General features: G+C 73.0%; 53 protein-coding genes and 1 riboswitch (1 of these 54 running past the window's edge). Of the genes, 28 read left to right on the top strand and 25 right to left on the bottom strand.

Annotated features, from left to right (window positions below):
• A protein-coding gene (locus ACOTKD_RS24210; protein ID WP_424891122.1) for an HAD-IC family P-type ATPase crosses the window boundary here: on the bottom strand, nt 1-516 show its start. Its footprint begins 2,250 nt before the window's first position; 516 of the gene's 2,766 nt are visible here — the first part of the coding sequence; the start codon lies at nt 514-516; the stop codon falls past the left edge of the window.
• On the bottom strand, nt 500-913 hold the full coding sequence (locus tag ACOTKD_RS24205; RefSeq protein ID WP_424891121.1) for an ArsR/SmtB family transcription factor: 414 nt from the start codon (nt 911-913) through the stop codon (nt 500-502). The genes ACOTKD_RS24210 and ACOTKD_RS24205 overlap by 17 nt, the downstream gene beginning before the upstream one ends.
• A 161-nt stretch (nt 914-1,074) precedes the next feature.
• Between ACOTKD_RS24205 and ACOTKD_RS24200 the strand changes: the two genes are divergently transcribed.
• A complete protein-coding gene (locus ACOTKD_RS24200) occupies nt 1,075-1,338 on the top strand; it encodes a hypothetical protein (RefSeq protein ID WP_030366288.1) in 264 nt (87 codons plus the stop codon).
• Nucleotides 1,339-1,402: 64 nt separating this feature from the next.
• Here ACOTKD_RS24200 and ACOTKD_RS24195 read toward each other — a convergent pair whose 3' ends face one another.
• Entirely contained in the window at nt 1,403-2,086 is a 684-nt protein-coding gene (locus ACOTKD_RS24195) for an HAD family acid phosphatase (protein ID WP_424891120.1), read from the bottom strand.
• Between the two features lie 312 nt (nt 2,087-2,398).
• On the opposite strand from ACOTKD_RS24195, the gene ACOTKD_RS24190 reads away from it, so the two are divergent.
• The gene (locus ACOTKD_RS24190; protein WP_424891338.1) at nt 2,399-3,301 is read left to right on the top strand and encodes an RNA polymerase sigma factor SigF; all 903 of its coding nucleotides are present in this window, start codon (nt 2,399-2,401) and stop codon (nt 3,299-3,301) included.
• A gap of 80 nt (nt 3,302-3,381) precedes the next feature.
• On the opposite strand, the gene ACOTKD_RS24185 is transcribed toward ACOTKD_RS24190, so the two are convergent.
• Together ACOTKD_RS24185 and ACOTKD_RS24180 are read right to left on the bottom strand one after the other, a co-directional pair.
• The gene (locus ACOTKD_RS24185) at nt 3,382-3,759 is read right to left on the bottom strand and encodes an ATP-binding protein (protein ID WP_030366285.1); all 378 of its coding nucleotides are present in this window, start codon (nt 3,757-3,759) and stop codon (nt 3,382-3,384) included.
• A gap of 153 nt (nt 3,760-3,912) precedes the next feature.
• Nucleotides 3,913-5,115: an MFS transporter gene (locus ACOTKD_RS24180; RefSeq protein WP_424891119.1), complete on the bottom strand. Its 1,203-nt coding sequence runs from the start codon at nt 5,113-5,115 to the stop codon at nt 3,913-3,915.
• 88 nt (nt 5,116-5,203) lie between these two features.
• Here ACOTKD_RS24180 and ACOTKD_RS24175 point away from each other — a divergent pair, with 88 nt between their 5' ends.
• Nucleotides 5,204-6,124 carry a LysR substrate-binding domain-containing protein gene (locus ACOTKD_RS24175; RefSeq protein ID WP_424891118.1) on the top strand — a complete coding sequence of 307 codons (921 nt, stop codon included), beginning with the start codon at nt 5,204-5,206 and terminating at the stop codon, nt 6,122-6,124.
• Here the strand turns inward: ACOTKD_RS24175 and ACOTKD_RS24170 are convergent.
• The 5 genes from ACOTKD_RS24170 to ACOTKD_RS24150 form a co-directional block, all read right to left on the bottom strand.
• Nucleotides 6,114-6,776, bottom strand: a complete 663-nt coding sequence (locus ACOTKD_RS24170; protein WP_424891117.1) for a DUF3592 domain-containing protein — start codon at nt 6,774-6,776, stop codon at nt 6,114-6,116. The genes ACOTKD_RS24175 and ACOTKD_RS24170 overlap by 11 nt on opposite strands.
• An 89-nt stretch (nt 6,777-6,865) precedes the next feature.
• Entirely contained in the window at nt 6,866-8,269 is a 1,404-nt protein-coding gene (locus ACOTKD_RS24165; RefSeq protein ID WP_424891116.1) for a sensor histidine kinase, read from the bottom strand.
• A complete protein-coding gene (locus ACOTKD_RS24160) occupies nt 8,266-8,949 on the bottom strand; it encodes a response regulator transcription factor (protein ID WP_424891115.1) in 684 nt (227 codons plus the stop codon). The genes ACOTKD_RS24165 and ACOTKD_RS24160 overlap by 4 nt, the downstream gene beginning before the upstream one ends.
• A 219-nt stretch (nt 8,950-9,168) precedes the next feature.
• Nucleotides 9,169-10,527: a hypothetical protein gene (locus ACOTKD_RS24155; protein WP_424891114.1), complete on the bottom strand. Its 1,359-nt coding sequence runs from the start codon at nt 10,525-10,527 to the stop codon at nt 9,169-9,171.
• 96 nt (nt 10,528-10,623) lie between these two features.
• The gene (locus ACOTKD_RS24150; protein ID WP_424891113.1) at nt 10,624-12,135 is read right to left on the bottom strand and encodes an LCP family protein; all 1,512 of its coding nucleotides are present in this window, start codon (nt 12,133-12,135) and stop codon (nt 10,624-10,626) included.
• Between the two features lie 177 nt (nt 12,136-12,312).
• Here ACOTKD_RS24150 and tatA point away from each other — a divergent pair, with 177 nt between their 5' ends.
• From tatA to ACOTKD_RS24135, 3 genes are all read left to right on the top strand, one after another.
• Nucleotides 12,313-12,546, top strand: a complete 234-nt coding sequence (gene tatA, locus ACOTKD_RS24145; protein ID WP_424891112.1) for a Sec-independent protein translocase subunit TatA — start codon at nt 12,313-12,315, stop codon at nt 12,544-12,546.
• A gap of 94 nt (nt 12,547-12,640) precedes the next feature.
• Nucleotides 12,641-14,014, top strand: a complete 1,374-nt coding sequence (locus ACOTKD_RS24140) for an alkaline phosphatase (RefSeq protein WP_424891111.1) — start codon at nt 12,641-12,643, stop codon at nt 14,012-14,014.
• A 248-nt stretch (nt 14,015-14,262) separates the two neighbouring features.
• Nucleotides 14,263-15,201, top strand: coding sequence for a beta-ketoacyl-ACP synthase III (locus ACOTKD_RS24135; RefSeq protein WP_424891110.1), 939 nt, complete (start codon nt 14,263-14,265; stop codon nt 15,199-15,201).
• Between the two features lie 134 nt (nt 15,202-15,335).
• Here the strand turns inward: ACOTKD_RS24135 and ACOTKD_RS24130 are convergent, their stop codons facing one another.
• The gene (locus tag ACOTKD_RS24130; protein WP_424891109.1) at nt 15,336-16,247 is read right to left on the bottom strand and encodes a glutaminase; all 912 of its coding nucleotides are present in this window, start codon (nt 16,245-16,247) and stop codon (nt 15,336-15,338) included.
• A 235-nt stretch (nt 16,248-16,482) separates the two neighbouring features.
• Here ACOTKD_RS24130 and ACOTKD_RS24125 point away from each other — a divergent pair, with 235 nt between their 5' ends.
• Complete coding sequence (locus ACOTKD_RS24125; protein ID WP_424891108.1) at nt 16,483-17,073, top strand: N-acetylmuramoyl-L-alanine amidase; 591 nt, start codon at nt 16,483-16,485, stop codon at nt 17,071-17,073.
• Nucleotides 17,074-17,116: 43 nt separating this feature from the next.
• On the top strand, nt 17,117-18,037 hold the full coding sequence (locus ACOTKD_RS24120; RefSeq protein WP_424891107.1) for a 1-aminocyclopropane-1-carboxylate deaminase/D-cysteine desulfhydrase: 921 nt from the start codon (nt 17,117-17,119) through the stop codon (nt 18,035-18,037).
• Nucleotides 18,038-18,103: 66 nt separating this feature from the next.
• Here ACOTKD_RS24120 and ACOTKD_RS24115 read toward each other — a convergent pair whose 3' ends face one another.
• Nucleotides 18,104-19,708: a Na+/H+ antiporter gene (locus ACOTKD_RS24115; protein ID WP_424891106.1), complete on the bottom strand. Its 1,605-nt coding sequence runs from the start codon at nt 19,706-19,708 to the stop codon at nt 18,104-18,106.
• 79 nt (nt 19,709-19,787) lie between these two features.
• On the opposite strand from ACOTKD_RS24115, the gene ACOTKD_RS24110 reads away from it, so the two are divergent.
• The 4 genes from ACOTKD_RS24110 to ACOTKD_RS24095 all read left to right on the top strand — a co-directional run bounded on the left by ACOTKD_RS24110 (nt 19,788) and on the right by ACOTKD_RS24095 (nt 22,170).
• On the top strand, nt 19,788-20,048 hold the full coding sequence (locus tag ACOTKD_RS24110; RefSeq protein ID WP_424891105.1) for a UBP-type zinc finger domain-containing protein: 261 nt from the start codon (nt 19,788-19,790) through the stop codon (nt 20,046-20,048).
• 22 nt (nt 20,049-20,070) lie between these two features.
• A complete protein-coding gene (locus ACOTKD_RS24105) occupies nt 20,071-20,595 on the top strand; it encodes an N-acetyltransferase family protein (RefSeq protein ID WP_424891104.1) in 525 nt (174 codons plus the stop codon).
• 230 nt (nt 20,596-20,825) lie between these two features.
• Nucleotides 20,826-21,239 (top strand): anti-sigma regulatory factor, encoded by a 414-nt coding sequence (locus ACOTKD_RS24100; protein WP_030366270.1) that lies wholly within the window; start codon nt 20,826-20,828, stop codon nt 21,237-21,239.
• Nucleotides 21,240-21,279: 40 nt separating this feature from the next.
• Entirely contained in the window at nt 21,280-22,170 is an 891-nt protein-coding gene (locus ACOTKD_RS24095) for an RNA polymerase sigma factor SigF (protein ID WP_424891103.1), read from the top strand.
• Nucleotides 22,171-22,260: 90 nt separating this feature from the next.
• Here ACOTKD_RS24095 and ACOTKD_RS24090 read toward each other — a convergent pair whose 3' ends face one another.
• Nucleotides 22,261-22,740 carry a hypothetical protein gene (locus ACOTKD_RS24090; protein WP_424891102.1) on the bottom strand — a complete coding sequence of 160 codons (480 nt, stop codon included), beginning with the start codon at nt 22,738-22,740 and terminating at the stop codon, nt 22,261-22,263.
• Between the two features lie 92 nt (nt 22,741-22,832).
• Between ACOTKD_RS24090 and ACOTKD_RS24085 the strand changes: the two genes are divergently transcribed.
• Together ACOTKD_RS24085 and ACOTKD_RS24080 are read left to right on the top strand one after the other, a co-directional pair.
• Nucleotides 22,833-23,801: a diacylglycerol/lipid kinase family protein gene (locus ACOTKD_RS24085; RefSeq protein ID WP_424891101.1), complete on the top strand. Its 969-nt coding sequence runs from the start codon at nt 22,833-22,835 to the stop codon at nt 23,799-23,801.
• A 322-nt stretch (nt 23,802-24,123) separates the two neighbouring features.
• Entirely contained in the window at nt 24,124-24,381 is a 258-nt protein-coding gene (locus ACOTKD_RS24080; RefSeq protein ID WP_004937597.1) for a WhiB family transcriptional regulator, read from the top strand.
• Nucleotides 24,382-24,549: 168 nt separating this feature from the next.
• Here ACOTKD_RS24080 and ACOTKD_RS24075 read toward each other — a convergent pair whose 3' ends face one another.
• Both ACOTKD_RS24075 and ACOTKD_RS24070 read right to left on the bottom strand, forming a co-directional pair.
• Nucleotides 24,550-26,019: a sensor histidine kinase gene (locus tag ACOTKD_RS24075; RefSeq protein WP_424891337.1), complete on the bottom strand. Its 1,470-nt coding sequence runs from the start codon at nt 26,017-26,019 to the stop codon at nt 24,550-24,552.
• A 404-nt stretch (nt 26,020-26,423) separates the two neighbouring features.
• Nucleotides 26,424-27,056: a TetR/AcrR family transcriptional regulator gene (locus ACOTKD_RS24070; protein ID WP_424891099.1), complete on the bottom strand. Its 633-nt coding sequence runs from the start codon at nt 27,054-27,056 to the stop codon at nt 26,424-26,426.
• An 82-nt stretch (nt 27,057-27,138) separates the two neighbouring features.
• Between ACOTKD_RS24070 and ACOTKD_RS24065 the strand changes: the two genes are divergently transcribed.
• Nucleotides 27,139-27,897 (top strand): SDR family oxidoreductase, encoded by a 759-nt coding sequence (locus ACOTKD_RS24065; RefSeq protein WP_424891098.1) that lies wholly within the window; start codon nt 27,139-27,141, stop codon nt 27,895-27,897.
• A 28-nt stretch (nt 27,898-27,925) separates the two neighbouring features.
• Here the strand turns inward: ACOTKD_RS24065 and ACOTKD_RS24060 are convergent, their stop codons facing one another.
• Nucleotides 27,926-29,005 (bottom strand): SIS domain-containing protein, encoded by a 1,080-nt coding sequence (locus ACOTKD_RS24060; RefSeq protein WP_424891097.1) that lies wholly within the window; start codon nt 29,003-29,005, stop codon nt 27,926-27,928.
• A gap of 186 nt (nt 29,006-29,191) precedes the next feature.
• Here ACOTKD_RS24060 and nagB point away from each other — a divergent pair, with 186 nt between their 5' ends.
• A complete protein-coding gene (nagB, locus tag ACOTKD_RS24055; protein ID WP_424891096.1) occupies nt 29,192-29,977 on the top strand; it encodes a glucosamine-6-phosphate deaminase in 786 nt (261 codons plus the stop codon).
• A gap of 242 nt (nt 29,978-30,219) precedes the next feature.
• Here nagB and ACOTKD_RS24050 read toward each other — a convergent pair whose 3' ends face one another.
• From ACOTKD_RS24050 to ACOTKD_RS24035, 4 genes are all read right to left on the bottom strand, one after another.
• Nucleotides 30,220-31,707, bottom strand: coding sequence for a glycoside hydrolase family 3 protein (locus ACOTKD_RS24050; RefSeq protein ID WP_424891095.1), 1,488 nt, complete (start codon nt 31,705-31,707; stop codon nt 30,220-30,222).
• Nucleotides 31,708-31,717: 10 nt separating this feature from the next.
• Entirely contained in the window at nt 31,718-32,548 is an 831-nt protein-coding gene (locus tag ACOTKD_RS24045) for a carbohydrate ABC transporter permease (RefSeq protein WP_424891094.1), read from the bottom strand.
• The gene (locus ACOTKD_RS24040; RefSeq protein ID WP_424891093.1) at nt 32,545-33,525 is read right to left on the bottom strand and encodes a carbohydrate ABC transporter permease; all 981 of its coding nucleotides are present in this window, start codon (nt 33,523-33,525) and stop codon (nt 32,545-32,547) included. The genes ACOTKD_RS24045 and ACOTKD_RS24040 overlap by 4 nt, the downstream gene beginning before the upstream one ends.
• A 100-nt stretch (nt 33,526-33,625) precedes the next feature.
• A complete protein-coding gene (locus ACOTKD_RS24035) occupies nt 33,626-34,894 on the bottom strand; it encodes an extracellular solute-binding protein (protein WP_424891092.1) in 1,269 nt (422 codons plus the stop codon).
• 241 nt (nt 34,895-35,135) lie between these two features.
• Between ACOTKD_RS24035 and ACOTKD_RS24030 the strand changes: the two genes are divergently transcribed.
• The 6 genes from ACOTKD_RS24030 to ACOTKD_RS24005 all read left to right on the top strand — a co-directional run bounded on the left by ACOTKD_RS24030 (nt 35,136) and on the right by ACOTKD_RS24005 (nt 41,786).
• On the top strand, nt 35,136-35,903 hold the full coding sequence (locus tag ACOTKD_RS24030; protein WP_424891336.1) for a GntR family transcriptional regulator: 768 nt from the start codon (nt 35,136-35,138) through the stop codon (nt 35,901-35,903).
• A gap of 161 nt (nt 35,904-36,064) precedes the next feature.
• Nucleotides 36,065-37,270, top strand: coding sequence for a radical SAM/SPASM domain-containing protein (locus ACOTKD_RS24025; protein ID WP_424891091.1), 1,206 nt, complete (start codon nt 36,065-36,067; stop codon nt 37,268-37,270).
• A 31-nt stretch (nt 37,271-37,301) separates the two neighbouring features.
• Complete coding sequence (locus tag ACOTKD_RS24020) at nt 37,302-38,972, top strand: DegT/DnrJ/EryC1/StrS family aminotransferase (protein ID WP_424891090.1); 1,671 nt, start codon at nt 37,302-37,304, stop codon at nt 38,970-38,972.
• Complete coding sequence (locus tag ACOTKD_RS24015) at nt 38,969-40,300, top strand: hypothetical protein (protein WP_424891089.1); 1,332 nt, start codon at nt 38,969-38,971, stop codon at nt 40,298-40,300. Before ACOTKD_RS24020 ends, ACOTKD_RS24015 begins: the two co-directional genes overlap by 4 nt.
• Nucleotides 40,297-41,427 (top strand): hypothetical protein, encoded by a 1,131-nt coding sequence (locus ACOTKD_RS24010; protein WP_424891088.1) that lies wholly within the window; start codon nt 40,297-40,299, stop codon nt 41,425-41,427. The genes ACOTKD_RS24015 and ACOTKD_RS24010 overlap by 4 nt, the downstream gene beginning before the upstream one ends.
• Nucleotides 41,427-41,786: a hypothetical protein gene (locus tag ACOTKD_RS24005; RefSeq protein ID WP_424891087.1), complete on the top strand. Its 360-nt coding sequence runs from the start codon at nt 41,427-41,429 to the stop codon at nt 41,784-41,786. The genes ACOTKD_RS24010 and ACOTKD_RS24005 overlap by 1 nt, the downstream gene beginning before the upstream one ends.
• A gap of 42 nt (nt 41,787-41,828) precedes the next feature.
• Here ACOTKD_RS24005 and ACOTKD_RS24000 read toward each other — a convergent pair whose 3' ends face one another.
• From ACOTKD_RS24000 to ACOTKD_RS23980, 5 genes are all read right to left on the bottom strand, one after another.
• Nucleotides 41,829-42,614, bottom strand: a complete 786-nt coding sequence (locus ACOTKD_RS24000; RefSeq protein ID WP_424891086.1) for a DJ-1/PfpI family protein — start codon at nt 42,612-42,614, stop codon at nt 41,829-41,831.
• A gap of 77 nt (nt 42,615-42,691) precedes the next feature.
• The gene (locus ACOTKD_RS23995; RefSeq protein WP_424891085.1) at nt 42,692-44,194 is read right to left on the bottom strand and encodes a SulP family inorganic anion transporter; all 1,503 of its coding nucleotides are present in this window, start codon (nt 44,192-44,194) and stop codon (nt 42,692-42,694) included.
• Between the two features lie 56 nt (nt 44,195-44,250).
• A complete protein-coding gene (locus ACOTKD_RS23990; protein ID WP_424891084.1) occupies nt 44,251-44,859 on the bottom strand; it encodes a carbonic anhydrase in 609 nt (202 codons plus the stop codon).
• Between the two features lie 283 nt (nt 44,860-45,142).
• Nucleotides 45,143-46,045: a Gfo/Idh/MocA family protein gene (locus ACOTKD_RS23985; RefSeq protein ID WP_424891083.1), complete on the bottom strand. Its 903-nt coding sequence runs from the start codon at nt 46,043-46,045 to the stop codon at nt 45,143-45,145.
• Nucleotides 46,042-46,914: an alcohol dehydrogenase catalytic domain-containing protein gene (locus ACOTKD_RS23980; RefSeq protein WP_424891082.1), complete on the bottom strand. Its 873-nt coding sequence runs from the start codon at nt 46,912-46,914 to the stop codon at nt 46,042-46,044. The genes ACOTKD_RS23985 and ACOTKD_RS23980 overlap by 4 nt, the downstream gene beginning before the upstream one ends.
• A gap of 165 nt (nt 46,915-47,079) precedes the next feature.
• Between ACOTKD_RS23980 and ACOTKD_RS23975 the strand changes: the two genes are divergently transcribed.
• The 6 genes from ACOTKD_RS23975 to ACOTKD_RS23950 all read left to right on the top strand — a co-directional run bounded on the left by ACOTKD_RS23975 (nt 47,080) and on the right by ACOTKD_RS23950 (nt 55,049).
• Nucleotides 47,080-48,624 (top strand): glycoside hydrolase family 3 protein, encoded by a 1,545-nt coding sequence (locus ACOTKD_RS23975; protein ID WP_424891081.1) that lies wholly within the window; start codon nt 47,080-47,082, stop codon nt 48,622-48,624.
• Between the two features lie 124 nt (nt 48,625-48,748).
• Nucleotides 48,749-49,009, top strand: coding sequence for a DUF3311 domain-containing protein (locus tag ACOTKD_RS23970; protein WP_424891080.1), 261 nt, complete (start codon nt 48,749-48,751; stop codon nt 49,007-49,009).
• Nucleotides 49,006-50,631: a monocarboxylate uptake permease MctP gene (mctP, locus tag ACOTKD_RS23965; RefSeq protein ID WP_424891079.1), complete on the top strand. Its 1,626-nt coding sequence runs from the start codon at nt 49,006-49,008 to the stop codon at nt 50,629-50,631. Before ACOTKD_RS23970 ends, mctP begins: the two co-directional genes overlap by 4 nt.
• A gap of 283 nt (nt 50,632-50,914) precedes the next feature.
• Nucleotides 50,915-51,015: riboswitch (adenosylcobalamin-variant (AdoCbl-variant) riboswitch) on the top strand.
• A gap of 172 nt (nt 51,016-51,187) precedes the next feature.
• A complete protein-coding gene (locus tag ACOTKD_RS23960; protein WP_424891078.1) occupies nt 51,188-53,581 on the top strand; it encodes a ribonucleoside-diphosphate reductase subunit alpha in 2,394 nt (797 codons plus the stop codon).
• Complete coding sequence (locus tag ACOTKD_RS23955) at nt 53,581-54,597, top strand: ribonucleotide-diphosphate reductase subunit beta (protein ID WP_424891077.1); 1,017 nt, start codon at nt 53,581-53,583, stop codon at nt 54,595-54,597. Before ACOTKD_RS23960 ends, ACOTKD_RS23955 begins: the two co-directional genes overlap by 1 nt.
• 86 nt (nt 54,598-54,683) lie before the next feature.
• Nucleotides 54,684-55,049, top strand: a complete 366-nt coding sequence (locus ACOTKD_RS23950; protein ID WP_424891076.1) for a YciI family protein — start codon at nt 54,684-54,686, stop codon at nt 55,047-55,049.
• Nucleotides 55,050-55,130 lie beyond the last annotated feature (81 nt).

Here is a 55,130-nt window from a genome sequence, read left to right as displayed (position 1 = left end):
CAGGTCGGCGGGGACGAGGTCGCCGGGCGCGAGGAGGACGACGTCGCCCGGGACGAGCTGTTCGACGGGCAGCTCGCGGGTCACGGGGGCGTCCGGCTCCGCGGGGCGGCGGCGGACGGTCGCGGTGGTGGCCACCAGCTCGCGCAGGGCGGCCGCCGAGCGGTCGGCGCGGTGCTCGCCGGTGGCGCGCAGCACGCAGCTGACCGTGACCAGGACGGCGATCACGCAGGCGGTGCCCCAGGCGGCGAGGGCCGCCGAGACCAGGCCGAGGGAGAGGAGGACGGCGGTGAAGGGGTCGCGCAGGCTGCGCGCGAAGCGGCGCGGCCAGGGGTCGGGGCGGCGGCCGGGGAAGACGTTCTCGCCGTGCCGCGCGAGCCGCGCGTCCGCTTCGGCGTCCGTCAGCCCCCGCGGCCCGCTCTCCAGCGCGCGCAGGACCTCCAGTGCGGTGGTGCCGGCGGTTCCGTTCCGGCCGGTGGCTCGTCCTCGCGCGGCGGGGCGGTCAGGCGCCCAGGCCATGGAGGCGCCCGGTGCGGGCGGCGCCGCGCGCACCGGCGGCGGCTCCGGCCTTGCGGTCGGCGAGCTGGCCCACCATCAGCCGGACGATCGCGACGACGTGCGGGTCGTCCACGAGGTAGACCATCCGCCGGCCCTCGCGGCGCGACCGCACGAGCCCGGCCAGCTTCAGCTTGGCCAGGTGCTGGCTGATCGCGGGCAGCGCGCCGCCGACCCGCTCGGCGAGGGCGGTGACGTCGCTCTCGCCCTGGGCCAGGGCCCACACGAGATGGAGCCGGGCGGGCGAGGCGAGCAGCCCGAACGCGGCGGCCGCCTCAGTGAGCACGTCCGCCGCGGGGTCGCCGAGGCCCTCGCCGAAGTCCTCTTCGACGTCCTCGAAGCTTCCGACACCTGCGGCCACTGTCGCTCTCCCGTTCCTGCCGCGCGTCCCTGTGCCCGGCACGACCAGTCTAGGCAGGGCGCGGTGGGCGGAAGGGCGGACATGCGCCGCCCGGCGGCTGGGCAGAAGTACCGAGAGGAAACGGTCCGGAAGGGCGGCAACAGGCTGCAAGAGGGGGAGCCGTGGAAATCTCCGGAATTTTCAGCGCAATCATCATCGGTCTGATCATCGGCGTACTGGGCCGGCTGGTCGTGCCGGGGCGCCAGCACATCGGCGTGCTGTGGACGATCGTGGTGGGCATCGCGGCCGCGTTCCTGGGCGCGGCCATCGCCCACTGGCTGGGCGTCGACGACACCAAGGGGATCGACTGGATCGAGTGGCTCATCCAGATCGGTCTGGCCGCGCTGGGCGTGGCCGCGCTCGACCGGGCGAAGGCGCGGCACTGACGTCCGTACGGGCCGGGGGCCGCCGGGTGGCCGCCGGATGATGGCCGGGTGATCGCCCGGTGGTTCAGGAGAGCTTGCCGTCGTAGTCGGGCAGCTTGAAGGCGCGCTCCGCGTGGCCGCCCACCAGGTCGGTGGTGTTGTTCCCGATGTTCGCGATGATCGTGTAGCCGTTGTTCTCGATCTCCGCGCGCTTGGCGGTCTTGTACGTGCTCACGTCCTGGAAGAGGTCGGGGAGGTGGCGCACGTACAGGCCGCTGACCGGGTAGCCGGCGTCGCGCAGGTTGTGCTCGGTGAGCCCGTCGAGGATGCCGGGGCGGGCGGTGACGAAGAAGACGGCGGCGCCGCGGGCGTGCGCGTACCGGGTCAGGTCCAGCACCGGCTTGACGGCCGGCGTGGGGTACGTCCAGTGGAAGTCGGTCTCCAGCGAGGTGTTGTCGATGTCGAGGACGACGGCCTGCTTCCGGCCGTGCGCGGTGCCGGTGCGCTCCTCGACGTAGGGCAGGGCCTGGTCGATGACGGCCTGCACGTCGCGCTGCCAGGTGGTGTGGTCGACGCCCTTGAGGCCCGCGGTGCCGGAGGTGCGCGCGGCGAGCGCACTCGTGCCCGCGCTCGTGCCCGCGGTGACGGCGGCGGGGCGGCCGGTGTCGGCGGCGGTCGCGGCCGTGGTGGTGGCGGCGGTCGCGGCCGTGGCCAGGACGGTGGCGGCGAGGGCGAGGGCCGCGCGGCGGGCCGGTATCGGTGCGCTCATGCGTGGCATGTTCACGTCCGCCGGTGACGCGCAAGGAACGTGCGGGTGACCGTCCGGCGTCGCGGGGCTGCCCGGTCCGTGCGCCCGGTTGTCCGGTGCCCGGCATCCGTGCGCCCGGCGTCCGGCACCCGCGCCTCCGGTCGCGCATCCGGTCGTACGTCCGGCCGTACGCCCTGTGGTGCGGCAGGCGCCTGACGTTCCGTCGTATTTCCTTCCGTTTCCGCCCCGCTCACCGAACCGGGAGGCATGGGCCACGGGTCACCGGGTAGGCGGGCGAAGGTCACCTAAGGATCTGGGGAGGACGATGTGACCATCACGGCATCCACGGTTACGACAGAGCATTCGGCGGCTGCCCCGCAGCGGCTCGAAGACGCGGTCGGGGGGCTGCCGTACATCGAGGACGCGACCACAGTGGCGCCGCGGGACGCCCGCGCGCTGTCCGGGCTCTTCTTCGCACGGCTGCGGGAGCTGGAGGAGGGCACCCGCGCCTACCAGTACGCACGCAACACCCTGATCGAGATCAACCTCTCGCTCGTCCGCTTCGCCGCCTCCCGGTTCCGCAGCCGCGGCGACCAGATGGAGGACATCATCCAGGTCGGCACGATCGGGCTGATCAAGGCGATCGACCGGTTCGACCTCTCGCGCGAGGTGGAGTTCACGACCTTCGCCGTGCCGTACATCGTCGGCGAGATCAAGCGGCACTTCCGCGACACCGGCTGGTCGGTGCACGTGCCGCGGCGCCTGCAGGAGCTGCGCGTCGAGCTGGCCAAGGCCACCGGCGAGCTCTCCCAGCGGCTCGACCACGCGCCGACCCCCGCCGAGCTGGCCGAGCACCTCGGCCTCAGCCGCGAGGAGGTCGTCGAGGGCATCGTCGCGGGCAACGGCTACACGGCCGGATCGATCGACGTCCCCGTGGACGACGGCTCCGAGCAGACCGGCACCACCTACGCCGACCGGCTCGGCGGACCCGACCCCGCCCTCGAAGGCGTGGAGAACCTGCACGCGCTCAAACCGCTCGTCGCCGAGCTGGACGAACGCGACCGGCAGATCCTCCGGATGCGGTTCGGCGGGGAGATGACCCAGTCGGAGATCGGCGCGGAGCTGGGCATCTCGCAGATGCACGTCTCGCGGCTGCTGACGAGGATCCTGGGGCGGCTGCGGACGGGGATGCTCGGACAGGGCCAGGCGCACGGGCGGGTGCACACCCGCAGGTAGCACCCCGCGGGCAACGGCCCGGGGCCGGTCCGCCCCGGGCCGGGGGGGCCGGGACCCTCCGCCCTCCGGTCCGCGCAGCGCTACGCCGCCCCCACGCCCGCCGGCTCCACCCACGTCGCCCGGACGGTCTTCCCGTCCGGCCGCCGGTCCACCTCCAGCAGGCCGGCCAGCCGCTCCACCATGTGCCAGCCCAGCCCGCCGCCCCCGCCGAAGTCCGGGGTGCGCGGCTGCGGCGGCCGCGGGCTCGTGTCGACGATCTCCACCACGAGGCGGTCCTGCACGGCCCGCACGCACAGCCTCCACCAGCCACCCGCGTGCCGTATGGCGTTGGTGACCAGCTCCGACACCACCAGGACGACGGCGTCGGGATCCGCCCAGGGGCAGTGGCGGGCCAGGAACTCCGCCGTCGCGTGACGCGCGCGGGCGGCGTCCCCGTACGGGGCTTCGATCACAACCATCCGGCGGCTCCCTCGTCGCTGACCTGCTGACCTGACCTGGCGATCAGCATCCGTCGAGCCGCGTATACCCAGCGATCGCCGGGTCATGGCCGCCCGGGACGAGGGGTTCGTCACCGTACGGTCACGGGGCCGCCGGGCCGCCGGCCGGCCGGCTCAGCGGCCCACCGGCTCCTCCGCCCGCGGCCGGGCGCTCACCAGCACCCCCAGCGCGCCCGCCACCAGCAGCCCGCCCAGCCACAGCGCCGCCGGCAGCGACACCGCGTCCACGGCCCGCCCGCCCAGCAGCGCCCCCAGCGCGATCGCCGCGTTGAACGCCGAGACGAACAGGGCCGACGCCGCCTCCCGCGCCGCCGGGGCCGACGCCGTCAGCAGCCCCTGCGTGGCGACCGACACCCCTCCGTAGGCCAGCCCCCACCCCACGACGAGGGCTCCGGCCGCGACCGCGCCGCCCGCCGGCACGGACATCGCCGGGACCACGACGGCCAGCGCGGCCGAGATCACCAGCAGGGCGCGGCGCGGGCTGCGCGCGGCGGCCGTGCCCGCCAGGAAGTTGCCCGCCACGCCCGCCGCGCCGTACGCCAGCAGCAGCCCGCTGATCAGGCCGGCACCGGCGCCGGACGCCCGCTCCAGGACGGGCCGGACGAAGGTGTAGCCGGCGAAGTGCCCGGTCACCAGCAGCAGGACGACCAGCAGGCCCGTCCGTACGCCCGGGACCCGCAGCAGCCCCGCGACCTCCGCCGGCCGCACGGCACGCTCCGGCGGCAGCGGGGGCAGCAGCAGCGCGAGCGCCGCCGCCACGGCCAGGGACAGCACGCCCACGGCCGCGAACGCCATGCGCCAGCCGCCCAGTCCGCCCGCGAGGGTCCCGGCCGGCACGCCGAGCACCGAGGCCACCGCGATGCCGCTGAAGACCAGGGACGTCGCCGGTCCCACCGACCGCTGCGGCACCAGCCGCACCGCCAGGCCGGCCGCCACGGCCCACACTCCCCCGATGCACACGCCCACCAGGACCCGCAGCCCCACCAGGACCTCGATGCCGGGCGCCGCCGCCGACAGCAGGTTGGCCGCGGCCAGCAGGCCCATGAGCCCCACGAGCACCCACCGCCGGTCGAGCCGCCCCGCGGCCGCCGGCACCGCGGGCGCGGCCACGGCCGCCACGAGGCCCGGCACGGTCATCGTCAGCCCGGCCGTGCCGGCCGGGACGCCGAGCCCGGAGCCGATCGGGGTGAGCAGGCCCACGGGGAGCATCTCGCTGGTCACGACCGAGAACGTCCCGGCGGCGACCGCCGCCACGGCGGGCCAGCCGCCCTTCGCCCGCGCAACCCGAGCACGGGCGCTCTTCGCATACATGTTCATGGTCACGAGCCTCTGCACGGCCGTGCCCGGGAACAACGCCGGACCTCTCATCCTTCCATGAGCGGAGTTAATCGACAGGGGGCGCGGCATGGGCGTGGGAGCGGACCTCAGGGAGCTCGAATGCTTCCTGGTCCTCGCCGAGGAACTGCACTTCGGGCGGGCCGGCGAGCGGCTGTACGTGTCCCAGGGCCGGGTCAGCCAGCTCCTGCGCTCCCTCGAAGGCCGCATCGGCGCCCGGCTGTTCGACCGCACCAGCCGGCGCGTGGCCCTCACGCCGCTCGGCGAGCGGTTCCTGGCGGGGCTGCGGCCCGCGTACGAGGCCCTGGCGGGCGTCGTCGGCGAGGCCCGGGACGCCGCCCGGGGCATGGAGGGCACCTTGCGGATCGGCTTCCAGGGCATGGCCGGCGGCGGGGTGACGCAGGCCGTGGCGGCGTTCCAGGACCGCCACCCCGGGTGCGCGGTCGAGCTCGTGGAGATCCCGCTGAGCGACCCCTTCGGCGCCGTGCGCGGGGGCGAGGTCGACGCGGCGGTGGTGCTGCTGCCCGTGGCCGAGCCGTCCCTGGCCGTGGGCCCCGTGTTCTCGCGGCAGCCGCAGACCCTGGCGGTCTCGCTCCGGCACCCGTTCGCCGGGCGCGCCGAGATCCCGGCGGAGGAGCTCGCGGACTGCCCGCTCGTGGTGCCCGGCGGTCCCGCCCCCGCGTACTGGCGCGAGGCGCAGGCGCCGGCCGTCACGCCCGGCGGCCGCCCCGTCCCCCGCGGCCCGGAGGTGACGACTCTTCAGGAGGGCATCACGCTCACGGCCGCGGGCCGCGCCGGGATGCTGCTGTGCCGGGCCACGGCCGACTACCACGCGCGTGGCGACGTCGCGTTCGTGCCGGTGACCGGTCTGCCCGATTCCGCGCTGGCGCTCGTACGGCAGCGGGCCGGGGGCACGGAACGGCTGCGGGCGTTCGGGGAGGTGCTGGCGGCTGTCGCCGGCGGGGCCGCCACCGCCGCCGCTACCTGCTGACGCCGCCGGGGGCCGGGGCGCCGGGGCGCCCGTCCGGGAAGCTTGTGGGAAGGTCACTCGGGAACCCGCTCGGGATTCCGGTCGGGAACCCCGAAGGGAAGCCGTCCGGCGGTCCGGCCGGCAGGGGCGGCGGGGTGACGGGAGCCGCCGACGGCGGCCGCCACGGCTCCTCTATCCGCTCCCGGGCCTTCTCCCCGGCCGGCTTGAACACGGTCAGGTAGAACACGCCGAAGCCCACGCCCCCGGCCACGAACACCGCCAGGAACGCGAGCAGGACGCCCGTCCCCACCCAGGTCCTGACGTCCCCCGGCGGGAGGGCCGTGGCCCGGTCCGGGCGGCCCTGCGGATAGCGGACGGGGACCACGTCGCCCTCGATGACCGTGGCCGGTCCGCCCGACTCCTCGAAGCGGTGGTGCGTCCCGTCCGCGGCGGTGAACTCGTAGACGTGGTGCAGCGTGGTCGAGGACGAGGTGTGCACGCCCTGCCGGCGGGTGGTCGTCGTCGCGTACAGCCGCAGGCAGCGGCCCGGGACCTCGATGCCGCTGCGCCACGCGGCCCGCAGCCGCCGCATCCGCACCACCGCCCACACCATCCCGGCGATTCCTCCGGCGGCCATCAGGGTGGGCAGCGCCAGGACGAAGAAGTCGAGCATGAACCGCGAACCCCCCGATGTCGTACGTGTGTACGCATATTCAACTCTGCCGGGGGCCCGGGCACCATGGCGTTATTGACCGGCATTGATCAGATCGCGGGGTCCGCGCACGGCAGCGTGGTGGTGAAGCGGGCGCCGCGCGGGCTGTCCGTGACGGCCAGGGTCCCGCGGTGGACGGTGGCGATGTGGTGGGCGATCGCGAGGCCGAGGCCCGTGCCGCCGGTGGCGCGGGTGCGGGCGTCGTCGAGCCGGGTGAAGCGTTCGAAGACGCGGCGGCGGTCGGCGGGCGGGATGCCCGGACCGTCGTCCTCGACGTGGAGGACGGCCAGCCGGCGGCCGGGGTCGTGGCCGAGACGGACCGTGACGGTGTGTTCGGCGTGCCGCTCGGCGTTGTCCAGGAGGTTGCCGAGGAGGCGGGCGATGAGGGTGTGGCGGCCGTGCACGGTGAGGGGCGGTTCGGGGTCGTCGAGGTACAGGGTGAGGGTCCGCGGGCCGAGCGGGCGGCGGGCGAGCTCCTCGCGGACGAGCGCGGTGAGGTCGACGGGCTGGGCGCCCGGCAGCCCCTCGGTGCCGGTCGCGTCCAGGCGGGCGAGCAGCAGCAGGTCCGTGGTGATGCCCTGCAGACGGCGGGTGTCGCCGAGGGCCGCCTCGGCCACCGCCGTCCACCGCGCGTGCTCGGGGTGCGCGAGCGCGATCTCCAGCTCGGCCCGCAGGGCGGCCAGCGGGCTGCGGAGCTCGTGCGAGGCGTCCCCGACGAACCGGCGCTGCTGGTCGACGGCCGCCTGCAGCTGGTCGAGGGTCTCGTTCATCGTCGCGGCCAGCCGGGCCACCTCGTCGCGCGTGTCCGGCACGGGCACGCGGCGGTCGAGGTGCCGCGCGGTCAGCTCGGCGAACTGGGTGCGGATCGCCTCCACCGGGCGCAGCACCCGCCCGGCCACGAACCACGTCGCGCCCGCGAGGGCCGCCGTCACCGCCAGGACGGCGGCGGCCAGCATCCGGACCATGTGGTTGAGGCGGCCCTGCTCCTCCTGGAGCCGGTTGGCGACGTGCAGGTAGCGCCCGCCGGTGCCGGACTGGATGTAGCTGAGGGCGGGCCTCCTGCCGGCGGGGTCGGTCCACGGCCACAGCGACAGCACCTCGCTGCCGTGCGAGGGTTCGTGGTCCGGCATCCGGGGCCCCGGCTCCCAGTTCGGCTGACTGTCCTCGACCCCGACGGACACCTGCAGCCTGGGGTCGTCGCGCAGTTTCCCGGCCGTGTAGAAGAGCTGCGCGTCCGGGTCGTAGTCGACGAGCCGGGGGACGGCGGCGGCCTTGCGGGACGTGTAGTCGACGGCCTCCCGCGCGAGGTAGTCGCGCAGCGAGCCCGCGGCCAGCGCCGCGCCGGCGATCAGCGGGAGGAGGGCCGTGACGGCGACGAGCCAGGTCAGCCGGGCCCGGATCGAGGCGGGGCGCAGCCTCCCGCGCAGGCCTCCGGACCGCTCCGGCCGCCTCACCGGCCCGGGGCGTCGGCCGCCAGCCGGTAGCCGACGCCGCGGACGGTCTGGATGCTGTGCCGCCCGAAGGGCGCGTCGATCTTCCGGCGCAGGGAACTGACGTGCACCTCCACGATGTTCACGTCGCCCTGGAACGCCTCGTCCCACACGTGCGCGAGGATCTCCGCCTTGGCCACGACCTCGCCGTCGCGCCGGGCGAGGTACTCCAGGACCGCGAACTCCCGTGCGGTGAGCTGCAGATCGGTGGAGCCGCGCCGGCAGCAGCGGGTAGCGGGGTCGATCTGGAGGTCGCCGACCCGGATGAGCACGGGCCGCGCGGGCCGGCCGCGGCGCACCAGGGCGCGCAGCCGGGCGACGAGGGCCACGTAGGAGAAGGGTTTGGTGACGTAGTCGTCCGCGCCGGTGTCCAGGCCCTCGGCCTCGTCGTACTCGCCGTCCTTGGCGGTGAGCATGAGCACCGGCGTCCAGACGCCCGCCTCGCGCAGCCGGGCGCAGACGCGGTAGCCGTTGAGGCCGGGCAGCATGACGTCGAGCACGATCACGTCGTAGTCGTCCTCGGCCGCGAGGTGCAGGCCCGTGTGGCCGTCGTACGCGACCTCGACCGCGAACCCCTCGGCGACCAGGCCCCGGCGCAGCAGCTCCGCGAGCCGACGGTCGTCCTCAACCACCAGTATGCGCATGCCTTCAGGATGGCCCGTACGGGTGGCCCGGCGCCTGAAGATCCCTTCAGGAAGGCTCAGCTTTCCTTCAGCTACGGAGTGCCAGGATCCGAGCTGTGCCTCCCCGGCACGCCGGTTCCCGGAGCGCGCACCGGCGGCACACGGGGGTGGGGCCCGTACGCCGCGGCGGCCGGGCCCGGCCCGCCGGTCCGCGCCCCGCACAGCTCGGCTCGGCTCGGCTCACCAGTCCCCTCCCCCGAAGCCGCCGCCGTCACCGCCGCCGAAGCCGCCGCCGTCGCCCCAGCCGCCGCCGTAGTCGTCGGGGTTGTAGTCGCTGCCGGTCCAGTCGCCGCCGTCGGGGCCGGTGTCGGCGGGGGCGGCGTAGGCGGGGCCGGAGAGGAGACCGCCGAGCATGGTGCCGACGAGGAGGCCGGGGAGGAGGCCGCCGCCGAAGTAGCCGCCGGCCCAGGGGGCGTAGGCGGGGCCCGCGTTCCAGTAGGGCTGCCGGCCGTCGGGGGTCTGGACGGTGCGGGAGAGGGGCTCCTCGCCGTCGGCGACCCGGGCCGCGTCGGCCGCGCACGCGGGGACGGTGCGGGGCGCGCCGCCCGGGGGCGCCCACTGGACGTCCTGGACGGAGGGCCCGTGGCGCGGGTCGAAGAAGCAGGGCAGGCGGCGCTCGGGCAGCGGGGCGCCGGTGCGGCGGGCGGCGAGGGTGGCGAGGGCGAAGCGGCCCGCATCGAGGCTCTCGGTGACGGCCGTGACGTCCTGCGGGTGGGCCACGGCGGCCATCTTGGACTTGGCCTCCTCGTACGCGTCGAGGGCCTCCTCGTAGTCCCGTCGCATGGCGTCGTCGGCGCCGGGCTCGGAGGGGTGGAAGTCGAGCCGGTCGAGCTCCTCTCCGAAGGCGGTGATGTCCTCGTCGACGACGACGCGCAGGGCGTCGAGCTCGGCCTGCTCGCGCTCCTCGCGCTTGCGCTTGTTGCGGCGGTAGAGGGCGTACGCGCCCGCGCCGCCGGCGACGACGATCGCGCCGCCGGTGATCAGCCCGGCGGCGCCCACGCCGGACTCGCCGCCGCCCCAGGAGGCGGGGGCCCGGCCGCGGGCCTGCCGGACGGCCTGGTCGACGAAGCCGTTGAGCATGGCCGTGGCGTCGCCGCCGGAGCGCTGGACGCTCCCGACGAGGTTGCGGACGGCGTTGCGCGACATGACCTTGGAGTCGGCGTGGGCGTTGAAGGCGTCGCCGAGGCGGATCGCGTAGACGCCGGCGATGCCGACCTTGGTGCGCAGGTCCTGGAAGACGGTGGCCTTGGGGAACTCGGGGCTGTCGGGCAGGACGGCCACGAAGACGGGCTTGCCGGCGTCCTCGATCTTCTTGGCCAGGGCTTCGGCCTCGGCGGGCGGGAGCTGGGCGCTCGCCCGGGGGTCCACGTAGACCGGGCTCTTGCGCAGCGCTTCGGCCACGGTGTCGATGCCGGTCGCGGCACGGGCCGCGGGGGCGGGGGCGCAGAGCACCGTGCCGGCCAGGGCGATCAGGGCGGCGGCCAGGACGGTGACCAGGGCCTGCAGCGGCCTGGGAAGCGCCCGGGTGGTGGCGGGCATGGCGGTGCTCCTCGGATGGAGGTCGGTGTTCCTGTCGATCGCTTCTAGGTGAAATTTACCGCTTGTACGGATAAACCCGGCATTTCTCTCCCCTGCTCAGCCGTACGAGAGGTTCGCGCAGGGGTCGTCGTCCGCCGACCGGGCCGTTGCGGCCACGTCGGCGGAGAGGGTGCCGGGATTCGCTGCGGCGGGCGGCGGCGCGGACGGTCCGGTCGTCGCGGACGGCCCGCTGCCCGCGGCGGCGAAGTCCCGCCCCACCGTCACGGTGATCCCGTCGGCCGCCACCCCGTGGACGTACGCCCCGGGGAAGAGCCGGGCCACCGTCCGGGCCTCCGCCGCCCGGCCCGGCCCGAACTCGATCACGGTGATGCCCGCGTCGCGGGCCTCCGCGTTGCCGGTGTCACTGACGGTGAACCCGTGCTTCTCCAGCTCCGCCGCGGCCCGCGCCGCGAGCCCGCTCACCCTGGTGCCGTTGGCGACGGAGACGCTCACGCCCTCTCCGGAGACCCGCTCGAGCGCCGCGGGGGACTCGGGAGCCGCCGGCCCGGCCTGCCGCTTGCCGCCCGCGGCCTTCCCGCCCGCGTCCTTGCCGTCGATCGTGCGGTCGGCCTTCAGCGAGGCCCACAGCGCGTCGGCGTCGGGCTGCACGATGTCGACGCGGTCGCCTTCGTAGCGCCAGGGCACGGTGATGAACTTGATGTCGTGCAGGCCGATGCCCTTCAGCGACATGGCGAAGGACAGCAGCTTGTCGGCCGAGCCCAGTCCGGGGTCGACGGTCAGCGATTTGGTGGCCGCGTCGGCCAGGGGCAACAGCGTGGCCGGGTTGAAGCCCTGCTCCCGCACCTTCTTGACCATGCCGGCGACGAAGGCCTGCTGCCGCTGGATGCGGCCGATGTCGGAGCCGTCGCCGATGCCGTGCCGCACGCGCACGTAGTCCAGGGCCTTCTGCCCCGAGACGTTCTGCTGCCCCTTGGGGAAGAGGAGTTGGCCGCGCGAGCCGCGGTGCGGGTTCAGATCGCCCTGGTAGACGTCCTTGGGCACGCACACCGGCACTCCGCCGACGGCCGAGGTCATCGCGGAGAAGCCCTCGAAGTCGACGACGACGGTGTGGTCGACGCGCAGTCCGGTGAGCTTCTCGACCGTGTTCTGCGTGCAGGCCGGATTGCCCTTCGCCGACTCCCCCACCGAGAAGGCCGAGTTGAACATCGCCCGGGTCCGCCCGGACGTCCAACTGCCGTCGGGCAGCCGGCACGGCGGGATGTCGACGAGGGTGTCCCGCGGGATCGAGACGGCCACCGCGTGCTCGCGGTCGCGGTAGACGTGCAGCAGGAACGCGGTGTCGGAGCGGCCCACGTCGCCCTCGCCGCCGCCGAGTTCCTTGTTGCCCCCCGAGCGCGAGTCCGAGCCGATGACCAGGACGTTCTGCCCGGCGACGCCCGCACCCGGGCGGTCCTTCGACAGCCCGTCCGCGTCGAACGTGCTGATGTTGCCGTTGAGCCGGAGCCAGATCCAGCCCGCGCCGGCGGCCAGCAGCACCACGAACGCCACCACGACGAGCGTCGCCGTCCGCACCCGGTGGTGCGCCTGCTTCCCTCGGCCGCCACTCATCTGCTCATCCGCCAGTCCTCGCCCATTCCCCCGCGTCCGCCCCGGCTCCGTGCCACCTCACCCGGATAGACGGCCGGACAGGCACTTTGGTTGTCCAGTTGCGCAATCTGGCAAGTATGGTGAGCGCCACGGTCACGCAAGAGACACGGAAGCGAACGGAAGAGAGGTGCGCCGATCATGCTGCGCAACGCCCTTGAGCCCTGGCACATCCTCGTGGTGGTGCTCGTGATGGTCGTCCTGTTCGGGTCGCGGAAGCTGCCCGACACCGCCCGCGCGCTCGGCAAGTCCATGCGGATCCTCAAGAGCGAGGCCAAGGCCATGAAGACGGACGACCAGCCCGCCGCGGCCGCGGCGGCCGGCGCGCCCGAAGCGGCGGCGCACCACGGCAGCCCGGCCGACAACCCCCGGTGATCCAAAAGACACCTGTACGACCCTTCCGGTACACCCGCCCCTGGTGAGCTTCCCCCGGCCGGGCATCCCGCCCGGCCTACGAGGAGGAAAAACCATGGGTTCTCGTCCGTACCGGCGCCGTCTCGCCTGGGGCGCCGCCGCACTGCTCGCCGCCGGAGTCGCGGTGCCCGCCGCGGCCTACGCGTCGGAGGGCGGCAGCTCGGACGTCCCCGCGCTCAGCGCGGGCCACGGCGCCAAGAAGGCCAAGAACGTCATCCTGCTCATCGGTGACGGCATGGGCGACTCGGAGATCACCCTGGCCCGTGACTACACCGTGGGCGCCGCGGGCCGGCTGAACATGGACAAGTTCCCGCTCACCGGCGCGTACACGACGTACTCGGTCGACAAGAACGGCAAGCCCGACTACGTCACCGACTCGGCCGCCAGCGGCACCGGCTGGGCCACCGGGCACAAGACGGTGAACGGCCGGATATCCAAGACGCCCGGCACGGACAAGGCCATGCCCACCATCCTGGAGCTGGCGCAGAAGAACGGCCTGGCCACCGGCAGCGTCACCACCGCCGAGCTGACCGACGCCACCCCGGCCGTCCTCGCCTCGCACGCCTCCGACCGCAGCTGCCAGGGCCCGGCCGACATGAAGGCCTGCCCGAACGACACGATCGCCAAGGGCGGCCCCGGCTCGATCGCCGAGCAGAGCGTGAACCACAAGGTGGACGTCCTCCTCGGCGGCGGCAAGGCCCGCTTCGACCAGAAGATCACCGAGGGCGCCTTCGCCGGGCGGACCGTGACGCAGCAGGCGCAGAAGCTCGGCTACCAGGTCGTCACCGACGACAAGGGCCTGAAGGCCGCGAAGCCCGGCAAGCCCGTGCTCGGCCTCTTCGCCGACGGCAACGTCCCCGTCGAGTGGACCGGCAAGGCCGCGGCCCAGGGCGGCACCGAGCCGCAGCGCTGCGTGACGAACAACCCCGAGCGCAAGGCCGGCACCCCGGAGCTCGCGGACCAGACCCGCAAGGCCCTGCAGCTCCTGGAGGCCAAGCAGAAGGGCGCGGGCTCCAAGAAGGGCTTCTTCCTGCAGGTCGAGGGCGCCTCGATCGACAAGCGCGACCACGCCGCCGACCCGTGCGGCCAGATCGGCGAGACCGCGGCCCTCGACCGCGCCGTGAAGGTCGCCCGCGCCTACGCCGCGGAGCACCCGGACACCCTGGTCGTCACCACCGCCGACCACGGCCACACCAGCCAGATCGTGCCGCTGGAGGCGACCCCGCCCGGCCTGTCCTCCACGCTGGTCACCAACGAGGGCCGGCAGCTGAAGGTGAACTACTCCACCAACACCCCGGGCAAGGCGCAGGAGCACACCGGCACCGAGGTGCGCATCGCGGCCCAGGGCCCGCAGGCGGAGCGGGTCCTCGGCGTCACGGACCAGACCGAGCTCTTCACCACGATCCGCACGGCGCTTGCACTGCGCTGACGCGGCGTGCCGCGTCCGTGACGTAAAGAACGTCACAGATCACCACAGGGGGGACAGGGCCCGGCTGCGGAAGCGGCCGGGCCCTGCGGGTTGTGCCAGTTATCGCGGCAGAACATTGGGCGGATCACATACCCGGTTACGGGCCCGCAGCGTCAACACTTGTGAATCCCGTACCACCGGTACACCCGTGTTCCCGCACGTACCCGCATGATCGTTCGTACCGACCGCCAGCCTCGGAGGAACCGCCGATGACCGGCTCCCGCGTCCTCGCCCTCGGCCACTACCAGCCCGCCAGGGTGCTGACCAACGACGAGCTGGCGGCCATGGTCGACACCAGCGACGAGTGGATCCGCTCGCGCGTCGGCATCCGTACGCGCCGGGTCGCCGAGCCCGGCGAGACGGTCGCCGACATGGCGACCGAGGCCGGCGGCAAGGCGCTGGCCAACAGCGGGCTCGCGGCGGACGAGATCGACCTCGTCCTCGTCGCCACCTGCACCGCCGACGACCGCAGCCCCAACACGGCCGCCCGGGTCGCGGCCGCGCTCGGCCTCGCCACGCCCGCCGTGATGGACGTCAACGTCGTCTGCTCCGGCTTCACCCACGCGCTCGCCAGCGCCGACCACGCCATCCGCGCCGGTGCCGCCACGAACGCCCTGGTCATCGGCGTGGAGAAGTTCACCTCGGTGACGGACTGGACCGACCGCACGACATGCGTCCTGACCGGCGACGGCGCGGGCGCCGCCGTGGTCACGGCCTCGGCCGAGCCCGGGATCGGCCCCGTGGTGTGGGGCTCGGTGCCCGGCATGGGGCACGCCGTGCGCATCGAGGGCACGCCCTCGCGCTTCTCCCAGGAGGGCCAGTCGGTCTACCGCTGGGCCACCACGCAGCTGCCGCCCATCGCCCGCCGGGTCTGCGAGCGGGCCGGCGTCGCGCCGGAGGAGCTGGCGGCCGTCGTCCTGCACCAGGCCAACCTGCGGATCATCGAGCCCGTCGCCCGGAAGCTGGGGGCGGTCAACGCGATCGTCGCGACGGACGTCACCGAGTCCGGCAACACGTCCGCCGCGAGCATTCCGCTGGCGCTGTCCAAGCTGGTCGAGCGCGGGGAGATCCCGTCGGGCGCGCCGATCCTGCTGTTCGGCTTCGGCGGGAACCTGTCGTACGCGGGGCAGGTCATTCGCTGCCCGTAAGGGGCAGCGTCCATGGTGGGGTGCCCCTTACGCAGCGCGCGCCCGTAAGGGGCGCGGGGCAGTGTCGATCTGCGGCTCCGCCGCGTGGGCGCGACAAGCCCCCTGCGGCCCGCAGCCGACGACGGCGCACCGCCTCAGAACACGGACCACCCGGTCAACGTGGTGAAGTGGTCGAGCGCCGCCACACCCGCAACGGAGTTGCCCCGCGTGTCCAGCCCCGGACTCCACACGCACAGCGTGCACCGGCCCGGTATGACGGCGACGATCCCGCCCCCCACCCCGCTCTTGCCCGGCAGCCCCACCCGGTAGGCGAAGTCCCCGGCCGCGTCGTACGTCCCGCACGTGAGCATGACGGCGTTGACCTGCTTCGCCTCGCGCCGCGGCAGCAGCCGCGAGCCGTCGGCGCGCAGGCCGTGCCGGGCGAGGAAGCTGCCCGCACGGGCGAGGTCGCGGCAGCTCATCTCGATGGAGCACTGCCAGAAGTAGTGCTCCAGGACCGTGGGGACGGGGTTGTCGAGGTTGCCGTAGCTGGCCATGAAGTGGGCGAGGGCGGCGTTGCGGTCGCCGTGCTCGGTCTCGGAGGCGGCGACGGCGGGGTCGAAGGAGACGTCGGGGTTGCCGCTCTCCGCGCGCAGGAACTCCAGCATGGTGGTGCTGGCGTCGCCGGTGAGGGTCTGCAGGCGGTCGGTGACGACGAGCGCGCCCGCGTTGATGAACGGGTTGCGCGGGATGCCGTTCTCGTATTCGAGTTGGACCAGGGAGTTGAAGGGGTTTCCGGACGGTTCCGTCCCGACCCGTTCCCAGATCTTGCCGCCGCCCTCGGCCAGGACGAGCGCCAGGCTGAACGCCTTGGAGATGGACTGCACGGAGAACGGCTTCTCCCAGTCCCCGATGCCGTACACCCCGCCGTCGACGTCCGCGACGGCCATGCCGAACTGATTGATGTCCACTCCGGCGAGGGCGGGGATGTAGTCGGCCACCTGGCCACGGCCGACGAGCGGCTTGGCGAAGGCGGCGACTTCTTCGAGGACGGCCTGGTAGTCCACAGTCCTTGGTCCGTACTTCCGTGTCGACGACGCTGTCGACGATGCGATCGGTGGGATATTCGGCCAACGGCCGGATCGGCTCGCACGATATCCGAACGCCCGGCCCACCTGCGAACTTTTGGGTACAAGGGGGTCATTCGGCCTACGCGACCGGCGTACGCCACCTGCTCTACGGAGCGACCGACCCACCGGCCTACTGACCCACTGACCTATCTGACCTACCGAGGAGGGCGGCATGGCCCCACCCATGTCCGCGAGCGAATTCCTGGCCGCGCTCAGACGCGAGGGCGCCACCGTCGTCGAGGTGGAGGGCTGGCGGAACCACAACCGCCACGGGCACGGCCCCTGGGGGCCCGTCAACGGCGTGATGATCCACCACTCCGCCACCTCGGGCACGGACAGCACCGTCCGGCTCTGCTGGAACGGCTACGAGGAGCTGCCCGGCCCCCTGTGCCACGGGGTCATCGCCAAGGACGGCACGATCCACCTCACCGGCTGCGGGCGCGTCAACCACGCGGGCGGCGGCGACGGGGACGTGCTGAAGGCGGTGATCGCCGAGAAGCGGCTGCCGCCCGTGCGGTGGGCGGACACCGACGGGAACGTCCACTTCTACGGCTTCGAGTGCGTCAACCGCGGCGACGGGGAGGACCCCTGGCCACAGGTCCAGCTGCGGGCCGTGGAACAGGTGGCGGCCGCGATCTGCCGGCACCACGGCTGGACCGAGCGCTCCGTCATCGGCCACCTGGAGTGGCGGCCCGGCAAGGTCGACCCCGTGGGCTTCTCCATGGAGTGGCTCCGCGAGCGGGTCCGTGAGCGGCTCAAGTGAAGCGCGCCGCGGCTCGCCCGCCCGGTCACGCGACAATGGGGGCGTGACCAGCCATCCCCCCGCCACCGGCAGCGCCGGGCTCGCCGGCCTGCGGCCGCGGCTGCCGTCGCCGCTCGTGGAGCTCCCGGACGAGAGGTTCGCGCGGCACGGCGTGCGCCTGCTGCTGAAGCGGGACGACCTGATACACCCCGAGCTGCCCGGCAACAAGTGGCGCAAGCTCGCGCCCAACCTGGAGGCCGCGGCCGCGGCGGGCCGGCGCACCCTGCTGACGTTCGGCGGCGCGTACTCCAACCATCTGCGGGCCACGGCCGCCGCGGGCCGCCTGCTCGGCTTCGCCACCGTCGGCGTCGTCCGCGGCGAGGAGCTCGCCGACCGGCCGCTGAACCCCTCGCTGCGCTACTGCGCCGCGTCCGGCATGCGGCTGCTGTTCACCGACCGCGCCACGTACCGCCGCAAGACGGAGCCGGAGGTGCTGGCCGGGCTGGTCGAGCGGGCGGGCGGCGACTGCTTCGTCGTGCCCGAGGGCGGGTCGAACGGGGCGGCCGTGCTCGGCTGCGCGGAGCTCGGCCGCGAGCTGCGCGGGATGGCGGACGTCATCGGGGTCGCGTGCGGCACGGGCGGCACGCTCGCCGGGCTCGCCGCCGGCCTCGGCGAGGGGCAGCGGGCGATCGGCTTCCCCGTGCTCAAGGGCGGCTTCCTGGGCGCGGAGGTCGAGCGGCTGCAGGGCGAGGCGTTCGGCGGCCGGCGCGGCACGTGGCGGCTCGACGAGCGCTTCCACTGCGGCGGCTACGCCCGCACCTCCCCCGCGTTGGACGCCTTCGCCGACGACTTCACGACCCGGCACGGCCTCCCTCTGGAGCGGCTGTACGTGGCGAAGATGCTGTACGGCCTGACGACCCTGACGGAGGAGGGGGCGTTCCCGAGGGGAACGACGGCGGTAGCGGTGATCACGGGCGCGCCCTGAGGCCGCTTCACGGCCGGTCGCTCCACGCCCTGGTCCGCGCCCTGGTCCGCGCCCGCCCGGCACACCTCAGGCGACCCCGCCCTCCTCGCGATACGCGGCGGCCTCCTCAAGATCGAGCCGCCGCAGCAGCGTCCGCAGCATCTCGTCGTCGATCCGCCGCTCGTCCCGCAGCCGGACGAACACCTCCCGCTCCGCCCCAATCATCTCGCGAGCGAGCCGGCGGTAGATGTCATCGGCGGACTCCCCGGTGACCGCGCTGACCGTCCCCAGCCGCTCCCACACCGCGTTGCGGCGCCGCTCCATGACGACCCGGAGCCGGTCGGCGAGGGGCGCCGGCAGGGCGTTCCGCTCGTCGGCGAGGAGCTCGTCCAGGCGCCGCTCCGCGGCGACGGAGGCCTCGTTCTGGGCCTGGGCCTCCGCGAGGGTCTCCGCCGCGCTGTCGCGCGCGGGCAGCCGCAGCAGGCGGATGAGCGGGGGCAGGGTGAGGCCCTGGACGACGAGCGTGCCGATGACGGTCGTGAAGGTGAGGAAGAGGACGAGGTTGTGGTCGGGGAAGGGCGCCCCGGAGTCCGTGGTGACGGGGATGGAGAAGGCGATGGCGAGGGAGACCACGCCGCGCATGCCGGCCCAGCCGACGACGAGCGGGCTCTTCCAGGTGGTGTCGGTCTCCCGTTCCCGGATCCGCGCGGACAGGGCGCGCGGCAGGAACGTCGCGGGGAAGACCCACACGAAGCGGGCGGCCACGACGGCGAGGAAGACGGCGGCCGCGTACCAGGCGGCGGACCCCGCGCCGTAGCCGCCGAGGCCGCGCAGGACGACGGGCAGCTGCAGGCCGATGAGGGCGAAGACGGCGGACTCCAGGACGAAGGAGACCATCTTCCACACGGCGGCCTCCTGCAGCCGGGTCGCGAAGTCGACCTGCCAGGAGCGGTGTCCGAGCCAGAGGCCGACGACCACGACGGCGAGCACGCCGGAGGCGTGGACCTCCTCGGCGGCGGCGTAGGCGGCGAAGGGGATCAGCAGGGAGAGGGTGTTCTGCAGGAGCGGCTCGCGCAGGTGCTTGCGCAGCCAGTGCAGCGGCACCATGAGGGCCAGGCCGACGCCGATGCCGCCGAGGGAGGCGACGGCGAACTCCCTGATCCCCTCGCCCCAGGTCGCGCCGGCGCCGACGGCGGCGGCGAGGGCCACCTTGTAGGCGGTGATCGCGGTGGCGTCGTTCACCAGGGACTCGCCCTGCAGGATGGTCGTGATCCGGGAGGGCAGGCCGAGGCGGCGGGCGATGGCGGTGGCCGCCACGGCGTCGGGCGGGGCGACGACCGCGCCGAGCACGAGGGCGGCCGTCAGGGGCAGTCCGGGGACGACGAGGAAGGCCGCGTAGCCGACGGCGAGGGTCGCGAAGAGGACGTAGCCGACGGACAGCAGGGCCACGGGGCGGATGTTGGCCCGCAGGTCGAGGTAGGAGCTGTCGAGGGCGGCCGTGTGCAGCAGGGGCGGCAGCAGGAGGGGCAGCACGACGCCGGGGTCGAGCGTGTAGTCGGGGATGCCCGGGACGTACGAGGCGGCGAGCCCGGCCGCGACGAGCAGCAGGGGCGCGGGCACGGGGGTGCGGCGGGCCGCGCCGGCCACGGCGGCGGCGCCCGCGACCAGCATCAGCAGTGGCATGACGTCCATCGGTGCGGTGCCTGTCCCCTCGTGCGTTCCGCCCGGCCCGCGGGCTCGCGTGTCGGCGGTGCGATCTAATCTGGCAATCATGAGCGAGTGCCAGCATCTTCCCGGGCTGCCGCGCCCCGAGCCCGTGGCCGCACACCCGACGTGCCCGGAGTGCGAGGCGGCCGGCAGCCACCCCGTGCAGCTGCGGCTGTGCCTGCTCTGCGGCCACGTCGGATGCTGCGACTCCTCGCCGTACCGGCACGCCACGGCGCACTTCGAGGCGACCGGCCACGCCGTGATGCGCAGCTACGAGCCGGGCCAGAGCTGGCGCTGGTGCTACGTGGACCAGCGGCTCGTCTGACGCCGCCCGCTAGCATGCACGCATGATCCGAGCCGCGACGCCCGCAGACGTTCCCGCCGTCCACGCGATGATCCGCGAACTCGCGGCGTACGAACGGGCGCTGGAGGACGCCCGGGCGACCGAGGAACAGCTGCGCGAAGCCCTCTTCGGCGAGCATCCCGCAGCCTTCGCACTGATAGCGGAGAGTGACGAAAATCCGGGTGGCGGCGCGTCCGCGGCGCCGGAGCCGGTGGGTTTCGCGATCTGGTTCCGTAATTTCTCCACGTGGACGGGCACGCACGGTGTCTACCTGGAGGATCTCTACGTGCGCCCGGAGGCGCGCGGCGGCGGCCACGGCAAGGCGCTCCTCGCGGCCCTCGCCCGGATCTGCACGGAGCGCGGCTACCAGCGTTTCGAATGGTCAGTGCTGGACTGGAACACGCCCTCGATCGGGTTCTACAAGTCCCTCGGCGCCGAACCGATGGACGAATGGACCACGTACCGCTTGTCCGGAGAACCCCTCCGGACCCTTGCGGCGCTCGCGCAGAGTGACGAAAATCCCAACTAGGCGACAGCTCTTTCGATTTGAGGCCCCAAACCCCTAGCCACTGTCCGTGCTCATGGGTTTACCATGAGTGACAGTCTCGGGGCTGCTCCACGGACCCGCAGATCGCGATAGCGTCGCAGCCGAACCATGTGCCGCACCGGCCCGCGCACGGCCTTCGACCGAAGGGCGGCCGAGGGCGGGGGCCGGCGCTCGTAACAGCTCAAGAAGCTTGTGCCACCTTGGAGGTGAGGGTGTCCCCAATCGCAGGCGAGCCCGGGACCCAGGACTTCGTGGAAGTCCGGCTGCCCGCTGCGGGTGCCTACCTGTCGGTGCTGCGAACGGCGACAGCCGGTCTCGCGGCCCGCTTGGACTTCACCCTCGACGAGATCGAGGACTTGCGCATCGCGGTGGACGAGGCGTGCGCGATCCTTCTGCAACAAGCGGTGCCCGGCTCCGTTCTCAGCTGCGTCTTCCGTCTGGTGGGCGACGCACTGCGGGTGACCGTCTCGGCACCCACCACGGACGGCCGCGCGCCCGAGCGCGACACCTTCGCCTGGACGGTGCTCTCCGCCCTGGCCGGTGAGGTCGACTCGACCGTCGCCGACGACCGTACGGTCAGCATCAGCCTGCACAAGAAGCGCGGCGCCGGCCCCGGACAGCCGTGACGGAAGAGGGGGCTCCGTGAGTACTGCATCGTCGCGGGGGGTGCGTACCCCGGCCATCCCGCAGCAGCCTGCCCGACAGCTGCCGGGCGATCCTGCGAATCCCGCGCCGGACGAGGCGAGCGACCCACCAGAGCGGGCGGACCACATGGACCAGCACGAGCACCGGCACTCCACCGCGCAGGACCGCAGTGGCGCCCGGGCCCTGTTCATCGAGCTGCGCGCACTGCCGGACGGCTCGCCCGAGCGGGCCGAGCTGCGCAACCACCTCGTGCGGATGCACCTGCCCCTGGTGGAGCACCTGGCCCGGCGCTTCCGCAATCGCGGCGAGCCGCTGGACGACCTCACCCAGGTCGCGACGATCGGCCTGATCAAGTCGGTGGACCGGTTCGATCCGGACCGCGGCGTGGAGTTCTCCACGTACGCGACGCCCACGGTGGTCGGGGAGATCAAGCGGCACTTCCGCGACAAGGGCTGGGCGGTCCGGGTCCCGCGCCGGCTGCAGGAGCTGCGGCTGGCCCTGACCACGGCCACCGCGGAGCTCTCCCAGCGGCACGGCCGCGCGCCCACGGTCCACGAGCTGGCCGAGCAGCTGGGGATCTCCGAGGAGGAGGTGCTGGAGGGCCTGGAGTCCGCCAACGCCTACAGCACCCTCTCCCTCGACGTGCCCGACACGGACGACGAGTCGCCGGCCGTGGCGGACACCCTCGGCGCGGAGGACGAGGCGCTGGAGGGCGTCGAGTACCGCGAATCGCTGAAGCCGCTGCTGGAGGACCTGCCGCCGCGGGAGAAGAAGATCCTTCTGCTGCGGTTCTTCGGCAACATGACCCAGTCCCAGATCGCCCAGGAGGTCGGGATCTCACAGATGCACGTGTCGCGCCTGCTGGCGAGGACACTGGCCCAGCTGCGGGACAGGCTGCTGATCGAGGAGTAGGGCCCAGGCAAAGATTCAGCCCGTCCGGGGGCACCCCCAGCGGTAGCTGGGGGAGATTGAGGACCGGGGTCCGGGGCGGAGCCCCGGGACTCACTCGCGCGGGCCGATCCCCAGCGCTTCCGTCGCGGTCGGGTTCACGAGCAGCACCAGCGTGCCCAGGGCCACGACGACCAGCGCCACCGCCGCAGCGATCATGGCGCCCCCGGCGTTGTACAGCGTCCACGCCACCGGCAACGCCATGATCTGCGTGATCATGGCAGGCCCCCGGCTCCACCGGCGCCGCAGCCACAGCCCTCGCGCGGCGGCCAGCGGCAGCGCGGCGAGCGCGAGCACGGTCAGACCGCCCGTCTCGGCCTGCTGCGGGCTGTCCGGCTTGCCGAGCAGGCCCATGACCAGCAGGTAGATGCCGGCGGCGGCGAGCGCCAGGCCTTCCAGGCCGGTCAGCACGGCGGCGGCCGTCAGCCGGCCCGGGCGGGGCCCGGCGGGCGCGGGGGCCGCCGCGGCCTGCTGCCGGGGGCCGGCGGGGCCGCTCTTACGGGCGTTTTTCGGCGCGGACTGCTTGCTGCTCACCCCAGCAGGGTAGCCGTACCGCCGTCGATCCGAGGGGGGCCGAAGGCGGGCCGGGGCGGTTCGTGTACCGACAGGTAGGTAGGCTGGCGCGCATGCGTGCGCTCCTCGTGGTCAATCCCTCGGCCACCACCACCAGTGCCCGTACCCGTGATGTCCTGGTGCACGCCCTCGCCAGTGATCTCAAGCTGGAGGTGGCCACCACCGAGTACCGGGGCCACGCCCGCGACCTGGCACGGCGGGCGGCCGAGAGCGGCACCACCGAGCTCGTGGTGGCGCTCGGCGGCGACGGCACGGTCAACGAGGTGGTCAACGGCCTGCTGCACGACGGCCCCGACCCCGAGCGCCTCCCCCGGCTCGCCGTGGTGCCCGGCGGCTCCACCAATGTCTTCGCCCGCGCGCTGGGGCTGCCCAACGACGTCGTGGAGGCGACCGGCGCCCTGCTGGACGCCCTGCGCGACGGCAGCGAGCGCACGGTGGGGCTGGGGCTCGCGGGAGGCACCCCGGGCACGGAGGACGAGGGGGTGCCGGAGCGCTGGTTCACCTTCTGCGCGGGCTTCGGGTTCGACGCGGGCGTCATCGGCCGGGTGGAGCAGCAGCGGGAGCGCGGCAAGCGGTCGACGCCTGCGCTGTATGTGCGACAGGTGATGCGCCAATTCCTCGGAGAGACCCACCGCCGTAACGGCACCATCACTCTCGAACGACCGGGCGAGGAGCCGCTCGAGAATCTCGTCATGTCGATAATCTGCAACACGGCGCCGTGGACGTACCTCAACAACCGCCCGGTCTACGCGTCGCCGCAGGCGTCCTTCGACACCGCTCTTGACGTGCTGGGATTCACCAGGCTGTCGACGACGGCGGCCGGCCGCTACGTCACCCAGCTGCTGACGTCCACGCCGGAGCGGGGCCCCAGAGGCAAACACACCGTCTCCCTGCACGACCAGACGTCCTTCACCTTGCATTCGCAGGTTCCGCTGCCGTTCCAGATGGACGGTGACCACCTCGGAGTGCGGACGAGCGTGACGTTCACAGGCGTACGCCGTGCACTGCGTGTGATTGTGTGAGTGCTAGGGCCGAAAGTCCTTTCACTCGAACGTTTAGGCTGGGTTCCACCCCCTGGAAGTACGGCTGTGACCTAGCCGACACCGAGGAATCAAAAAAAACTTTCCAGAAGGGGTTGTATCCGCCGCCGAGGTTTGCGAATCTCTTCATGGCGATCGGGACGTCCGCTCTTCCGGCCTTCCGATACAGCCCGAACCCCTCCCTTCCCCTGATGGACCGCACCAGTTTCACGACTGGGCGTCGGCCCTTCCCCTGCGGAGGGATTCGTGAAAGCGTTCACATTCACAAGCAACGTAGCCGCAATAACGAGGAGATGGAGCAGCCATGGACTGGCGTCACAACGCCGTTTGCCGCGAGGAAGACCCCGAGCTCTTCTTCCCCATCGGCAACACCGGTCCTGCGCTGCTGCAGATCGAGGAAGCCAAGGCCGTCTGCCGCCGCTGCCCCGTCATGGAGCAGTGCCTGCAGTGGGCGCTCGAGTCCGGCCAGGACTCCGGCGTCTGGGGTGGCCTCAGCGAGGACGAGCGCCGCGCCATGAAGCGTCGCGCCGCTCGCAACCGGGCGCGCAACGCCACCGCCTGACGACGCCCCTCGGCCCCCGAGCCGCAGCGCGCAGTACCCCCTGACGCTCCCCCCGAGCTTCGCCTGGGGGCGCCCCGCATCACGCAGCTTTGAGCCCCGGACCAGATGCTGGTCCGGGGCTCAGTGCTGGGTGCGGCGACCTTCGCCGGGGCCGGGCCCGAGGCCGGGTCAGCCCTTCTCGGCCCGTACCGGAATGTCGAGGACGACCCTCGTACCCTGCCCGGAAGCGGGCAGCATGTCGAACGTCCCGCCCATCTCGCCCTCGACCAGGGTGCGGACGATCTGCAGGCCCAGATTGCCGGCGCGCTGCGGGTCGAAGCCCTCGGGGAGCCCACGGCCGTCGTCCTGCACGGAGATCAGCAGACGGGCGTCGCGCCGGGTGCCGCTGCGCACGGCGGTGACCTCGACCGTGCCCCGCTCCCCCGGCCCGAAGCCGTGCTCCATGGCGTTCTGCAGCAGCTCGGTCAGCACCATCGACAGCGGCGTCGCCACCTCGGCGTCGAGGATGCCGAAGCGGCCGGTGCGGCGCCCGGCGACCCGGCCGGGCGAGATCTCGGCGACCATCGCCAGCACCCGGTCGGCGATCTCGTCGAATTCGACCCGCTCATCCAGGTTCTGCGAGAGCGTCTCGTGGACGATCGCGATCGAGCCGACCCGCCGGACGGCCTCCTCCAGGGCCTCGCGACCCTCGGCCGAACCGATTCTGCGGGCCTGGAGGCGCAGCAGCGCGGCTACGGTCTGCAGATTGTTCTTCACCCGGTGGTGAATCTCCCGGATGGTCGCGTCCTTGGTGATCAACTCTCGCTCGCGGCGACGCAGTTCGGTGACGTCGCGCAGCAGTACGAGCGAACCGATGTGGTTTCCCTTGGGTTTGAGGGGAATCGCCCGGAGCTGGATGACCCCGTCGCTGCCCTCGACCTCGAACTCGCGCGGCGCCCAGCCGCTGGCGAGCTTGGCGAGCGACTCGTCGACCGGGCCGCGGGAGGGCGCCAACTGAGCGGTGGTCTCGCCCAGATGATGCCCGACGAGGTCGGCGGCGAGGCCGAGGCGGTGGTAGGCGGAGAGGGCGTTGGGGCTCGCGTACTGCACGATGCCGTCGGCGTCCAGCCTGATGAGGCCGTCACCGGCGCGCGGCGAGGCATCCATGTCGACTTGTTGACCGGGGAACGGGAAGGCGCCGTTGGCGATCATCTGTGCGAGGTCGGAGGCGCTCTGGAGGTAGGTGAGCTCCAGCCGGCTCGGGGTGCGCACGGTCAGCAGGTTCGTGTTGCGGGCGATGACGCCCAGCACCCGGCCCTCGCGGCGGACCGGGATGGACTCGACGCGGACCGGGACCTCCTCGCGCCACTCGGGGTCGCCCTCGCGGACGATCCGGCCCTCGTCCAGGGCGGCGTCGAGCATGGGGCGGCGGCCGCGCGGCACGAGATGGCCGACCATGTCGTTCTGGTAGGAGGTGGGGCCGGTGTTCGGCCGCATCTGCGCGACCGAGACGTAGCGCGTGCCGTCGAGGGTGGGCACCCACAGCACGAGGTCGGCGAAGGACAGGTCGGAGAGCAGCTGCCACTCCGAGACCAGCAGGTGCAGCCACTCCAGGTCGGAGTCGCAGAGGGCCGTGTGCTGACGTACGAGGTCGTTCATGGAGGGCACATGGGTGAGCCTACCCGGGGCCGGGGCGCTCACCTCGTGCCGCCTTCGGGCGGCGGCGGGCCGCCCGGGCCGCGGGTGATACCCGGGGAAACCCGCGCGGCGCGAAGCATGGACACAGGAGAATGGTCTAGTCCACAATGAGTGGGCAAAGCTTCCGCCTTCCCCGCACAGGAGGGCGGAGCGAGGCCCGGCGCTCTCTGCCCTGATCGCGCCACGGCCTCCAGTCGGCCCACTCCGGCCGCGGGGTCCGCACACCCCGCACTCCCGGCGGGCCGATACGGCTCCGGGCTGCGGTGCCGGCCGGGTTGAGGGTCCCGGCCAGGCGCCGCGGCCCGAAGTGATATCCGGGTCGGCGCCTCACTCTTCTTCGTCGCGCACCCCCCGCCTCCGGCCGGTCACCCCGTGTCGGACGATGCCTCCCCCGCGCGCTCCCGGGGCCATGCCCGCATCGCGAAATCGGCGACCGCCTCCAGGGTGGCGCGGTCCGCGCCGTCACGCGCCTGTTGCGACATGCCCTGCAGGACGGCGCCCGTGTAGACGGCGAGGCCACGGGCGTCGGTCTCCGGCGGCAGCACGCCCGCGGCGACGTCGGCGGTGATGCGGCGCTCGATCAGCGCGATGCCTTCGTTGCGCCGCTCCTTGAGCGCCTCGGCCACGTCGGAGGACTGCTCGGTGCAGTTGGTGGCGGCGCTGATCAGCAGGCAGCCGCGCGGCAGGCCGGGGAGCGTGTGGGAGACCGCCGCCTCGTGCAGGAGGCGGTCCACGGCGGCCCGGGCGGTCGGCGCCTCGGCCAGGGACTTGACCGTGAAGACGGCGTAGCCGCGCACGTAGGCCTCGACGGCCTCCTCGAAGAGGGTGCGCTTGTCGCCGAAGGCCGCGTAGAGGCTGGGCGCCTTGATGTCCATGGCCCGGGTGAGGTCCGCGATGGAGACGGCGTCGTAGCCGTGCTCCCAGAAGGCCCGCATCGCCTGCTCCAGGGCCGTCTCGCGGTCGAAGGACCGGGGCCTGCCCCGCTGCTTGGTCGCCATGAAGCCATTCTATAGCGCTCGCTAAAAAACCTGTGCTACGTTCTTTCTGTAGCAAACGCTAAAGAAAGAGGGGGGCGCGGCCATGGGCACACTCACGGGCAGGACGGCACTGGTCACGGGCGGCAGCCGGGGCATCGGGCGGGCGATCTCGGAGCGCCTGGGCAGGGAGGGCGCCCGCGTCGCCGTGCACTACGGCCGGGACGCTTCCGCGGCCGAGCAGACGGTGAAGGAGATCAGAGCGGCGGGCGGGGACGCCTTCGCGATCCGGGCCGAGCTGGGGGTGCCGGGCGATGCCGAGGCGCTCTGGGCCGCCTTCGACGAGCAGGCCGGGGACGGCCTGGACATCCTGGTCAACAATGCGGGCATCGACGGCCCGCGGGTGCCGCTCGGCGAGGTGACCCCGGAGAACTTCGACCGGGTCTTCTCGGTCAACGCCAAGGCGCCGTTCTTCGTCACCCAGCACGGCCTGGCCCGCCTGCGCGACGGCGGGCGCGTCATCAACGTCTCCACGGGGCTGACCCGTGGCGCGGCGATGCCCGAGCTGATCGCCTACACCATGACGAAGGGCGCGGTGGACGCCTTCACCTCGGTGCTGGCCAAGCAGCTGGGCGAGCGCGGCATCACGGTCAACGCGGTGGCGCCGGGCGTGATCGACACGGACATGAACGCCTCGTGGCTGCGCGGCAGTGCGGAGATCCAAGAGGGCGTCGCGGCGATGTCCCCGCTCCGGCGGGTGGGCGAGCCGCGCGATGTCGCCGACATCGTCGCCTTCCTCGCGTCGGACGACAGCCGGTGGGTGACGGGGCAGTGGATAGACGCGACGGGCGGTGCGCTGCTCTGAGGCGTGCCCACCGGGAGCGCGGGGTGCGTCAGCGGGTCTCGGTGACCTTTGCGAGGGCGCGGGGCGCGTCGGGGTCCTGCCCCCGGGCGACGGTGATCTCGTAGGCCAGCATCTGCAGGGGGAGGATCTCCAGGACCGGCTGCAGCTCCTCGGGCACCCCGGCCGTGGGCAAGGCGAACCCGGCCGTCCCCTTGACCGCCTCGGCCTCGCTGCCGACGATCATCAGGTCCGCGCCGCGGCCGCGCAGCCGTTCCAGTACGGGCTGCAGGGCCTCACCGCCGCGCCCGTCGGTGACGATGGCGATGACGGGCGAGATGTTGTCGACCATGGCGAGCGGGCCGTGCAGCAGATCGGCGCCCGAGTAGGAGAGGGCGGGGATGTAGCTGGTCTCCATCAGCTTGAGGGCGGCCTCCTTGGCGGTCGGGTAGCCGTAGCCGCGGGAGGTGAGGACCATCCGTTCGGCGAAGCGGTAGCGGGCGGCGAGCTGTCTGACCTCGGGGGCGCGGTCGAGGACGCTCTGCGCGAGGCCGGGCAGGACCTCGGCCGCGGCCGTGCCGTCGCCGCCGCCGGGGCGCAGGCCCTGGACGAAGAGGTAGAGGGTGAGCAGCGAGGCCGTGTAGGTCTTGGTGGCGGGCAGGGCCCGTTCGGGGCCGGCCAGGATGTCGATGTGGTGCTCGGAGACGGCGGCGAGCGGGGAGTCGGCGTTGTTGGTGACCGCGACGGTGATCGCCCCGGCCTCGCGGGCGGCCTTGGTGGAGGCGACGAGATCGGGCGAGCCGCCGGACTGGCTGATGGTGACGGCGAGGACGTCCGTCAGATCGGGCCGGGCCCCGTAGGCCGTGACGGTCGACATGGAGGTCAGGCCGCAGGGCTTCCCGAGCTGCACTTCGAGGAGGTACTTGGCGTAGAGGGCGGCGTTGTCGGAGGTGCCGCGGGCCGTGAGGAGCACGAAGCGGGGCTCGCGGGCGGCGACGGTCCGGGCGGTCGCGGCGATCGCGGGGGCGCCGCGGTCGAGGATGCGGCGCAGGACGGCCGGCTGTTCGGCCATCTCGGCGGACATGATCCCGCCCGGCTGCTCGCGGTGGTGGGCGGCGGTCGTGGCGCTCATGCCGGATACCTCCCGGACGGGGATGCAGTCCCAGTCGACCACGGGGTGGTGCGCGCCCGCCAGCGGGAAGCGGGCTCCCGGGCGGGTTCCGGGGGGCTTCCGGCGGGGTTACCGGGGTGCACCCCTCTGCTAGATTGGTCTATACCACACGATCCGCTCCACTCTTTAAGATCGGCAGGCCCCAGCGTGGAAGTTGTCATCGTCCCGGACGCCAAGGCAGGCGGCGAACTCATCGCGGAGGCCATGGCCGCCCTCCTGCGCCGCAAGCCCGACGCCCTGCTCGGCGTGGCCACGGGCTCGACGCCGCTGCCCGTCTACGAAGCCCTGACCGCCAAGGTCCGCTCCGGCGCGGTGGACGCCTCGCGGGCCCGCATCTGCCAGCTCGACGAGTACGTCGGCCTGCCCGCCGACCACCCCGAGTCGTACCGCTCGGTGGTGCTGCGCGAGGTCGTCGAGCCGCTCGGTCTGACCGAGGCGTCCTTCATGGGCCCCGACGGCACCGCCGAGGACGTCCAGGCCGCGTGCGAGGACTACGACCGCGCGCTGCCGGCGGCCGGCGGGGTGGACCTCCAGCTGCTCGGCATCGGCACCGACGGCCACATCGGCTTCAACGAGCCGTGCTCCTCGCTCGCCTCCCGCACGCGCATCAAGACGCTCACGGAGCAGACCCGCGTCGACAACGCGCGCTTCTTCGACGGCGACATCGAGCAGGTGCCGCACCACGTCATCACCCAGGGCATCGGCACCATCCTGGAGGCCCGCCACCTGGTGCTGCTCGCCACGGGCGAGGGCAAGGCCGATGCCGTGGCGGCGTCCGTCGAGGGCCCGGTCTCGGCCCTGGTGCCCGCCTCGGCGCTGCAGCTGCACCCGCACGCCACGGTCGTCGTCGACGAGGCCGCCGCGTCCGAGCTGAAGCTCGCGGACTACTTCCGCGCCACGTACGCGGCGAAGCCGGCCTGGCAGGGGCTGTAAGCACACACGCCGCTGCGGCGAGGTCCGGCACCGCCGGACTCCGCCGCGGCGGCTGAGCGCCGTCGCGGCGGAAGAAGGGGCCCCGGTCCCACCCTTTCGCCGTTTCCTCCTCCGGAGGGGCCGGGGGCCCGGGGGCTTGCCCCCGGTTTCGGGAAGGGGCGGGACCGGGGCATCTCCCCCCGCCGCGGCGGCGCTCAACCCCCACCCCGGGCAGCCCGGCGGTGCCGGACCCGCCCGTGGGCCTACGCCGCCCCCGCGATGACCTCCGCGGCGGCAACTCCGCACACCCGCGCCGCACCATGCGTGGCGATGTGCAAACCACCCCGCGGCGGGGCCGCGTTCAGGCCCATCTCCACCACGACCGTGTCCGGCCGTGCGGCGAGCAGCGCGTCGAGCGCCTCCGCCATCCACCCGTGCCGGTGCGCGTCCCGTACGACGGCGACGATCCGCCGGCCGCCCGCGGCCGCGAGCACGTCCGGGGCGCGGGCCGCGTCACGGCCGTAGGTGCCGGTCGACGTGCCGGGCAGCAGCCGGGCGAGTTCGGCGCCGACGCCCCAGGGGGTCTCGTCGCCGACGGCGATGTTCGCCAGCGGGGTGAACGCGGCCACGTAGGCGGGGCCGGTGAGCGGCTCGTGCCCGGGCGAGGCGGTGACCCGCAGGGCGCGCCGGGCGGCGGTGAGTCCCACCTCGGGGGCGGGCGCGGTCCCCTCCTCGGCCGCGCCCTCCCCCGAGGTCCAGCGCGCCAGGGCGCGCACCCGTGCCGCGGCGTCGGCGAGCCGTTCCTCCGGCAGCTCGCCGGCGCGTACGGCGGCGACCAGCGCGTCGCGCAGCCGCAGCACGGTGTCCTCGTCGGCCAGACCGCCGCCGACGCAGATGGCGTCGGCGCCCGCGGCGAGGGCCAGTACGCTGCCCCGCTCGATCCCGTACGTGCCGGAGACGGCCTGCATCTCCATGCCGTCGGTGACGATCAGGCCGTCGAAGCCGAGGCCGCCGTCGGCGACGGGCGCGCGCAGCAGCCCGTGCAGGGCGGCGGGGCTCAGGGTCGCCGGCAGGTCGGCGTCGAGCGCGGGCAGCAGGATGTGCGCGCTCATGACGGCCTTGGTGCCGGCGGCGACCGCGGCGCGGAAGGGCACCAGTTCGCGCGCCCGCAGCGTCGCGAGGTCCGCGTCGATGCGCGGCATGTCGTGGTGGGAGTCGACGGCCGTGTCGCCGTGCCCGGGGAAGTGCTTGGTGCAGGCGGCGACGCCCGCGGACTGCAGGCCCTCGACGTAGGCGGCGGTGTGCCGGGCGACGAGCTGCGGGTCGGCGCCGAAGGACCGGACGCCGATGACGGGGTTGTCCGGGTCGGAGTTGACGTCGGCGGAGGGCGCCCAGTTGAGGTTGACGCCGCACGCGGCGAGCCGCCGGCCGAGCTCGCGGGCGACGGCCCGGGTGAGTGCGGTGTCGTCGACGGCGCCGAGGGCGAGGTTGCCGGGGAAGGAGGAGCCGGTGCGCACCTCCAGCCGGGTGACGTCGCCGCCCTCCTCGTCGATGGCGACGAGGACGTCGCCGCGTTCGGCGCGCAGGTGGGCGGTGAGCGCCGCGAGCTGCTCGGGGGAGGCGATGTTGCGGCCGAAGAGGCCGACGGAGGCGAGGCCTTCGCCGAGCCGGCGCAGCAGCCAGGCGGGGGCGGTGGTGCCGGTGAAGCCGGGCTGCAGGACGGCGAGGGCGTCGCGCGTGAGCGTGTCCATGGGAGTAGCGCTAACCCTTCACTGCGCCGGAGGTGAGGCCGCCGACTGCCTTGCGCTGGAGGATGACGAAGAGGATCAGGATGGGCACCGCGAAGAGCGAGGAGGCGGCCATGGTGGCGCCCCAGTCGTCGCCGAAGGCCGTGCGGAATCCGGTGAGCCAGACGGGGAGGGTCTGGGCCGAGGCGTCCTTGTTGAGGATCAGGACGTAGGGGAACTCGTTCCAGACGGTGATGAAGCCGAAGAGCGAGGTGGCCATCAGGCCCGGCGCCAGCAGCGGGAAGATCACCCTGACGAACGCCTGGGTGCGGGTACAGCCGTCGACCATCGCGGACTCCTCCAGCTCCTTGGGCACGGCGGCGACGTAGCCGCGCAGCGTCAGGACGGTGAAGGGGAGCACCATGACGGTGTAGATGGCGATCAGCGGCACGAGGCTGTTCAGCATCTCCGCGTCGCGCACGATGATGTAGTACGCGAGGGCCATGACCTCCCAGGGGGCCATCTGCGCCATCATCATCACCAGGATGAAGCCCTTGCGCCCCTTGAACCGCATCCGCGCGACGGCGAACGAGGCGAACAGGGCGATCATCAGCGACAGCGCGACGGCGACGAGGGTGACGGTGAGGGAGTTGCGCACCAGCGTCCAGAAGCCGTCCGCCCGCACCGCCCGCTCGAAGTGCTCGAAGGTGGGGCTGGTGGGGAACCAGACGGGGTCCTCGCTGACGATGTCCTTGTTGGCCTTGAAGGCCGTGCTGAACATCCAGTAGACGGGGAACACGAACGCGACGAAGAGAACGACCGCGGTCGCTCCCGGCCAGATCCGGCCCAGGGTCGATCGCCTCACAGCTCGTCCTCCTCTTGCTTGAGCACCAGGCGCAGGTAGTACGCCGTCAGGGCCAGCAGGATCACGATGGTCAGGATGGAGATGGCGGCGCCCATCCCGAAGTGCTGGCTGCCGAAGCCTTCCTGGAAGGCGTAGACGGGCAGGGTCTCCGTGAGCCGGTCCGGCCCGCCCTCGTTGATCGCGAAGACCTGGGTGAACGACTTGAAGATCCAGATGACTTCGAGGAACGTCGTCGCGAGGAAGAACGGCTTGAGGAAGGGGAAGGTCACCGAGGTGAACTGCTTCCAGGTGCCGGCGCCGTCGAGCGAGGCGGCCTCGTAGAGCTCCTTGGGGATCGTCGTGGTCGCCGCGTAGAGGTTGATGGCCACGAAGGGGACCGACTGCCAGACGAGCAGCACGGTGATCACGAAGAAGGTGGAGAACTGCCCGCTGGTCCAGCTGTAGCCGGCCATGGAGTGCCAGCCGAGCCGGTCCAGGACGTGGTTGACGACGCCGAAGCGCTGGTCGAACAGCCACTGGAAGACGGTGGTCGCGGCGACGACGGGCATCGCCCAGGCCAGGACCAGGCCGAGGGAGAGCATCAGCCGCAGCTTCTTGCCCAGGCGGGCGAGGAGCAGTCCGGTGAAGCTGCCGATCGCCATGATGAGGACGACGTTGGCGGCGGTGAAGGCGACCGAGCGACCGGTGACGCCCCAGAACTCGGAACTGCCGAGCTGCTCGGTGTAGTTGTCGGCGCCGGTCCACTCGGTGAGGTGCTGGATGAGCTGGCGCGGGCCGAGGGTCTGGAACGACAGCAGGGCGCTCTTCAGCAGGGTCCAGCCGAGCAGCAGCACCGTGACGGCGGCGGCGGGGAGGAGCAGCAGGTACGGCACTCCCCCGGCGAGCCGGCGGGGGCCGCGGCGGGGCGGCGGGGCAGTGCCCTTGCCGGTCCGGGAGGCGGGCCCGGCGGCCGTCGCCTCTTCGATCTGCGCTGACATCGTCGTCCGCCTTCTCCCCTGTCGAACGGTATTGCGTTGGTGCGCGTCTTTGCGCGGCCGGGCGGGGGCCGTCTCCCACGGCCCCCACCCGGCCGTCGGGTCACTGCTTCTGGCTGAGGCGCTTGTTGACGTCCGCCTCGACCTGCTTGGCGGCTTCCTCGGGGGACTTGCCGTTCAAAACGGCCGTCATGTACGCCTTGATCGGGTTGGGGGCGTTCTCCACCGCGGCCCACTCGGGGATCAGCGGGGTGGTGCCGCCGCCCTTGGCGGCGGGGGCCGCGGCCTCGGCGGCGGCGTTGCCCTTCAGGCTGCCCAGCAGGGAGTCCTTGTTGGGGATCGAGCCGACCTCCTTGGCCAGCGCGGCCTCGTTCTTGTCGGACAGCGCGATCTTCAGGAACTCCTTGGCGAGGTCCTGCTTCTTGCTGCCGGCGGAGACGGCGAGGTTGGAGCCGCCGAGGAAGACGCCCTCGGGCTTGTCGGCGCTCTCACCGGGGATGGTGAAGTAGCCGAGGTCCTTCTCAATGGCCGGGTTGGCCTTGATGGCGGTGGCCGCTTCCCAGCCCATGCCGATGAAGGCGCCGGTCCTGCCCTTGGCGAAGACGTCGGCCTGCTGCGGGGTGGCCTCGTCCTTGTCCTTAGGGGCCTTGCTGAAGGCCTGGTACTGCTTGTAGACGTCCATGGCCTTGGCGACCTTGGGGTCACCGAGGTTGGACACCCACTTCTTGCCGTCCTTCTTCACCAGGTCCGCGCCGGTGCCGATGGTCAGGCCGTCGAAGAAGTACCAGTTCTGGCCGGGCAGGTAGAGCGGCTCGGCCTCGCCCTTCTTCTGGATGGCCTCCAGGGCCTTGAAGAAGTCGGCGCGGGTCTTCGGGACGTCGGTGACGCCCGCGTCCGCCCACACCTTCTTGTTGTAGATGACGACGCGGTTCGCGGCGTACCACGGGGCGGCGTACTGCTTGCCCTCGAAGACGGCGGGCTTGTTGAGCGAGTCGGTCCAGTCGGCGCCGATCTCCTTCTTCAGGTCGCCGAGCTCGGAGAGGCCGCCGGTCTGCGCGTAGGAGGGGGTCTGGGTGTTGCCGACCTCGACGACGTCGGGCGGGCTGGACTCGGAGAGCGCCGTGGTCAGCTTCTGCTGGATGCCGTCCCACTTCTGGACCTGGACGTTGAGCTTGACGCCGGTCTTCTGTTCGAACTCGGCCTGGACCGTCTTCGTCCAGCCCGGAGGGTTGGAGCCGTCCATGAACCAGACGGTCAGGCTCTTGTCCTTGGCGCTGTCGCCCGATCCCTTGTCACTGTCGCTGGACCCACAGGCAGCAACACTCACCAACATGGCCGCGACACCCGTCGCCGCTATGAGCCCTCGCTTCACAGCACTCTCCTCAAGGACCGAATGTGGTCTTTAATGGTTTAGACCAGTGCCCGCAGCTTGGCCTAGACCTTTTGGGGTGTCAAGGGTGTATAAGAGTCGCTGTCGGCTCCGTTACCGGACCGACACCTCGAGGTCGACCTGGGCGTCTCCGGGCCCCTCGGGCTCTGCCCGTGCCACCATGTGACCGCGACAGACGGAGGAGCCGGTGACAGCAGCAGGATCGGAGTCGGGAAGGCAGGCCATGGCGACCGAGGGCGGTACGGCCGAGGGCGGCAGCGCGTCGGGCGGCGCGCGGACCGCGCGCGTTCCCAAGTACTACCGCCTGAAACGCCATCTGCTGGACATGACCGAAACCATGCCCCCCGGCACGCCCGTACCGCCGGAGCGCACCCTGGCCGCGGAGTTCGACACCTCCCGCACGACCGTCCGCCAGGCCCTCCAGGAGCTGGTCGTGGAGGGCCGTCTGGAGCGCATCCAGGGCAAGGGGACGTTCGTCGCGAAGCCCAAGGTCTCGCAGGCGCTGCAACTGACCTCCTACACGGAGGACATGCGCGCCCAGGGCCTGGAGCCGACCTCCCAGCTCCTGGACATCGGCTACGTCACGGCCGACGACCGGCTCGCCAAGCTGCTGGACATCGCGACGGGCGGCCGCGTCCTGCGCATCGAGCGGCTGCGGCTGGCCAGCGGCGAGCCGATGGCCATCGAGACGACGCACCTGTCGGCGAAGAGGTTCCCGGCCCTGCGGCGCAGCCTCGTGAAGTACACCTCGCTCTACACCGCGCTGGCCGAGGTCTACGACGTCCGCCTCGCGGAGGCGGAGGAGACGATCGAGACGTCCCTGGCCACGCCGCGCGAGGCGGGGCTGCTGGGCACGGACGTGGGCCTGCCGATGCTGATGCTCTCCCGCCATTCGCTGGACGCGCAGGGGGAGCCGGTGGAGTGGGTGCGGTCGGTGTACCGCGGGGACCGCTACAAGTTCGTGGCGCGGCTGCAGAGGCCGGCGGAGTAGCAGCCCGGCACCCGGGCCCCGGCTGGGGGTCCGGGGGTCATCCCCCGGGACAACACAGCGGCGGCGGCGCGGGTCTAGACCTATTGACGGTCGTCACGGCGGCTCCTAGTGTCACCCGCGCCGAACCTCTGGCCTTGCGAGAGCCATGCGAGAGGAACCCCATGAACGACACCGCACCCGTGCGGAGTTACGAAGCGGCCGCCCCCGTCAACCGCCCCGGACTACCCGTGGTCAGCCTCGACCGGGCGCACTCACCGCAGAAGGTCCTCGCGCACGGCGAACTGCTCCGCCGCTTCGTGGGCGGCGGGGAGATCCGGCCCGTCCACATGCGCATTGGCATCATGGGCGCCTGCAATATGCGGTGCGATTTCTGTAATTTCCACTCCCCCGACGAGGAACGGTTCTACGACCTCTTCCCGTTCAAGGACGTCATCTCCACGGAGAACGCGGTTTCCCTGTTACGGGAATTCGCCGCCAACGAGGGCCGCGCGGTCACGTTCTGCGGCAGCGGCGACTGCACGATCCACCCCGGCTATCCGGCGGTCTGCGACGCCGGGCACGAGGCGGGCCTGCGGATCGGTCTGATCACCAACGGCTCCCGGCTGGGGCGGCCCGCGACGGCCGAGTGCGTGGCCAGCACGCACACGTGGGTGCGGATCGGTCTGAACGCGGGCACGGAGGCCACCTTCGCGGAGATCACCCGCGACCGCGAGCACACCTTCGCCTCCTTCCTGGACAACGTCGGCCGGCTGCGGCAGTCGGCGATCGACCCCGACTTCCGCATCGGCTTCAACTACGTGATCACCGAGCGGAACCACCGCGAGATCGTGGCCGCCGCGCGCGTCGCCCGGGAGGCCGGGGCCCACTACGTCCGCTTCGAGCCCGAGTTCTACACGGCGCTGGGCCACAGGACGATCGAGCCGGTGATGGCCGAGGTCACGGCCGCCCTGACGGAGGCGGCGGGGCTGGCCGCCCCGGGCTTCGAGGTCTCCGTGCCCAAGCTCGACCGCGGCCCGATGGACCGGGTGGAGGCCGTGGAGGGCGACTTCGACCGCTGTCACTACAGCCGCTTCGTGACCGCCGTCGGCGCGGACGGGCACCTCTACCCCTGTCCGCAGGTCCACCTCAACAGCCGCTACCGCATCGGCAACGTGATCGAGGACGGGTACGCGGGCGTGCTGGAGGGCGGGCCGCGAGCGGAGTGGGAGGCGTCCGACCCGCTCCGGACGGACCTGTGCAAGTCCTGCTTCTACCGGCCGCAGAACGAGCTCCTGGAGCTCCTGCGGAGCGGACAGGTCAAACTTGACGACGCCCTCGGCGCGTACGCGCTGGAGGTGCCCTCCACCCTGCACGCCGACTTCGTCTGACGACGTACCCCCGCGTACTGCGAAGGGCTCCATGCAGATCCATCGTTTGCGTCAACTTCTCTCCGTCGAGCGCGTACTGGGGCCTGCCCCGGGACCAGCCGCCGGAACGGCCGGAGCCGCCGCGTCCGCCGACTGGTCGCGGCGCGTGCGGGCCGTCGTGGAGCGGCTCGCGCGGGCCGGGTCCAGCACCTTGGTGGCGACCGCGGACGGCCCTCCGGAGGAGAGTGACGGTTTTGTACGGGAGCGGCTGCTGTTCGACAGCCCGGCCCGGGGCGGGTTCCGGGCCGCGGTCCTCGCCCCCGCCGGCACCGGCCCGCTGCCCGCCGTGCTCGTCCTCGGCGGCAGGAACGCCCGGCTGGACCAGCTGACCGGTGCCGAGCCGCCCGACCACCCCGACCGTGACGTCGCCGCGCACCTCGCCCGCGCGGGCTTCCTCACGCTCGCCCTCGACCCCGGCATCGACGGCGGGCTGGATCCGGACCGGCTCGCCGGGCGAGACGGGGGCATCGTCCTCGCGCACGCCTTCGCCCTGCGCGGCCACTCACTGCTGGGCGCCCTCCTGGGCGACGCCCTCGCCGCCCTGGAGTGGCTGCGCGGCCACCCCCGGGCCGCGCCCGGCCGCACGGGGCTGTTCGGGCACAGCCTCGGCGTGGCCGTCGCCCTGCACACGGCGCTGCTCGCGCCGGAGCCGCCGCCGGTCTGCGCGGCGGGCCACCTCGGCAGCTACCCCGCCCTGTTCGCACGGCTGCTGACCGGCTTCGAGGGCGCCGTCCTGCCGGGCATCCTGGACGCCGCCGGGCGCACCGTCCTCACCCCGGTCAACACCTTCTTCGCGACGGCGGCGGCCGCCGTACGGGCCGGGGCGCGGGTGCGCTTCGTGGACGTCGAGCTCGACGGCCTGGGCATGGACCCCGGGGCGCTGCGGCGGGCCCTGGACGGGGAGCGGGACGTCGCCGCCGTCGTGCCCGTCCACATCGGCGGCGGCGTCTCGCCCGCGCTGGAGACACTGCTGGAGGAGTGCCGCGAGCACGGCGTCCCGGTGCTGGAGGACGCCGCGCACGCCTTCGGCAGCACGCTGGACGGGCGGGCGGCGGGACCCTTCGGCCGGTTCGGGGCGTTCTCGTTCTTCCCGACGAAGGCCGCCACCAGCGGCGAGGGCGGCCTGCTGACCGGCGCGCGCGCCGGCGACCTGGCGGCCGCGCGGCTCTGGCGCGACCACGGCCGCTCCCCCACGGATCCGGGGCGGCACGACCGGCCCGGCGGGAACTGGCGGATGGGCGAACCGGCCGCGGCCGTCGGCACGGTCGGCCTGGAGCGCTTCGGCACGGCGCTGGCCGCGCGCCGCGCCGCGGCCGCCCGCTACGACGGACTCCTGGCGGGCATGGGCGGTCTGCGGCCGTTCCCGGTCCCGAAGGCGTCGGGCAGCAACTTCTACAAGTACCTCGCGTATCTGGGCGACGGCGTCGACCGGGCCGCGCTCAAGGCGCGCCTGCGCGAGCGGCACGGCGTCGCCCTGGCCGGGGAGGTCTACGACACGCTGCTGTGCGACCAGCCGTTCTTCCGGGGACCTGCGGACGCGCCCGGGGCCTTCCCCCGGGCGCGCTGGTTCGCCGGGCGGCACGTGGCCCTGCCGCTGTACCCGTCGCTGACGGAGGCCGAGCAGTTCCGGGTCGCGGCGGCGCTGCGGAGCGAGCTGAGATGACGGGGGTGATCCGTACGCGCCGGAGCGTGGTGCAGGCCTTCCGCCGGGGCTCCTGGCGGCCCTCCCTGGACACCGTCGCGCTCCCGGGCCGCTCCGGGCTCTCCCTGTCCCTCGTTCCGGAGGCCGTGGCGGCCGCGTACCGGCGCCGGTACGAGCCGCCCGCCGGGAGCTTCCCGCCGGCCGCACGGCGCAAGCTGATCGACACCGCACTCGGCCTCTTCGACCGCGGCACGGTGACCGTCGGCGGGCTGGGCGAGCAGAGCGCGGCGGACTTCCGTACGGCGCTGTGGGAGACCGCCGGCGTGCCGGCGGCGCTGACCGACCGCTGGTGCGGACTCCTGCGCGGGGCTTCCGCGCGTCCCGTGGAGGAGCCCGACGGTGCGCCGGCCCTGGTGTCCCTGCCCGGCAACACGTTCACCTGCCTGGAGTCGGTGCTCGCCGAGGCCGCCCGCAGCGCGGCGGTGCGGGTCCGGCCCAGCCGCCGGGAGCCCCTGTCCTCGGCGCGCCTGGTCGCCGCCCTGCTGGAGGCGGGCTGGCCGCCGGAGCGGCTCGTCCTCTGCCCCACGGAGCGGGCCGCCCTGCGCATCCTCGTGGGCCTGACGGACCGGCAGACCGTCTACGGGGGCGCCGGGCCGACGGCGTCCGTACGGGCCTCGGACCGGCTGCACGTGCGCGGTCCGGGGCGCGGGTGTGCGCTCGTCCCGCCCGGCACGGACCCGGCGGAGGCGGTGGACCGGCTGCTGCCGCTGGTGGCGGGCGACGGGGGCAGGTTCTGCAGCAACGTCCGCACGGTGGTGTGCGTGGAGGAACCGACCAGTACGGAGGAACCAGCCGGTACCGAGGAACCAGCCGGTACGGAGGAACCAGCCGTCCTGGAGGCGTCGCCCGCCGCGGAGGGACGGCCCGGCACGGGACGGCGCGCGGCCGAGGGCCCGGGGTCCGCTGCGGCACTCGCCCTCGCAGTCGCCCGGCACCTCGCCGACGCCCTCGACGCCCTCCGCGCCGAGCCCGTGGACGACCGGCTGCCGCTCGCGGCCTTCCGCGTGCCCGGCGAGGCCGGGCAGTGCGCGCGGCGGCTGCGCGAGGGGCTGGGGCCGGGCGACCGGATGCTCACGCGGCGGTCTCCGGCCGCACGCGGCGCCGACGGCGCGGAGTACGCGCTGCCCGCGCTCGCCCTGCTGGGGCCGGGAGCGGGTCCCGGCCACCCGCTGGTCGGCCGGGAGGCGCCGTTCCCCTTCGCCGCGGTGCCGGCCGCGTCGCCCGCCGGGGCCGCGGCCGTCGCCGGGACGTCGTCGTTCATCCACCGGCCGCGGGGAGGCGCGCTGTGACCGGAGTCCTCTTCGAGGCGATGTGCGACCGGGTGCCGGAGCTGCGGACCGGCCTGGACGAGTGGACCCGGCGGATGATGCGCTGGCACTTCTCCCCCGCGACCGGTTCGCCGTTCTGGCTCGGCCGCCGCGCGGGCCTGGGCTTCGACCCGCTGTACGACGTCGGCGGCTTCGCCGACCTGAAGCTCTTCGGCCTGTTCGACAAGGAGGAGCTGCGCCGGGCGAGCGCCCGGGACCTGCTGCCGCGCGGCTACCGCGGCCGGCCGTTCCGGGTGTTCGAGACGGGCGGGACCACGGGGCCGCCGTGCCGGGTGGTCAACGTCTCCCGGATGGACGCCGACGTGCGGATCTACCGCACGCTGCTGGAGGCGCGCGGGGTCGCGGGCGGGGACGTCCTGGCGATGACGCCGGGCGGGCCGCACGCGTACGGCCACTTCGTGGAGGGCCTGGCCGACAGCTGGCACGGCGCGGTCTTCGCCGTGGACTTCGACCCGCGCTGGGTCAAGGCCGAGTTGCGCGCCCGCGGCGAGGCGGACGCGTACACGGCCCACCTCGTCGCCCAGACCGAGACCTTGCTGACCGCCGAGCGGCCCACGCTGCTGTTCACCACGTCACGGCTGCTGCTCGCGCTCGCCGTGCGGCTGCCGGAGCCGCTGAGCGCCTACGGGCTGCGCGCCGTGTGCACGGGCGGCACGTCGTGCACGCCCGCCGAGGCGGAGTATCTGCGCGAGGAGCAGCTGCAGGGGATGGAGTGGATCGACACGTACGGCAACACGCTCGTCGGCCACGCCCTGCAGGCCGAGCCGGTGGGCTCGTCGTCGCGCTCGTACCACCTTCCCCCGCCGTTCGCCGTGCTGACGGTGACCGATCCGGCCGACCCGTGGCGCGAGGTGGCGGTGGGCGAGCGCGGGCGGGTGCGGGCCACGACGCTCCTGGAGGACCTGTTCCTGCCGAACCTCCTGGAGCGGGACAGCGCGGTGCGGACCGGGCCGCACCCGTGGTTCCCGTGGGACGGCGTGACGGACGTCAGGCCGTGGCGGGGCGCGAAAGAAGGAGAAGGGGGAGAAGAGGGAGACGCGGAAGAGGGGCCGGAGGGGCGGGGCGACGAGGTCGAAGGCGTCTACTGATGCCGGTCGTCTCCTCCCAGGGCCTGCCCCTCGACCTGTCCGACCGCACCCTGTTCGCCCCGGGGCCGATGCGGGACGGCGCGCACCTGCTCGGCCGCCCGGACGGGGCGCGGGAGCGGCTGGCGGCGGAGGGGTGCCTGTATCTGCGGGGCGTGCTGGACCGGGCCGAGGTCCTGCGGCTGCGCGAGGCGTACTTCGCGGCGGGCGACGTCACCGCCCACCTGCCGCGCATCGTCCACGCGTCCCTCGACACGCGGACGCCGGCGATGCGGCTGTCCGTGGACGTACGGTTCGTCCGGCGCGGCGACCGGGCAAATCCGCGCCGGCTGCGGGACCGGGCAGGGGACGACGGTTTTTGACGGCGCCTCAGGCGTCCGGGGTTCCTCAGCCGCTCAAGCCCCTCAGAGGGACGCGTCGTTCAGCAGCTTCAGCGCCAGCCGCTTCGTGCGCTCGTCCGCCTTCTCCGCATTGCCGCTGTCGAACGGCGGGGCCGGGTCGTACTCCACCCCGAGCTGCACCGCCCGCGCCACGTCGTCGCCCGCGAGGCGGGAGGCGAGGTGGAGGCCCATGTCGATGCCGGCCGAGACGCCCGCCGCCGTGATGATCTTCCCGTGTTCGACGAAGCGCTGCCGCGTCCACACGGCCCCGGTCTCCTCCAGGAGCGGGCGCGCCGCCCAGTGCGTGGTCGCCGGGACCCCGCGCAGCAGCCCGGCCGCGCCGAGGATCAGGGAGCCGGTGCAGACCGACGTGGTCCACACCGACCCGCGGTCGATGCGGCGGATCCAGCGCTGGACGGCGGCGTCGGCGCCGGCCGCGGACTGGCCGCGGGGGCCGCCGCCCGGGATCAGCAGGACGTCGGCGGCGGGCACCTCCGCCAGGGTGCGCTCGGCGACGACGCTCAGCTCTCCCGTGTCCGTGCGCACCGGGCCGGCCTGCCGGACGCCCACGGTCACGACACGGACCCCGGGCACCCGGCACAGCACCTCGTACGGGCCGATGGCGTCGAGCGCGGTGAACCCGTCGTAGAGCAGGATCGCCACGACGCGGTCGCCGGCCCGCGGCGCGTCATCCCCGGCGGCCGGCCGCGCGTGGGCCGGCGCCGCGGCCCCGGCGGCGGCCACTCCCAGCGCGCCGGCCACCGCCGTGCCCAGCACACCGCGCCGACTGGGTCCCGTACTCGTCCGCATGTGTCAACTCCCCCATGACCGCGGGCCGTCCGCGCGGTCGCGCGGACGGGATCAGCATGCGGGGTCCGACACTTCCGTCACAATGACGAGATTCCCACCTTTTCCGCCATCGGTCTCAGGAGCACCGGTTCCGTCCCGGCGTCGTGGTGCCGCTCCGCCCAGTTCTCCAGGGCCGTGCGGCACGCGTGGTCCAGGTGCCGGAGGCCGGTCAGGTCCAGCTCGATGGCCTTGTCCTTGGGGAGGGACTCCAGGGTTTCCAGGATCCTGGGCAGCCGCAGGAACGTCGCGTTGCCGGTCACCGTCACGACGAGCCTGCCGCCGGTCAGCTCACGGGTGGCGACCTGGGCGTGCGAGGTCTCCCACGCCGCCTTCACGACGGCGAGCAGCAGGCCGAACACCACGCCCTCGAACATGTTGGTCGCGACGATCGCCACGGCCGTGGCGCCGAGGACGACGGCCTCGCCGCGGTGCTCCCGCCACAGCGGGCCGAGCTCCTTGACGGGGACGAGCTTGCAGCCCGCGTGGACGAGGACGCCCGCGAGGGCGGCCAGCGGGATGACGCCGATCGCGGCCGGCAGCAGCACCGCGAAGAGCAGCAGCCACAGGCCGTGCAGGATGCGGGAGAGCGATGTGCGCGCCCCCGCCTGGACGTTGGCGGCGCTGTGGACGATCACCGCGGTCATGGGCAGGGCGCCGAGCACGCCGCACACCGTGTTGCCCACGCCCTGGGCCATCAGCTCCTTGTCGTAGTCGGTGCGGGGGCCGTCGTGCATGCGGTCGACGGCCGCCGCGCTGAACAGGCTCTCCGCCGAGGCGATGAGCGCGAAGGCGAGCACCGTGCCGAGGGCCGCCACACTGGCGAGCGCACCCAGGTCGTCCGGGCCGGGCGGGCGGACGGCGTCGGCGAGCCCCTGCACCTCCACGTGGGCCACGTCCAGGCCCGCCGCGGCGGTCACCGCCGTGGCCAGCGCGACCGCCGCGAGGGGCGCCGGGACGGCCCGGGCCTTCGCCGGGAGCCGCTTCCACAGCACCAGGACGGCGATGGTGCCGGCGCCGACCGCGAAGGCGGTCAGCGCCGCGCGGTCGGTGGCGATGCCGGACAGCAGGCCCGGCAGGCCGGCGATCTTCGCCGGGCCGGAGCCGGGGGCCTTGCGCCCGGCCATGGTGTAGAGCTGGCCGAGGAGCAGGACGAGCCCGATGCCGGTGAGCATGCCCTGGACGACCGCGACGGAGATGGCGCGGAACCACCGTCCGAAGCGCAGGGCGCCGAGGGCGAGTTGCACCAGACCGGTGACCAGGACGAGCGCGCCGAGGGCGCCGAGCCCGAACTGCCGGACGGCTTCGAAGACGAGCACCGTCAGGCCGGCGGCGGGGCCGCTGACCTGGAGGGTGCTGCCGGGCAGGGCGCCCACGACCAGGCCGCCGACGATGCCGGTGATCAGGCCGAGTTCGGCGGGCACCCCGGAGGCGACGGCGACGCCCACGCACAGGGGCAGGGCCACCAGGAAGACGACGAGGGAGGCGAGCACCTCGCGCCGCAGCGCCGTGGCGTCTTTGAGGGTTCTGAGGGTTGCGTGCATGGCGGTTGAGGGTTCTTCCTCGGGGAGCGGTCGGGGATCGTGGGTCGCGGGCCGCGTCACAGGGGCCCGAACGGCGCTCGGCCGCCGCGCTCGGGGCGGTGCGCGCTGACGGCCCCGGTGTGCACTTCGTAGTACCAGGCGTGGAGGGACAGGGTGCCCTCGTTCAGGCGCTCCCGGACGCAGGGGTAGGCGCGCAGCCGCTCCAACTGGGCCACGGCATGCTGCTGTACGGGCCCGGCGAGGTCCGCGGGCGCGTCCGGCGCGGCTCCCCGCACGGGGCCCGGCACGGCGTGGTCGAGCCAGCCCCGTACGGCCGGGGCGGCGGAGAGGTCGTCGCCCCGCACGAGCGCGCTCACCGCGCCGCAGTGGGAGTGGCCGCACACGACGATGTCGCGGACGCCCAGCACGCGCACCGCGTATTCGATGGTGGCCGTTTCCCCCGAGGGGTGTCCGCTGCGGTACTCGGGGACGATGTTGCCCGCGGTGCGCAGCTCGAAGAGCTCGCCCGGGCGGGCGCCGGTGATGAGGGAGGGTATGACGCGGGAGTCGGAGCAGGTGACGAAGAGGACGTCGGGGCTCTGGCCGGATTCGAAGGCCCGGAAGGCGTCCGCGTGTTCCGCGACGTGCGTGGCGAACGAACGGGCGTTGTCGATGAGTGTCTGCATGTTGGTCTGCCTCCTGCGCCCTCGCCGCTTGCGCGGGGCGCGGTGTGGTCGGATCAAGCATTCGGTCAGGCGTTGAGGCCGGGCATGCCGTGCACATCGAGTCTGCACGGCAGCCGCGACATTCAATTTACCCGCACATTACCTACGTGTGACAGCTTAAATTTTTCGCAAATACCGGACTGACCGGGTCACTTGGGGCGGGAAGGGGCGCAGCTCACGGGTTTCCCGGGCAGCACTGCTTTACCCGTTCCGGAACCGTGCTCGAATTATTACGGAATCCGTACTACTGATTCCGGAACCGTGCGGCCCAGCAGGCCGTCGTCATGACGTCGTCCACGAGCACGGCGTCCGCCACCGGGCAGACGGGCGCCCTTCCCTCCCGCACCGCCGCCGTGAAGTCGGCGATCAGCGGTACGTGCGGCTCGGGGGCGAGCCCCGCGTCCAGCGGGTCCAGCGTCAGGAAGCGGCCTGCTGCGGCGACCTCGATCCGGTCCCGCTCGGCCCCGCCGGCCCAGGCGAACCGGCACTCCGCCGACGTGCCCGAGGCCCAGCCCAGCGTCACGTGGGCACGCCGCTCGGCCCCCGCGGGGAACCTGCGGCCGAACCGCGCGCCCACCCGCACCGGCGGCCCCAGCACCGACAGCAGCAGGTCCAGGCGGTGGCTGCCCGCGTCGGCGAGCACGCCGCCGCCCGCCACGGCCGGGTCGGTGCGCCAGTACTCGGGGTCGTCCGGGGCCGGGTCGAAGGGGGTGCAGAAGGTGAGCTGCACGTGCGCGGGCGCGCCCGCCGCGAGCGCCTCGCGCAGCCGCCGCGCCGCGGGCCCCAGCCTGCGGTAGTACGCCGCGCCGGCGCACAGCCCCGCCGCGGCCGCCGCCTCCGCCAGCGCGCCCCCGCCGCCGAGCGCGCCCGCCAGCGGCTTCTCGACCAGGACGTGGCAGCCGGATCGCAGCGCGTGGAGCGCGACGGGCACGTGGGCGACGACGGGCGTCGCCACGTAGACCGCGTCGGCCGTCGTCAGCCGGCCGGGGTCGTCGCCGCCCGCGGGCACGCCGGACTCCGCGGCCGTACGGGCGGCGCGGCCCGCGTCCCGGCCCCAGACGTAGACCGGCTCCTCGCCCAGGGCGCGCAGGGCCGGCAGCACGCGGCGCCGCACGACGTCGCCGTAGCCGGCGACCGCCCACCTCACGGCCGGACCGCCACCTTGAGGACCCTCGGCGGTGGCCCGGCGTACGGGGCGCGCTCGCCGTCCGGGTGGAGGGAGCGGCTGGCCGACAGCAGGCGGACGGCACGGGGCAGTTCGGCCAGGGGCAGGACGTGGGTGAGGGGCTCGTCGAGGTGCAGGCGGTCGGTGCGGTCGGCGGCCAGGCGTTCGGCGACGGCCATGGCCTCCGCGCGGGCGACGTCGTGGGGCTCGGCCGAACTGTGCACGCGCAGGCCCTTCCTCTCCCAGGTCACCAGGTCGACGCCGGCCCGGGTGTCGATGTGGTGGGTGCCCAGCAGGACGACGAGGCCGTGCCGGCGCACCAGCCTGACGGTCAGGTGCGAGGCCCCGCGCGCGGCCGCCGCCAGGAGCGCCATCAGTCCGACCGGCCCCTGCCCCACGATCGCCACGCGGTCGCCGAGGCGGACGCCGCGCGTGGCGTGCACGGCCAGCGGCAGCAGCTGCAGGATGGCGCCCTGCTCGAAGGGGACGTGATCGGGGAGCGCGCCCACGCAGACTTCCCGGGCGAGGGCGTATTCGGCGTATCCGGTGGTCAGGGGCGTGCGGACGAAGACGCGCCGCCCGGTGGCGAACCGGGTGACGCCGGGGCCGGTGCCCGCGACCGTGCCGGAGATCTCGTGCCCGAAGCAGCCCCGCGCGCAGTGCTCGCGCAGCCCGTAGTAGTGGTAGTAGACGAGGTCGCTGCGGTTGCAGACGGTGCAGGCGGCGACGCGGACGAGGACTTCGCCGGGCCCGGGGACCGGCACGGGCACGTCGTCGGATAACCGGATCTCGCGGCGGCCCACGAGTTCGTAGCGGCGCAAGGCGATCCCCTTTGCGATAGCGGAGTTCACATCGGGAGTGCACATCGGGAGTTCACACGGAGATCTTCAACTCACCACAAACGGAAGGGCATCGCAACAGTTCAGAAGCCTCGGCCCGCCCTTGACACCCCTATTGGTACAGTCCAATATCGCGACTGTCCGGGCAATGCGGCATCGCACCAGGAGGTACCAGCCATGCGCTCCCACGGTCGCGGCGGCCGGCTCGGCCGGCTGTCCCACGCGGTGCTCCAGCCCGGCTTCGAGGGCACCACGGCGCCGGACTGGGTGCGCCGCAGGATCGCCGAGGACGGACTCGCGTCCGTCGTCCTCTTCGGCCGCAACATCGCCGCCCCGGAACAGGTCGCCCGCCTCACCGCGCAACTCCGCTCCGAGAACCCCGACTTGATCATCGCGATCGACGAGGAGGCCGGGGACGTCACCCGCCTGGAGGCCTGGACGGGCGCGTCCCGCCCCGGGAACCTGGCGCTCGGCGCGGTCGACGACACCGGGCTGACGGAGTCCGTCGCCCGCGACATCGGCCACGAGCTCCACGCGGCCGGCGTGTCCCTGAACTACGCGCCCAGCGCCGACGTCAACTCCAACCCGCGCAACCCGACCATCGGCGTGCGGTCGTTCGGCGCCGGTACGGACCTGGTCGCGCGGCACACCGCGGCGTGGGTGCGCGGCCTGCAGTCCGCGGGCGTCGCGGCGTGCGCCAAGCACTTCCCCGGGCACGGCGACACCGCCGTCGACTCCCACCTCGGCCTGCCGCGCGTCACCGCCTCCGCCGAGGAGCTCGCCGCGACCGCCCTGCCACCCTTCGCCGCGGCCGTCGAGGCCGGCGCCAGGGTGGTGATGACCGGCCACCTCCTCGTCCCCGCGCTCGACCCGGAGCTGCCGGCCACCCTGAGCCCCCGCATCCTGGTGGACCTCCTGCGCGGGCAGCTGGGCTTCACCGGCCTGGTCGTCACCGACGGCATCGAGATGAAGGCGGTCACGGCGCCCTACGGGATCGACGGCGCGAGCGTGCGGGCCGTGGCGGGAGGGGCGGACGCGGTGTGCGTCGGCGGGGAGCACGCGGCCGAGGAGGACACCGAGCTGCTGACCGCCGCGCTGGCCGCGGCCGTCCGGGACGGCGTCCTGCCGGAGGAGCGGCTGGCCGCGGCGGCCGGCCGGGTCGCGGAGTTCGCCGCCTGGTCCGGGGAGCGCTTCCGGGCGCACGCGGCGGAGCGGGCGGACGCCCCGGCCGGGGCCTCCGGCATCGGGCTCGTCGCCGCCCGCCGCGCCATGCGGGTCGTGGGCGGCGCGGACGGCGCCCTGCCGCTGCCGGCCGACCCGCACGTCGCCGAGTTCGCCCCGGCCTCGACGCTGGCCATCGACCGGCGGACCCCGTGGGGCGTGGCGGCCCCGCTGCGCGAACTGCGGCCCGGCGCCACCTCCGTACGCCTCACCCAGGACGAACTCACCACGGACGCGGGCGTCCTGGAGCGCGAGGTGCTCGCCCCCGCAACCGGAAGGCCGCTCGTCGCCGTGGTGCGCGACGCCGCCCGCCACCCGTGGATGGCCGCCGCTCTCGACCGGCTGCTGGGCGCGCGGCCCGACGCCGTCGTGGTCGAGATGGGCGTCCCCGGGACGAGCTCGCCGGGCGCCGTGCACCTCGCGACGCACGGGGCGACCCGCGTCTCGGGACAGGCGGCGGCGGAACTCCTCGCGGGGAAACCCCACTTCTCCGGCTCGTGACGTCTCCGGTACCGGTACTCGTGACGTTGCCATACCGATATGCGGACGGGGGGTGACGCGCGGCCGACCCTCGCCTAGATTTCCTGCGCATCACGCAGTGATCACACAGGGGGGAGTCACCACCATGACGGAACCACCGGAGGGCGGCAGCAGGAGGGCGGTCGTCACCGCGCCCCTGGCCGTGGCGGGACTGTGCCTGGCGCTCCCTTTCGCCGCGATGCTGTGGGTCGGCTCCTACGCCCGGACCGGGCCCGCCTTCATCGGCATCCCGTTCTTCTACTGGTACCAGATGCTGTGGGTGCCGGTCTCGACGCTGCTCACCGTCGTCGCGTACGTGATCGTGCGGCGCCACGAGCGCGCCCGCAAGGAGGGTGAGCAGCGATGAAGGACGGCGTGAACGGCGTGGCGCTCGCCGTCTTCATCTTCTTCTTCCTGGCCGTGACGGTCATGGGCTTCATGGCCTCGAAGTGGCGGCGCGCCGAGAATGCGGACAACCTCGACGAGTGGGGTCTGGGCGGCCGGTCCTTCGGCACCTGGATCACGTGGTTCCTGCTCGGCGGCGACCTCTATACGGCCTACACCTTCGTGGCCGTCCCGGCGGCGATCTACGCGGGCGGCGCGGCCGGCTTCTTCGCGGTCCCGTACACGATCCTCTGCTACCCCCTGGTCTTCACGTTCCTGCCCCGCCTGTGGTCGGTGGCGCACAAGCACGGCTACGTGACGTCGTCGGACTTCGTGCGCGGCCGGTTCGGCTCCAAGGGGCTCTCGCTCGCCCTCGCGCTCACCGGCATCCTCGCGACGATGCCGTACATCGCGCTGCAGCTCGTCGGCATCCAGGCGGTGCTGGACGTGCTGGGCGTGGGCGGCGGCTCGAACTGGTTCATGAAGGACCTGCCGCTGCTCATCGCGTTCGGCGTGCTCGCGGCGTACACGTACTCCTCGGGGCTGCGGGCGCCCGCGCTGATCGCCTTCGTCAAGGACGCGCTGATCTACATCGTGATCATCGTGGCGATCGTCTACATCCCCATCAAGCTGGGCGGTTTCGACCACATCTTCGCCAAGGCGGGCGAAGCGTTCGCGGTGAAGAACCCGGAGACGGGCAAGCCGCGCGGCGCGCTGGTGAGCGGCCCCGACGCGCAGTGGGCGTACGCGACGCTCGCGCTCGGCTCGGCGATGGCGCTCTTCCTCTACCCGCACTCGGTGACGGCCGTTCTCTCCGGCAAATCCCGCAACGTCATCCGCCGCAACACGACGATCCTGCCGCTGTACTCCCTGATGCTGGGCCTGCTCGCGATGCTCGGCTTCATGGCCATCGCCGCGGGCATCAAGGTGAAGAACGGCCAGCTCGCGATCCCCCAGCTGTTCGAGGACATGTTCCCGGACTGGTTCACGGGAGTGGCCTTCGCGGCGATCGGGATCGGCGCCCTGGTGCCGGCCGCGATCATGTCGATCGCCGCCGCGAACCTTTTCACCCGCAACATCTACAAGGACTTCATCAGGCCGGACGCCTCGCCCGCGCACGAGGCGAAGGTCTCCAAGCTCGCCTCGCTGCTGGTGAAGGTCGGCGCTCTCGTCTTCGTCCTCACCATGGACAAGACGGTCGCCATCAACTTCCAGCTGCTCGGTGGCATCTGGATCCTCCAGACGGTCCCGGCGCTCGTGGGCGGGCTCTTCACCCGCTGGTTCCACCGCTGGGCCCTGCTGGCCGGCTGGGCGGCGGGAATGGTCTACGGCACCTGGAAGGCGTACGACACGCCGAGCGCCACGCAGGATCATTTCGGAAATACCAATCTCATCCCCCTTATCGGAGAAAAGGGCTATATCGGGCTCACGGCCTTCGTGCTCAATGTGATCGTCGTCATCGTCCTGACCGTCGTCCTGAAGGCGTTCGGCGCGCCGGAGGGCGTGGACGAGACCACGGCCGCCGACTACACCGCGGACGCGGGCGACCCGGGGGTCCAGCCGGAGCTCCCGCCGGCCACCGCGGGGGTCCCCGGCGGGCACTAGGACGACCGCCGGCAGGCTTCCCGGCCCGCGGGGCCGACCGGGCCGCCACGCCCCTCCCAGGGGGCGTGGCGGCCCTTTGCCGCGCCTCGCGCCCGAGGCCCGGGCCCGGCCCGCGAAGGACCCGCGAACGGCCCGCAGAGGGCCCCGGAACGGCCTGCGCGTGACCTGCGAACCCACCCTCAACACCGGGGCCTGATAACACATTCCGACCCATGCGCTTACCGCGCGACACAACATGTGGGGGCGCGTACGAGGGGCGGCACTAGATGTATGCTCGTCCTCGCTGTCGTCGCAGGGGAATCCGGTGAAAATCCGGAACTGTCCCGCAACGGTGCATGTATGCCGTTAAGCCGCGCATGCAGGAGTCCGAGTACCTGCCGGCAGCCGCCCTCCACCGAGCCTGCCCTGGGCTCGGCTATGGGCGTTGAATTCGTCCGGGCCTCGCGGGTTGGGCCGGCGGACGCCTACGAGGCATGCCCTGCGCATCAGGCATGCCCGTACGCGGCCCGTCGAGCTCTCCCCGCCGGCCCACCCAGCCGAGCGAGGGAGAGCCTCAGTGACCATCGCGCCCGCCGATCCGGTCTCAGCGACTGCGGAAGAAGCGACCGGCGGCCCCGGGACCGCGCTGCTGCGCACCCTGACCGACCTCACCGCCGACCTTCCCGCCACCGACCCGGGCAAGGTCGCCGCCGCCGCGCTGCGGGGCCGGAGCGCCACCTCGGACGAGGCCGAGCTCCGCTCCCTCGCCACCGAGGCCGCCGCGGGTCTGATCGCCGAGGAGCCCGAGTACTCCCGCCTCGCCGCGCGCCTGCTCACGCGCGCGATCGCCGACGAGGCCGCCGGCCAGGGCGCCACCTCCTTCTCGGCCTCGGTCGCCGTCGGCCACAAGGAAGGCCTGATCGCGGACGAGACCGCCGCGTTCGTCGCCGCCCACGCCGCGCACCTGGACGCGCTCGTCGAGAAGGCCCTCGCCGACGGCGCCGACGACCGCTTCGGCTACTTCGGCCTGCGCACCCTGCACAGCCGCTACCTGCTGCGCCACCCGATCCACCGCGACGTGATCGAGACCCCGCAGCACTTCCTGCTGCGCGTGGCCTGCGGCCTGGCCGAGGACCACTCCGAGCGCGCCCTCGCCGACGTCGCCGAGCTGTACGGCCTGACGAGCTCCCTCTCGTACCTGCCGTCCTCCCCGACGCTCTTCAACTCCGGCACCCGCCACCCGCAGATGTCGTCCTGCTACCTGCTGGACTCCCCGCTGGACGAGCTGGACTCGATCTACGACCGCTACCACCAGGTGGCCCGGCTGTCGAAGCACGCCGGCGGCATCGGCCTGTCGTACTCGCGCATCCGCTCCCGCGGCTCGCTGATCCGCGGCACCAACGGCCACTCCAACGGCATCGTGCCGTTCCTGCGCACCCTCGACGCCTCCGTCGCCGCGGTCAACCAGGGCGGCCGCCGCAAGGGCGCCGCGTGCGTCTACCTGGAGACCTGGCACGCCGACATCGAGGAGTTCCTGGAGCTCCGCGACAACACCGGCGAAGAGGCCCGCCGCACCCACAACCTCAACATCGCGCACTGGATCCCGGACGAGTTCATGCGCCGCGTCGAGGCCGACGCCGACTGGTCGCTGTTCTCCCCGGCCGACACGCCCGACCTGGTCGACCTCTACGGCGACGAGTTCGACGCCGCCTACCGCGCCTACGAGGCCGCCGGCAAGGCCGTCAAGACCATCCCGGCGCGCGTGCTCTACGCCCGCATGATGCGCACCCTCGCGCAGACCGGCAACGGCTGGATGACGTTCAAGGACGCCGCCAACCGCACCGCCAACCAGACGGCCGAGAAGGGCGCGGTCGTCCACTCCTCGAACCTCTGCACCGAGATCCTCGAGGTCACGGACGACGGCGAGACCGCGGTCTGCAACCTGGGCTCCGTCAACCTCGCCCAGCACCTCGGTGCCGACGGCGAGATGGACTGGGAGAAGCTCGACCGCACGGTCCGCACGGCCGTCACCTTCCTCGACCGTGTCGTGGACATCAACTTCTACCCGACCGAGCAGGCCGGCAGCTCCAACAGCCGCTGGCGCCCGGTGGGCCTGGGCCTGATGGGCCTGCAGGACGTCTTCTTCCGCCTGCGCCTGCCCTTCGACTCGGCCGAGGCGAAGGCCCTCTCCACCAAGATCTCCGAGCGGATCATGCTCGCGGCGTACGAGGCCTCCGCCGACCTCGCCGAGCGCAACGGCCCGCACCCGGCCTGGGCCGCGACCCGCACCGCCCGCGGCGTGCTGCACCCGGACCACTACCCCAACGCCGTCGCCGCGTGGGAGGACCGCTGGGAGGCGCTGCGCGCCCGCATCGCCGAGGTCGGCATGCGCAACTCGCTGCTGCTCGCCATCGCCCCCACGGCGACCATCGCCTCCATCGCGGGCGTGTACGAGTGCATCGAGCCGCAGGTCTCCAACCTCTTCAAGCGCGAGACGCTCTCCGGTGAGTTCCTGCAGGTCAACACCTACCTGGTGGAGGACCTCAAGCAGCTCGGCGTGTGGGACCGCGCCACCCGCGAGGCCATGACCGAGGCCAACGGCTCGATCCAGGACATGAAGTGGATCCCGCAGGAGGTGCGCGACCTCTACCGCACCGCCTGGGAGATCCCGCAGCGCGCCCTGATCGACATGGCCGCGGCCCGTACGCCGTACCTGGACCAGAGCCAGTCGCTGAACCTCTTCATGGCCTCGCCCACCATCGGCAAGCTCAGCTCGATGTACGCGTACGCCTGGAAGCAGGGCATCAAGACGACGTACTACCTGCGTTCGCGCCCGGCGACCCGGATCGCCCGCGCGGCGTCCGGTGGTGCCGCCGCTCCCGCCACCATCCCCGTGCAGCAGGCCGCGCCCGACGCGGACGCCATCGCCTGCTCCCTTGAGAACCCCGAGTCCTGCGAGGCCTGCCAGTAATGTCCACCGAACGCCAGAAGAACCTTCTTGACCCGGGCTTCGAGCTGACCCTGCGCCCCATGCGGTACCCGGACTTCTACGACCGCTACCGCGACGCGATCAAGAACACCTGGACCGTCGAGGAGGTCGACCTCCACTCGGACGTCGCCGACCTCGCCAAGCTGTCCCCGGGCGAGCAGCACATGATCGGCCGCCTCGTCGCGTTCTTCGCGACCGGCGACTCGATCGTGGCGAACAACCTCGTGCTGACGCTGTACAAGCACATCAACTCGCCCGAGGCGCGCCTGTACCTGTCGCGGCAGCTGTTCGAGGAGGCCGTGCACGTCCAGTTCTATCTGACGCTGCTCGACACCTACCTGCCCGACCCGGAGGAGCGCGCGGCCGCGTTCGACGCGGTGGAGAACATCCCCTCCATCCGCGACAAGGCGCAGTTCTGCTTCAAGTGGATCAACGAGGTCGAGAAGCTGGAGAGCCTGCAGACGAAGGCCGACCGCCGTCGCTTCCTGCTCAACCTCATCTGCTTCGCCGCGTGCATCGAGGGCCTGTTCTTCTACGGCGCCTTCGCCTACGTGTACTGGTTCCGCAGCCGCGGCCTGCTGCACGGCCTCGCGACCGGCACCAACTGGGTGTTCCGCGACGAGTCCATGCACATGGACTTCGCGTTCTCCGTCGTGGACACCGTCCGCGAGGAGGAGCCCGACCTGTTCGACGACGAGCTCCAGCAGCAGGTCACGGACATGCTGAAGGAGGCCGTCGAGTGCGAGCTGCAGTTCGCCCGCGACCTGTGCGGTGACGGCCTGCCGGGCATGAACACCGAGTCCATGCGCGAGTACCTGCAGTGCGTCGCCGACCAGCGCCTGCAGCGCCTGGGCATCGCCCCGGTGTTCGGCTCGGAGAACCCGTTCTCCTTCATGGAGCTGCAGAACGTCCAGGAGCTGACCAACTTCTTCGAGCGCCGCGCGTCCGCGTACCAGGTGGCGGTCGAGGGCACGGTCGCCTTCGACGACGAGTTCTGATCCTCGCGGGTTAAATCCGCGCGTACGCGGCATCGCGTGTCTCCGGTCCGGGAACCCAGTGGTTCCGGACGGACGGGAGGCACGCGATGCCGCGTTTCATGATGATCGTCAAGGCGAGCGAGGACTCCGAGGCCGGCGTGCTGCCGACCGCGGAGGCGCTCGCCGAGATGGGCGCCTACAACGACCGGTTGCAGAAGGCCGGAGTGATGCTCGCGGGCGAGGGGCTGCGCGCCAGTTCCGAGGGCGCGCGCGTGACGTACTCGCACGGCCCGCCCGTCGTCACGGAGGGGCCCTTCGGGGGCGAGGCGAGGAATCTGGTCGCCGGCTTCTGGATCATCCGGGCCGATTCCCTGGACGAGGCCCTGGAGTGGGCCCGGAGCATTCCCTTCCGGGAGGGCGAGGTCGAAGTGCGCCGGGTCTTCGAGGCCTCCGACTTCCCGGGCGGCTCCTAGGACACGCGTGTGGCGGGCGCCCCCCTGGGGGCGCCCGCCCCACGTGCTGCGTCGTGCGCGAGGTCACTCGTTCGCGACGAC

This window comes from Streptomyces sp. XH2 (assembly GCF_049725035.1).
Classification (GTDB): Bacteria; Actinomycetota; Actinomycetes; order Streptomycetales; family Streptomycetaceae; genus Streptomyces; species Streptomyces roseoverticillatus.
Note: the sequence above shows the minus strand (reverse complement) of the source record. Positions and strands in the feature narration are given on the sequence as shown.

What these genes read in the sequence shown, in the direction of transcription:
- ACOTKD_RS24000 (WP_424891086.1), bottom strand. Translation starts at nt 42,614, where the DNA reads ATGCGGACGAGTACGGGACCCAGTCGGCGCGGTGTGCTGGGCACGGCG.
- ACOTKD_RS24150 (WP_424891113.1), bottom strand. Translation starts at nt 12,135, where the DNA reads ATGAGTGGCGGCCGAGGGAAGCAGGCGCACCACCGGGTGCGGACGGCG.
- ACOTKD_RS23950 (WP_424891076.1), top strand. Translation starts at nt 54,684, where the DNA reads ATGCCGCGTTTCATGATGATCGTCAAGGCGAGCGAGGACTCCGAGGCC.
- ACOTKD_RS24170 (WP_424891117.1), bottom strand. Translation starts at nt 6,776, where the DNA reads ATGCTCGACTTCTTCGTCCTGGCGCTGCCCACCCTGATGGCCGCCGGA.
- ACOTKD_RS23970 (WP_424891080.1), top strand. Translation starts at nt 48,749, where the DNA reads ATGACGGAACCACCGGAGGGCGGCAGCAGGAGGGCGGTCGTCACCGCG.
- ACOTKD_RS24050 (WP_424891095.1), bottom strand. Translation starts at nt 31,707, where the DNA reads ATGGACACGCTCACGCGCGACGCCCTCGCCGTCCTGCAGCCCGGCTTC.
- ACOTKD_RS24125 (WP_424891108.1), top strand. Translation starts at nt 16,483, where the DNA reads ATGGCCCCACCCATGTCCGCGAGCGAATTCCTGGCCGCGCTCAGACGC.
- ACOTKD_RS24180 (WP_424891119.1), bottom strand. Translation starts at nt 5,115, where the DNA reads ATGAACATGTATGCGAAGAGCGCCCGTGCTCGGGTTGCGCGGGCGAAG.
- ACOTKD_RS24160 (WP_424891115.1), bottom strand. Translation starts at nt 8,949, where the DNA reads ATGCGCATACTGGTGGTTGAGGACGACCGTCGGCTCGCGGAGCTGCTG.
- ACOTKD_RS23955 (WP_424891077.1), top strand. Translation starts at nt 53,581, where the DNA reads ATGTCCACCGAACGCCAGAAGAACCTTCTTGACCCGGGCTTCGAGCTG.
- ACOTKD_RS24195 (WP_424891120.1), bottom strand. Translation starts at nt 2,086, where the DNA reads ATGAGCGCACCGATACCGGCCCGCCGCGCGGCCCTCGCCCTCGCCGCC.
- ACOTKD_RS24060 (WP_424891097.1), bottom strand. Translation starts at nt 29,005, where the DNA reads ATGAGCGCCACGACCGCCGCCCACCACCGCGAGCAGCCGGGCGGGATC.
- ACOTKD_RS24030 (WP_424891336.1), top strand. Translation starts at nt 35,136, where the DNA reads ATGGCGACCGAGGGCGGTACGGCCGAGGGCGGCAGCGCGTCGGGCGGC.
- ACOTKD_RS24085 (WP_424891101.1), top strand. Translation starts at nt 22,833, where the DNA reads ATGCGTGCGCTCCTCGTGGTCAATCCCTCGGCCACCACCACCAGTGCC.
- ACOTKD_RS24075 (WP_424891337.1), bottom strand. Translation starts at nt 26,019, where the DNA reads ATGAACGACCTCGTACGTCAGCACACGGCCCTCTGCGACTCCGACCTG.
- ACOTKD_RS24110 (WP_424891105.1), top strand. Translation starts at nt 19,788, where the DNA reads ATGAGCGAGTGCCAGCATCTTCCCGGGCTGCCGCGCCCCGAGCCCGTG.
- ACOTKD_RS24070 (WP_424891099.1), bottom strand. Translation starts at nt 27,056, where the DNA reads ATGGCGACCAAGCAGCGGGGCAGGCCCCGGTCCTTCGACCGCGAGACG.
- ACOTKD_RS23995 (WP_424891085.1), bottom strand. Translation starts at nt 44,194, where the DNA reads ATGCACGCAACCCTCAGAACCCTCAAAGACGCCACGGCGCTGCGGCGC.
- ACOTKD_RS23975 (WP_424891081.1), top strand. Translation starts at nt 47,080, where the DNA reads ATGCGCTCCCACGGTCGCGGCGGCCGGCTCGGCCGGCTGTCCCACGCG.
- ACOTKD_RS23990 (WP_424891084.1), bottom strand. Translation starts at nt 44,859, where the DNA reads ATGCAGACACTCATCGACAACGCCCGTTCGTTCGCCACGCACGTCGCG.
- ACOTKD_RS24065 (WP_424891098.1), top strand. Translation starts at nt 27,139, where the DNA reads ATGGGCACACTCACGGGCAGGACGGCACTGGTCACGGGCGGCAGCCGG.
- ACOTKD_RS24185 (WP_030366285.1), bottom strand. Translation starts at nt 3,759, where the DNA reads ATGGTTGTGATCGAAGCCCCGTACGGGGACGCCGCCCGCGCGCGTCAC.
- ACOTKD_RS24140 (WP_424891111.1), top strand. Translation starts at nt 12,641, where the DNA reads ATGGGTTCTCGTCCGTACCGGCGCCGTCTCGCCTGGGGCGCCGCCGCA.
- ACOTKD_RS24040 (WP_424891093.1), bottom strand. Translation starts at nt 33,525, where the DNA reads ATGTCAGCGCAGATCGAAGAGGCGACGGCCGCCGGGCCCGCCTCCCGG.
- ACOTKD_RS24105 (WP_424891104.1), top strand. Translation starts at nt 20,071, where the DNA reads ATGATCCGAGCCGCGACGCCCGCAGACGTTCCCGCCGTCCACGCGATG.
- ACOTKD_RS24175 (WP_424891118.1), top strand. Translation starts at nt 5,204, where the DNA reads ATGGGCGTGGGAGCGGACCTCAGGGAGCTCGAATGCTTCCTGGTCCTC.
- ACOTKD_RS24005 (WP_424891087.1), top strand. Translation starts at nt 41,427, where the DNA reads ATGCCGGTCGTCTCCTCCCAGGGCCTGCCCCTCGACCTGTCCGACCGC.
- ACOTKD_RS24080 (WP_004937597.1), top strand. Translation starts at nt 24,124, where the DNA reads ATGGACTGGCGTCACAACGCCGTTTGCCGCGAGGAAGACCCCGAGCTC.
- ACOTKD_RS24115 (WP_424891106.1), bottom strand. Translation starts at nt 19,708, where the DNA reads ATGGACGTCATGCCACTGCTGATGCTGGTCGCGGGCGCCGCCGCCGTG.
- ACOTKD_RS24155 (WP_424891114.1), bottom strand. Translation starts at nt 10,527, where the DNA reads ATGCCCGCCACCACCCGGGCGCTTCCCAGGCCGCTGCAGGCCCTGGTC.
- tatA (WP_424891112.1), top strand. Translation starts at nt 12,313, where the DNA reads ATGCTGCGCAACGCCCTTGAGCCCTGGCACATCCTCGTGGTGGTGCTC.
- ACOTKD_RS24015 (WP_424891089.1), top strand. Translation starts at nt 38,969, where the DNA reads ATGACGGGGGTGATCCGTACGCGCCGGAGCGTGGTGCAGGCCTTCCGC.
- ACOTKD_RS24020 (WP_424891090.1), top strand. Translation starts at nt 37,302, where the DNA reads ATGCAGATCCATCGTTTGCGTCAACTTCTCTCCGTCGAGCGCGTACTG.
- ACOTKD_RS24025 (WP_424891091.1), top strand. Translation starts at nt 36,065, where the DNA reads ATGAACGACACCGCACCCGTGCGGAGTTACGAAGCGGCCGCCCCCGTC.
- mctP (WP_424891079.1), top strand. Translation starts at nt 49,006, where the DNA reads ATGAAGGACGGCGTGAACGGCGTGGCGCTCGCCGTCTTCATCTTCTTC.
- ACOTKD_RS24135 (WP_424891110.1), top strand. Translation starts at nt 14,263, where the DNA reads ATGACCGGCTCCCGCGTCCTCGCCCTCGGCCACTACCAGCCCGCCAGG.